The 56,963-nt window shown below is 70.4% G+C and carries 48 protein-coding genes, 1 tRNA gene and 1 pseudogene (2 of these 50 only partly in view); 36 read left to right on the top strand and 14 right to left on the bottom strand.

The features are described 5' to 3' along the window. The 3 genes from ABZ906_RS22230 to ABZ906_RS22220 all read left to right on the top strand — a co-directional run. Nucleotides 1-366 carry the 3' portion of a RidA family protein gene (locus ABZ906_RS22230; RefSeq protein WP_361190913.1) on the top strand. It extends 105 nt beyond the left edge of the window, so 366 of the gene's 471 nt are visible here — the last part of the coding sequence; its start codon lies beyond the left edge, outside the window; it ends in the stop codon at nt 364-366. Between the two features lie 115 nt (nt 367-481). Next, nucleotides 482-1,348: an NUDIX hydrolase gene (locus tag ABZ906_RS22225; RefSeq protein ID WP_361190915.1), complete on the top strand. Its 867-nt coding sequence runs from the start codon at nt 482-484 to the stop codon at nt 1,346-1,348. Between the two features lie 118 nt (nt 1,349-1,466). Continuing rightward, nucleotides 1,467-2,297 (top strand): MBL fold metallo-hydrolase, encoded by an 831-nt coding sequence (locus ABZ906_RS22220; protein WP_361385143.1) that lies wholly within the window; start codon nt 1,467-1,469, stop codon nt 2,295-2,297. Nucleotides 2,298-2,401: 104 nt separating this feature from the next. On the opposite strand, the gene ABZ906_RS22215 is transcribed toward ABZ906_RS22220, so the two are convergent. Further along, nucleotides 2,402-3,076 (bottom strand): Crp/Fnr family transcriptional regulator, encoded by a 675-nt coding sequence (locus tag ABZ906_RS22215; protein WP_016642758.1) that lies wholly within the window; start codon nt 3,074-3,076, stop codon nt 2,402-2,404. Between the two features lie 311 nt (nt 3,077-3,387). On the opposite strand from ABZ906_RS22215, the gene nth reads away from it, so the two are divergent. From nth to ABZ906_RS22200, 3 genes are all read left to right on the top strand, one after another. Continuing rightward, nucleotides 3,388-4,527, top strand: a complete 1,140-nt coding sequence (gene nth / locus ABZ906_RS22210; RefSeq protein ID WP_361385140.1) for an endonuclease III — start codon at nt 3,388-3,390, stop codon at nt 4,525-4,527. 106 nt (nt 4,528-4,633) lie between these two features. After that, nucleotides 4,634-5,395: a CoA pyrophosphatase gene (locus tag ABZ906_RS22205; protein ID WP_361190922.1), complete on the top strand. Its 762-nt coding sequence runs from the start codon at nt 4,634-4,636 to the stop codon at nt 5,393-5,395. Nucleotides 5,396-5,444: 49 nt separating this feature from the next. Next, complete coding sequence (locus tag ABZ906_RS22200) at nt 5,445-6,647, top strand: MarP family serine protease (RefSeq protein WP_361190924.1); 1,203 nt, start codon at nt 5,445-5,447, stop codon at nt 6,645-6,647. 39 nt (nt 6,648-6,686) lie between these two features. On the opposite strand, the gene ABZ906_RS22195 is transcribed toward ABZ906_RS22200, so the two are convergent. The 6 genes from ABZ906_RS22195 to ABZ906_RS22170 form a co-directional block, all read right to left on the bottom strand. Beyond that, nucleotides 6,687-6,875, bottom strand: a complete 189-nt coding sequence (locus ABZ906_RS22195; protein WP_361190926.1) for a hypothetical protein — start codon at nt 6,873-6,875, stop codon at nt 6,687-6,689. 166 nt (nt 6,876-7,041) lie between these two features. Beyond that, nucleotides 7,042-7,989, bottom strand: a complete 948-nt coding sequence (locus ABZ906_RS22190) for an alpha/beta hydrolase (RefSeq protein ID WP_361385137.1) — start codon at nt 7,987-7,989, stop codon at nt 7,042-7,044. After that, nucleotides 7,986-8,501: a phage holin family protein gene (locus ABZ906_RS22185; RefSeq protein ID WP_361190931.1), complete on the bottom strand. Its 516-nt coding sequence runs from the start codon at nt 8,499-8,501 to the stop codon at nt 7,986-7,988. Before ABZ906_RS22185 ends, ABZ906_RS22190 begins: the two co-directional genes overlap by 4 nt. A gap of 111 nt (nt 8,502-8,612) precedes the next feature. Beyond that, the gene (gene nhaA / locus ABZ906_RS22180; RefSeq protein ID WP_361190934.1) at nt 8,613-10,028 is read right to left on the bottom strand and encodes a Na+/H+ antiporter NhaA; all 1,416 of its coding nucleotides are present in this window, start codon (nt 10,026-10,028) and stop codon (nt 8,613-8,615) included. A gap of 223 nt (nt 10,029-10,251) precedes the next feature. Further along, on the bottom strand, nt 10,252-12,255 hold the full coding sequence (gene acs, locus ABZ906_RS22175; protein ID WP_361385133.1) for an acetate--CoA ligase: 2,004 nt from the start codon (nt 12,253-12,255) through the stop codon (nt 10,252-10,254). 49 nt (nt 12,256-12,304) lie between these two features. After that, nucleotides 12,305-14,668, bottom strand: a complete 2,364-nt coding sequence (locus ABZ906_RS22170; RefSeq protein ID WP_361385130.1) for a SulP family inorganic anion transporter — start codon at nt 14,666-14,668, stop codon at nt 12,305-12,307. Between the two features lie 352 nt (nt 14,669-15,020). On the opposite strand from ABZ906_RS22170, the gene ABZ906_RS22165 reads away from it, so the two are divergent. Next, entirely contained in the window at nt 15,021-16,307 is a 1,287-nt protein-coding gene (locus tag ABZ906_RS22165) for a hypothetical protein (RefSeq protein ID WP_361385127.1), read from the top strand. 55 nt (nt 16,308-16,362) lie between these two features. Here the strand turns inward: ABZ906_RS22165 and ABZ906_RS22160 are convergent, their stop codons facing one another. Then, nucleotides 16,363-17,343 carry an ATP-binding protein gene (locus ABZ906_RS22160; RefSeq protein ID WP_361385124.1) on the bottom strand — a complete coding sequence of 327 codons (981 nt, stop codon included), beginning with the start codon at nt 17,341-17,343 and terminating at the stop codon, nt 16,363-16,365. 101 nt (nt 17,344-17,444) lie between these two features. Here ABZ906_RS22160 and ABZ906_RS22155 point away from each other — a divergent pair, with 101 nt between their 5' ends. Further along, the gene (locus ABZ906_RS22155; RefSeq protein ID WP_361385121.1) at nt 17,445-18,260 is read left to right on the top strand and encodes an oxidoreductase; all 816 of its coding nucleotides are present in this window, start codon (nt 17,445-17,447) and stop codon (nt 18,258-18,260) included. A gap of 348 nt (nt 18,261-18,608) precedes the next feature. Here the strand turns inward: ABZ906_RS22155 and ABZ906_RS22150 are convergent, their stop codons facing one another. Beyond that, nucleotides 18,609-19,448 (bottom strand): HAD-IB family hydrolase, encoded by an 840-nt coding sequence (locus ABZ906_RS22150; RefSeq protein ID WP_361190948.1) that lies wholly within the window; start codon nt 19,446-19,448, stop codon nt 18,609-18,611. 521 nt (nt 19,449-19,969) lie between these two features. On the opposite strand from ABZ906_RS22150, the gene ssd reads away from it, so the two are divergent. From ssd to ABZ906_RS22115, 7 genes and pseudogenes are all read left to right on the top strand, one after another. After that, on the top strand, nt 19,970-21,109 hold the full coding sequence (gene ssd, locus ABZ906_RS22145; protein WP_361385118.1) for a septum site-determining protein Ssd: 1,140 nt from the start codon (nt 19,970-19,972) through the stop codon (nt 21,107-21,109). Continuing rightward, complete coding sequence (locus ABZ906_RS22140; protein WP_361385115.1) at nt 21,106-22,290, top strand: TadA family conjugal transfer-associated ATPase; 1,185 nt, start codon at nt 21,106-21,108, stop codon at nt 22,288-22,290. Before ssd ends, ABZ906_RS22140 begins: the two co-directional genes overlap by 4 nt. After that, the gene (locus tag ABZ906_RS22135) at nt 22,287-23,168 is read left to right on the top strand and encodes a type II secretion system F family protein (RefSeq protein WP_361385112.1); all 882 of its coding nucleotides are present in this window, start codon (nt 22,287-22,289) and stop codon (nt 23,166-23,168) included. Before ABZ906_RS22140 ends, ABZ906_RS22135 begins: the two co-directional genes overlap by 4 nt. Then, on the top strand, nt 23,165-23,959 hold the full coding sequence (locus ABZ906_RS22130) for a type II secretion system F family protein (RefSeq protein ID WP_361385109.1): 795 nt from the start codon (nt 23,165-23,167) through the stop codon (nt 23,957-23,959). Before ABZ906_RS22135 ends, ABZ906_RS22130 begins: the two co-directional genes overlap by 4 nt. Before the next feature lie 126 nt (nt 23,960-24,085). Then, on the top strand, nt 24,086-24,298 hold the full coding sequence (locus ABZ906_RS22125; protein ID WP_361385107.1) for a DUF4244 domain-containing protein: 213 nt from the start codon (nt 24,086-24,088) through the stop codon (nt 24,296-24,298). Nucleotides 24,299-24,338: 40 nt separating this feature from the next. Continuing rightward, nucleotides 24,339-24,731, top strand: a complete 393-nt coding sequence (locus tag ABZ906_RS22120) for a TadE family type IV pilus minor pilin (RefSeq protein ID WP_361385104.1) — start codon at nt 24,339-24,341, stop codon at nt 24,729-24,731. Further along, nucleotides 24,728-25,060 (top strand): annotated as a pseudogene (locus tag ABZ906_RS22115) (Rv3654c family TadE-like protein); the annotation flags it as partial. The gene ABZ906_RS22120 and the pseudogene ABZ906_RS22115, both read left to right, overlap by 4 nt. A 36-nt stretch (nt 25,061-25,096) precedes the next feature. Here ABZ906_RS22115 and ABZ906_RS22110 read toward each other — a convergent pair. Next, nucleotides 25,097-27,550: a DEAD/DEAH box helicase gene (locus ABZ906_RS22110; RefSeq protein WP_361385101.1), complete on the bottom strand. Its 2,454-nt coding sequence runs from the start codon at nt 27,548-27,550 to the stop codon at nt 25,097-25,099. A gap of 80 nt (nt 27,551-27,630) precedes the next feature. Between ABZ906_RS22110 and bldG the strand changes: the two genes are divergently transcribed. From bldG to ABZ906_RS22055, 11 genes are all read left to right on the top strand, one after another. Beyond that, a complete protein-coding gene (gene bldG, locus ABZ906_RS22105) occupies nt 27,631-27,972 on the top strand; it encodes an anti-sigma factor antagonist BldG (RefSeq protein WP_005475923.1) in 342 nt (113 codons plus the stop codon). Between the two features lie 113 nt (nt 27,973-28,085). Continuing rightward, a complete protein-coding gene (locus tag ABZ906_RS22100; RefSeq protein ID WP_361190962.1) occupies nt 28,086-28,523 on the top strand; it encodes an ATP-binding protein in 438 nt (145 codons plus the stop codon). Between the two features lie 349 nt (nt 28,524-28,872). Next, entirely contained in the window at nt 28,873-31,281 is a 2,409-nt protein-coding gene (locus ABZ906_RS22095) for a sodium-translocating pyrophosphatase (protein WP_361385098.1), read from the top strand. Nucleotides 31,282-31,467: 186 nt separating this feature from the next. Beyond that, nucleotides 31,468-32,049, top strand: coding sequence for a small secreted protein (locus ABZ906_RS22090; protein ID WP_361190967.1), 582 nt, complete (start codon nt 31,468-31,470; stop codon nt 32,047-32,049). 216 nt (nt 32,050-32,265) lie between these two features. Beyond that, entirely contained in the window at nt 32,266-33,822 is a 1,557-nt protein-coding gene (locus ABZ906_RS22085) for a class I SAM-dependent methyltransferase (RefSeq protein WP_361385095.1), read from the top strand. A 386-nt stretch (nt 33,823-34,208) separates the two neighbouring features. Further along, nucleotides 34,209-34,406, top strand: a complete 198-nt coding sequence (locus ABZ906_RS22080) for a hypothetical protein (RefSeq protein ID WP_361190972.1) — start codon at nt 34,209-34,211, stop codon at nt 34,404-34,406. A gap of 297 nt (nt 34,407-34,703) precedes the next feature. Continuing rightward, complete coding sequence (topA, locus tag ABZ906_RS22075; RefSeq protein WP_361385092.1) at nt 34,704-37,535, top strand: type I DNA topoisomerase; 2,832 nt, start codon at nt 34,704-34,706, stop codon at nt 37,533-37,535. 154 nt (nt 37,536-37,689) lie between these two features. Further along, nucleotides 37,690-40,887 carry a dTMP kinase gene (gene tmk / locus ABZ906_RS22070; RefSeq protein ID WP_361385089.1) on the top strand — a complete coding sequence of 1,066 codons (3,198 nt, stop codon included), beginning with the start codon at nt 37,690-37,692 and terminating at the stop codon, nt 40,885-40,887. A 102-nt stretch (nt 40,888-40,989) separates the two neighbouring features. Next, nucleotides 40,990-42,195 carry a DNA polymerase III subunit delta' gene (locus tag ABZ906_RS22065; RefSeq protein ID WP_361385086.1) on the top strand — a complete coding sequence of 402 codons (1,206 nt, stop codon included), beginning with the start codon at nt 40,990-40,992 and terminating at the stop codon, nt 42,193-42,195. A gap of 146 nt (nt 42,196-42,341) precedes the next feature. After that, nucleotides 42,342-43,901: an alpha/beta hydrolase gene (locus ABZ906_RS22060; protein ID WP_361385083.1), complete on the top strand. Its 1,560-nt coding sequence runs from the start codon at nt 42,342-42,344 to the stop codon at nt 43,899-43,901. 101 nt (nt 43,902-44,002) lie between these two features. After that, nucleotides 44,003-44,076, top strand: a tRNA-Thr gene (locus ABZ906_RS22055). Between the two features lie 362 nt (nt 44,077-44,438). Here ABZ906_RS22055 and ABZ906_RS22050 read toward each other — a convergent pair. Both ABZ906_RS22050 and ABZ906_RS22045 read right to left on the bottom strand, forming a co-directional pair. Continuing rightward, a complete protein-coding gene (locus ABZ906_RS22050; RefSeq protein WP_361385080.1) occupies nt 44,439-45,107 on the bottom strand; it encodes a YdcF family protein in 669 nt (222 codons plus the stop codon). Between the two features lie 20 nt (nt 45,108-45,127). After that, entirely contained in the window at nt 45,128-46,222 is a 1,095-nt protein-coding gene (locus tag ABZ906_RS22045) for a helix-turn-helix domain-containing protein (protein WP_361385077.1), read from the bottom strand. Between the two features lie 153 nt (nt 46,223-46,375). Between ABZ906_RS22045 and ABZ906_RS22040 the strand changes: the two genes are divergently transcribed. The 6 genes from ABZ906_RS22040 to ABZ906_RS22015 all read left to right on the top strand — a co-directional run bounded on the left by ABZ906_RS22040 (nt 46,376) and on the right by ABZ906_RS22015 (nt 50,041). Then, the gene (locus ABZ906_RS22040) at nt 46,376-46,801 is read left to right on the top strand and encodes a hypothetical protein (RefSeq protein ID WP_361385074.1); all 426 of its coding nucleotides are present in this window, start codon (nt 46,376-46,378) and stop codon (nt 46,799-46,801) included. Between the two features lie 11 nt (nt 46,802-46,812). Next, a complete protein-coding gene (locus ABZ906_RS22035) occupies nt 46,813-47,214 on the top strand; it encodes an ATP-binding protein (RefSeq protein WP_361385071.1) in 402 nt (133 codons plus the stop codon). After that, nucleotides 47,211-47,789, top strand: coding sequence for a hypothetical protein (locus ABZ906_RS22030; RefSeq protein ID WP_361385068.1), 579 nt, complete (start codon nt 47,211-47,213; stop codon nt 47,787-47,789). The genes ABZ906_RS22035 and ABZ906_RS22030 overlap by 4 nt, the downstream gene beginning before the upstream one ends. 10 nt (nt 47,790-47,799) lie before the next feature. Then, nucleotides 47,800-48,930, top strand: coding sequence for a radical SAM protein (locus tag ABZ906_RS22025; RefSeq protein ID WP_361385065.1), 1,131 nt, complete (start codon nt 47,800-47,802; stop codon nt 48,928-48,930). Continuing rightward, entirely contained in the window at nt 48,927-49,094 is a 168-nt protein-coding gene (locus tag ABZ906_RS22020; RefSeq protein ID WP_361190996.1) for a hypothetical protein, read from the top strand. The genes ABZ906_RS22025 and ABZ906_RS22020 overlap by 4 nt, the downstream gene beginning before the upstream one ends. A gap of 77 nt (nt 49,095-49,171) precedes the next feature. Then, nucleotides 49,172-50,041, top strand: a complete 870-nt coding sequence (locus ABZ906_RS22015; RefSeq protein WP_361385062.1) for a GNAT family N-acetyltransferase — start codon at nt 49,172-49,174, stop codon at nt 50,039-50,041. Between the two features lie 44 nt (nt 50,042-50,085). Here ABZ906_RS22015 and ABZ906_RS22010 read toward each other — a convergent pair whose 3' ends face one another. Continuing rightward, nucleotides 50,086-50,742: a response regulator transcription factor gene (locus ABZ906_RS22010; protein WP_361385059.1), complete on the bottom strand. Its 657-nt coding sequence runs from the start codon at nt 50,740-50,742 to the stop codon at nt 50,086-50,088. Continuing rightward, a complete protein-coding gene (locus ABZ906_RS22005; protein ID WP_361385056.1) occupies nt 50,706-52,070 on the bottom strand; it encodes a histidine kinase in 1,365 nt (454 codons plus the stop codon). The genes ABZ906_RS22010 and ABZ906_RS22005 overlap by 37 nt, the downstream gene beginning before the upstream one ends. A 158-nt stretch (nt 52,071-52,228) precedes the next feature. On the opposite strand from ABZ906_RS22005, the gene ABZ906_RS22000 reads away from it, so the two are divergent. From ABZ906_RS22000 to ABZ906_RS21985, 4 genes are all read left to right on the top strand, one after another. After that, nucleotides 52,229-52,642, top strand: a complete 414-nt coding sequence (locus ABZ906_RS22000) for a hypothetical protein (protein WP_361385053.1) — start codon at nt 52,229-52,231, stop codon at nt 52,640-52,642. Nucleotides 52,643-52,727: 85 nt separating this feature from the next. Beyond that, the gene (locus ABZ906_RS21995) at nt 52,728-53,489 is read left to right on the top strand and encodes a response regulator transcription factor (protein WP_361385050.1); all 762 of its coding nucleotides are present in this window, start codon (nt 52,728-52,730) and stop codon (nt 53,487-53,489) included. Continuing rightward, nucleotides 53,479-55,647, top strand: coding sequence for a HAMP domain-containing sensor histidine kinase (locus ABZ906_RS21990; protein ID WP_361385047.1), 2,169 nt, complete (start codon nt 53,479-53,481; stop codon nt 55,645-55,647). Before ABZ906_RS21995 ends, ABZ906_RS21990 begins: the two co-directional genes overlap by 11 nt. Nucleotides 55,648-56,182: 535 nt before the next feature. Beyond that, on the top strand, nt 56,183-56,963 hold the beginning of the coding sequence (locus ABZ906_RS21985) for a BTAD domain-containing putative transcriptional regulator (RefSeq protein ID WP_361385044.1). 2,321 nt of this gene lie beyond the right edge of the window; the window shows 781 of its 3,102 coding nt (coding positions 1-781); its start codon is at nt 56,183-56,185; its stop codon lies beyond the right edge, outside the window.

Here is a 56,963-nt window from a genome sequence, read left to right as displayed (position 1 = left end):
GTGTACACCTCGGGCCAGCTCCCGATGGTGGAGGGCAAGCTTCCGGTGACCGGCAAGGTCGGCGCCGAGGTGACCCCCGAGGAGGCCAAGGAACTGGCCCGTACGTGCGGGCTCAACGCCCTCGCCGCGGTGAAGTCCATCGCCGGTGACCTGGACCGCGTCGCGCGCGTCGTGAAGGTCGTCGGCTTCGTGGCGTCCGCCCCGGACTTCACGGGCCAGCCCGCGGTGATCAACGGCACGAGCGAGCTGCTCGGCGAGGTCCTTGGGGACAAAGGCGTGCACGCCCGCAGCGCGGTGGGCGTTGCGGTCCTGCCGCTGGACGCGCCGGTCGAGGTCGAGATCCAGGTGGAACTCACCGAGGCCTGATCCCGGACCGGCCGGGGCGGGTCCTGATCCCGGACCGGCCGAGGCCTGATCGCTGCCTTCTGGCACCCGATAGTTGCCTCTCGAACATCAGCCCACTAGGGGATAGCCTCCGCCCATGGCTAATGGGCAGTGGTATCCCCCGGAGTGGCCCGACCGCATCCGTGCGCTGAGCAGCGGCGAACTGACGCCCGCGACTCCGCGCCGGGCGGCCACGGTCATGCTCCTTCGGGACTCCGTGGCGGGCCCCGCCGTACACATGCTGCGCAGACGCGCCTCCATGGCCTTCGCCGGAGGCGCGTACGCGTATCCGGGCGGCGGTGTGGACCCGCGCGACGACGACCATCTCGTGCGCTGGGCGGGCCCGTCCCTCGCGACCTGGGCCGCGCGCCTGGGCGTGGACGAGCCCGGCGCCCAGGCGATCGTGTGCGCCGCCGTCCGCGAGACGTACGAGGAAGCGGGCGTCCTGCTGGCGGGGCCGACCGCGTCGAGCGTTGTCGGCGACACCACGGGGGACGACTGGGAGGCGGACCGCGAGGCGCTGGTGGCCCGCGAATTCTCCTTCGCCCAGTTCCTGGACCGGCGGGGCCTGGTGCTCCGTAGCGACCTGCTCGCCGCGTGGGCCCGCTGGATCACTCCGGAGTTCGAGCCGCGGCGCTACGACACGTTCTTCTTCGTGGCGGCCCTCCCGGAGGGGCAGCGCACCCGTAACGCCTCCACGGAGGCCGACCGCACGGTGTGGATCGCTCCGGGGGAGGCCACCGCGGGATACGACAAGGGCGACCTCCTGATGATGCCGCCGACCATCGCGACCCTGCGCCAGTTGAGCCCCTACGGGTCGGCCGCCGACGCCCTGGCCGCGGCGCCGGAGCGCGATCTGACCCCGGTTCTCGCGCAAGCGCGCTTCGAGGGCGGCGAGTTGGTGCTGTCCTGGCCGGGCCACGACGAATTCACCAAGCACATCCCTACGGGCGGCCACGCGTGACCACGACAACAGCGCAGGCCGGGCCCGCCACGCCCGCCGCCCTTGCCACTCCCGCTACCCCTGCCACCTTCGCCACGCCCGCCACCCTTGCCACGACCCGGACGGGAGCCACCCCCGCATGACCGAAGCCGCCGCCCTCCCCGGCCAGCCCAGGGGCGGAGTCCTCAGCGGTCCCGCCACCGCCCGCGCGGTCAACGTACTGGCGCCCAACGCGTCCGCGATGACGCTGGACGGGACCAACACGTGGATCGTGTCCGAGCCGGATTCCGGGCTCGCGGTCGTCATCGACCCCGGGCCGCTGGACGACGCGCACCTCCAGAACGTCATCGCCACCGCGGAGAAGGCCGGGCAGCGCGTTGCGCTCACCCTCCTGACGCACGGCCACCCCGACCACGCGGAGGGCGCCGCGCGCTTCGCCGAGCTGACCCGGACCAAGGTGCGGGCCCTGGACCCCGCGCTGCGCCTGGGCGACGAGGGCCTGGACGCGGGTGACGTGATCACGACGGGCGGCCTGGAGCTGCGCGTGGTCCCGACGCCGGGGCACACCGCGGATTCCCTCTGCTTCCATCTCCCGGCCGATCAGGCCGTCCTGACGGGGGATACGGTCCTGGGCCGCGGTACGACGGTCGTGGCGCACCCTGACGGCCGTCTGGGGGACTATCTCGACTCCCTGCGGCGGCTGCGGTCCCTGACGGTGGACGACGGCGTGCACACGGTCCTGCCGGGCCACGGTCCGGTCCTGGAGGACGCGCAGGGGGTCGTCGAGTTCTACCTCGCCCACCGCGCGAACCGCCTGGCCCAGGTCGAGACAGCCGTCGAGGACGGATACGCGGCACCCGCGGAGGTGGTCGCCCACGTATACGCGGACGTCGACCGCTCCTTGTGGCCGGCAGCGGAACTCTCGGTCAGGGCCCAATTGGACTACTTGACGGAACACGGCTTGATCTAGCCGTATCCCGCCGCCCCGCGTCGGCACCGAAGCACGGATGGGGCCCCGCCTCCTGAGAGGCGGGACCCCATCCACGTACAAGAAACAGCGTCAGCGACCCCGCGTCAGCGCGAGCGCTTCGCCAGCCGCTCCACGTCCAGCAGAATCACCGCGCGAGCCTCAAGACGGAGCCACCCGCGCCCGGCGAAGTCCGCCAGGGCCTTGTTGACCGTCTCGCGAGAGGCGCCGACCAGCTGGGCCAGCTCTTCCTGCGTGAGGTCGTGCACGACGTGAATGCCCTCTTCGGACTGCACGCCGAAGCGGCGCGACAGGTCGAGGAGAGCGCGGGCCACACGCCCGGGCACGTCGGAGAAGACCAGATCGGACATCTGGTCGTTGGTCTTGCGCAGGCGCCGCGCGACGGCACGCAGCAGCGCCGCGGCCACCTCGGGCCGCGCGTTCAGCCACGGCTGGAGGTCGCCGTGCCCGAGACCGAGCAGCTTGACCTCGGTGAGCGCGGAGGCGGTTGCCGTACGCGGGCCCGGGTCGAACAGCGAAAGCTCACCGATGAGCTCGCCGGGACCGAGCACCGCGAGCATGTTCTCGCGGCCGTCGGGTGAGGTGCGGTGCAGCTTCACCTTGCCCTCGGTGACCACGTACAGGCGGTCTCCGGGGTCACCTTCATGGAAAAGCGCATCCCCGCGCGCGAGCGTCACCTCACTCATGGAGGCGCGGAGCTCCGCGGCCTGCTCGTCATCGAGCGCCGCGAAGAGCGGGGCGCGCCGCAGAACGTCGTCCACGAGTTCTCTCCTTGTCGACCTGCATCAGGGGACCGTGCTCCCCATTTTGCCGGACGGTCCAAACAGTGTGATCAGTCACAAGTCTGCCGCACTGGCGTCGCATGCTGTGCGGGAGGGGGCCAATTGGGGGCCGATCCATAGGGTCCAGGGCGGATGTCAGTGTCGGGCTCTAGGCTGGCCGGGTGTCCAAAAAGCCGGTGAGAACACAGGCCAGAGGGGCTGGGATGGCGAAAGCCCGCCCGGATTCTGCTGTGGGCGAACATGCGTCCGTCAAGTCAGACAATGCGACAAAAGGGACAAGGGTGCCACCGGTGAGCAAGCCTTCGGAGAAGAATCAGGCCACCGCCGGCGCGGCGAAACCGGCCGCGTCCAAGAAGGCCGCCCCGACGAAGAAATCTACCCCGGCGAAGAAGACGACCCCGGCCAAGAAGAGCACCCCGGCCGCGAAGACCACGGCAGCCAAGAAGGCGACCCCGGCCGCGAAGACGACGGCGGCGAAGAAGACCACCGCGACCAAGAAGTCGACGGCGGCGAAGAAGACAGCCCCGGCCGCGAAGACGACGGCGGCCAAGAAGACCACCCCGGCCAAGAAGTCGACGGCGGCGAAGAAGGCAGCCCCGGCCAAAAAGACCACTCCGGCCCAGAACACCCCCCAGGCCAAGAAGACCGCCCCCGCCAAAGCCAAGCCCGAGTCCCGCGCCGCTCTCGTCCGCCGGGCCCGCCGCATCAACCGCGAGCTCGCGGAGGTGTACTCGTACGCCCACCCCGAGCTGGACTTCGAGAACCCCTTCGAGCTCCTGGTCGCCACGGTCCTCTCCGCGCAGACCACCGACCTGCGGGTGAACCAGACGACCCCGCGCCTCTTCGCCGCGTACCCGACCCCGGAGGACCTCGCCGCCGCCAACCCCGAAGAGGTCGAGGAGCTGATCCGGCCGACCGGGTTCTTCCGGGCGAAGACGAAGTCGATCATGGGGCTCGCCACCGCCCTGCGCGACAACCACGGCGGAGAGGTCCCCGGCCGCGTAGAGGACCTGGTCAAGCTGCCGGGCGTAGGCCGCAAGACCGCGTTCGTCGTGCTCGGGAACGCCTTCGGAGTCCCCGGAATCACCGTGGACACCCACTTCGGGCGCCTCGTCCGCCGCTGGAAGTGGACCGAGGAGACCGACCCGGAGAAGGTCGAGGCAGCCGTCGCCGACCTCTTCCCGAAGAGCGAGTGGACGATGCTCTCGCACCGCGTGATCTTCCACGGCCGCCGGATCTGCCACTCCCGCAAACCCGCCTGCGGCGCCTGCCCGATCGCCGATCTCTGCCCGTCGTACGGAGAGGGCGAGACCGACCCGGAGAAGGCCAAGAAGCTCCTGAAGTACGAGATGGGCGGCCTGCCGGGCCAGCGCCTCAAGCCCCCGCCGGACTACCCCGGAAAGGCCGCGCCCCCGCTGGGCGCCGAATGACCGAGGAACCAACCGAGGGTCCACAGGCGTTGTCCAGAGTTGGACGGGGGTGCCGATGACGCACGCGAGCGACACGAGCGAGACAACCGACACGAGCGATACGCACATGAGCAATGGGAACGGCTTCCAGGGAACCGACGGCATCGGACCCCACGGGCAGAGCGGGCTCGCCGGCCCTGACGGCACCGGCAGATCCAACGGCCACGTGCGCCTCAGCACCGAAGGCCTGCCCTCCTGGCTGACCCCCGTCGCCCGCGCCGCCGAGACGGTCAGACCGACCCAGCTCAGCCGCTTCCTGCCCCCGGAGAGCGGCGCCGGACGCCAGTCCGCCGTGCTGATCCTCTTCGGAGAGGGCGCGCGCGGCCCCGAGCTGCTCCTCATGGAGCGATCCGGGAGCCTGCGCGCGCACGCGGGCCAGCCCTCCTTCCCCGGCGGCTCCCTCGACCCCGAGGACGGCGACCCGCTGACGGACGGCCCTCTGCACGCCGCTCTGCGCGAGGCCGAGGAGGAGACCGGGCTCGACCCCCGGGGCGTCCAGCTCTTCGGTGTGCTCCCCAAGCTCTTCATTCCGGTGAGCGACTTCGTGGTGACGCCGGTGCTCGGCTGGTGGCGCACACCCACCCCGGTCGGCGTCGTCGATCCGGCCGAGACGGCCCGCGTCTTCACCGTCCCCGTGTCCGATCTCACGGATCCCGACAACCGCGCGACGACGGTTCATCCGAGAGGCCACAAAGGCCCGGCGTTCCTCGTCGAATCCGCTCTGGTCTGGGGTTTTACGGCCGGAGTGATCGACAGGATCCTGCACTTCGCAGGCTGGGAGCGCCCCTGGGACCGCACCAAGCAGGTGCCGCTCGACTGGCGCGCATGACAAGGTTGCGGGGACGTGGCGACCGCGATGCGAGGCGAGGATTTAATCGGTGAACGTGCTGGACATCCTTCTGGTGGTCGCCGCCGTGTGGTTCGCGGTCGTCGGCTACCGCCAGGGATTCGTCGTCGGCATCCTGTCGGTGATCGGCTTCCTGGGCGGCGGACTCGTCGCGGTGTACCTGCTGCCCGTCATCTGGGGCGCCCTCACGGATGACGAGGGATCGGTGAGCACGACGGCCGCCGTCGTCGCCGTGGTCATCGTGATCGTCTGTGCCTCCATCGGCCAGGCCTTCACCACGCACTTGGGCAACAAGCTCCGCAGATACATCACTTGGCAGCCCGCCCGCGCCCTGGACGCCACGGGCGGCGCGCTGGTCAACGTGGTGGCGATGCTCCTGGTCGCCTGGCTGATCGGCTCCGCCCTCGCGGGCACGACGCTGCCGACGGTCGGCAAGGAAGTACGCAACTCCAAGATCCTTCTCGGTGTCTCGCGCACGCTGCCGGGCCAGGCGGACACCTGGTTCGCCGACTTCTCCTCGGTCCTCGCGCGCAACGGCTTCCCGCAGGTCTTCAGCCCGTTCTCGAACGAACCCATCACCGACGTCAAGGCTCCGGACCCCAAGCTCGCCAAGAGCGCGGTCGCCACGAAGGCCAAGCGCTCCATCGTGAAGGTGCAGGGCGAGGCCCGCGGCTGTGGCAAGGTCCTCGAAGGCACCGGCTTCGTCTTCTCCGACCGCCGCGTCATGACGAACGCACACGTGGTCGGCGGCGTGGACGAGCCGACCGTCCAGATAGGCGGAGACGGCCGTACGTACGACGCGAAGGTCGTGCTCTACGACTGGGAGCGCGACATCGCCGTCCTGGACGTGCCGACCCTCCAGGCGCCCGCGCTGCAGTTCACGTCGAAGGACGCGGGCAGCGGTGACAACGCGATCGTCGCCGGCTTCCCGGAGAACGGCCCCTACGACGTCCGCCCCGCGCGCGTGCGCGGCCGCATAACGGCCAAGGGCCCGGACATCTACCACCGGGGCACCGTGCGCCGTGACGTCTACTCGCTCTACGCGACCGTCCGCCAGGGCAACTCCGGCGGCCCGCTGCTGACGTCCGACGGCAAGGTCTACGGCGTGGTCTTCGCGAAGTCACTGGACGACCCGGACACCGGCTACGCACTCACCGCCGACGAGGTCCGTGAGGACATCGAGGCGGGCCGTACCGCCAACCAGGAGGTCGACAGCGAGGGCTGCGCGCTGTAGCCGGGGCCGCAGTCGGGGAGCGTCGCAAGAGCAGGCGGATCAGTCGCGCGTGTGCCTCAGCCGCGCCGAGACCCAGCGGGCCCTGCGGCGCAGGATGTGCGGAATGCCAATGCCCTGAGCAGGGCCTTCATGGCCCGGATCATGCGGGCCGCCCCTCTCACGGCTGTTCAGCGCGATGGCCGAGCGGCGGTTGCGTGCTACTTCACTGTAGTCCTGCGTCCAGCCCATACCCCGACGTGTGCCCGTGCCTCAAGGTCGGTAATCGCGCCCACGCGCCCCAATTGGCCTATGCGGGTGGCAAGTAGCCGTTCGTAGGACAGGCGTTCCACTACTCCCCGGTAGGGGCGCCTTTCTGACCCCGATTCAGGGGGTTCTGTACGCCTACCGGTTGCCCCTACCGGTCCGGCTCGGGGTCCTCCAGCCAGTTCACCAACTCGGTCGAGAAGGCCACCGGGTCCTCCTCCTGAGGGAAGTGCCCGAGACCGTCGAACAGCCGCCAGCGGTAGGGCGCTTCGACGTATTCGCCGGAGCCCGCCGCGCTGCGCGTACGCATCACCGGGTCCAGGGAGCCGTGCAGATGCAGCGTGGGAACCCGGACGGGGCGCTTCATGCGCCGGTTGAACTGGATGCCGTCGGGACGGGCCATCGACCGCACCATCCAGCGGTACGGCTCGATCGAGCAGTGTGCCGTCGACGGAATCGTCATGGCACGGCGGTACGTCTCCACCGCTTCGTCGTCCGGCAGCCGGGGCCCCGACCAGTCCCGCACCAGACGCCCCACCAGAGCCGCGTCGTCCGCGACGAGTTGACGTTCCGGCACCCATGGCCGCTGGAAGCCCCACACGTACGAACCGGCGGCGGTCTGCTTGCGGTCCGAGAGCATCGCCGAGCGCCAGCGCCGCGGATGCGGCATCGAGGAGACGGCGAGCCGGCGCACCAGCTTGGGCCGCATCACGGCCGCCGTCCACGCGAGGTACCCGCCCAGGTCGTGCCCGACGAGCGCGGCGTCCGGCTCACCGAGCGACCGCACGACGCCCGTGATGTCGAGCGCGAGGTTCGCCGGGTCGTAACCGCGCGGCGTACGGTCGCTGCCGCCCACACCCCGCAGGTCCATCGCGACCGCGCGGAAACCCGCGTCGGCGAGCGCCGCCATCTGGTGCCGCCAGGTCCACCAGAACTGCGGGAAGCCGTGCAGGAGCAGCACGAGCGGCCCGTCACCCATCTCGGCGATGTGGAAGCGCGCGCCGTTGGCGGCGACGTCGCGATGGGTCCACGGCCCTTCAATGCGTACGGGTGACGTGGCTTGGGCCGAATGGGGGGCGGGTGTGGCGGGGTCCGTCATGAAGACGAGCGTGCCACAGCTGTCGCCTTCCCACTGACACGGTCGGCGGTGGCACCCGCGGGGGTGATGGCCTCCACGGGGCTCACCGGACGCGGATGCGGCTTGACGTTCTGCAGTACGGCGGCCGTCTCCTTGGCCGACGCGGCGGCCTTCTGCGGACCCTTGCCCTTCTTGGCCTTCTTCGCGAAGACCACGCCGATCAGCGCGAGCACCCCGGCGACCAGGACGTTCGCCGCGAAGGAGAGCACGAAGCAGATCGCCATGTTCCAGCCGCTCCAGGTACGGATGCCGTACGCGAGGGCGAAGCTCAGCATGGGCAGCGAGAAGAGCAGCACCGCCCCGGCCGCGGCGAAGGCGCCGCCGCCGACCGCACCCCGCTTGACGTCCTGCCGCAGCTGGGCCTTGGCCAGCGCGATCTCGTCGTGCACCAGCGCGGACATCTCGCTGGTCGCCGATGAGACCAGCTGGCCGAGGCTGCGTTCGGTGCCGACGGGCCCGTCGGGTGTGCTCATCGCTTCTCCCCTTCTCCGTAAGCCTGCGTAAGCGTGCTCACAACGACTGTTCGTTTACGACCGTTCGATTACGACCGCTCGGCTCAGCCTGCGCAGTCAGGTCTGCTCAGATCATGCCGGACCGTCGTCCTCGGCGCGTGCCCCGGCCGACACTTCGGCAAGCCTGCGATGCTCGGCCGCCTTCTTTTCGTAGATCGCGGCCATCCGCAGGTGGTACTCCGGCTTGTCCTGTTCGTACACGTCCGGGATGCCGTCGAGGTCGTCGTCGCGCTCCTCGTCGTCGTACAGCGCGCGGTACCGGGCGTTGCGCACCTTGAGCAGGATTCCGGAGAGCACGGCCGCGATGAGAGAGCCCATCAGGACGGCTGCCTTGATCTCGTCGGTGAGCAGCGGGTCCTCGGTGAAGGCGAGTTCGCCGATCAGGAGCGAGACGGTGAAGCCGATACCGGCGAGCGAGGCGACGGCGAACACGTCCGGCCAGGAGAGGTCTTCGTTGAGCTCGGCCCTGGTGAACCGGGCCGCGAGCCAGGTGCCGCCGAAGATGCCGACCGCCTTGCCGACCACGAGACCGAGCACCACGCCGAGCGTCTCCGGCTGGCCGAACACGTCCCCGAGCGCGCCGCCCGACACCATGACACCGGCGCTGAACAGCGCGAACAGCGGTACCGCGAGGCCCGCTGAGAGGGGCCGCACGAGGTGCTCGATGTGCTCGCCGGGGGAGTGCTCCTCGCCCTCGCGGCGGGTGCAGCGCAGCATCAGGCCCATCGCGACACCGGCGATCGTGGCGTGGACGCCGCTGTTGTACATCAGCCCCCAGATGACCAGGGCCAGCGGAACGTAGACGTACCAGCCGCGTACGCCCTTGCGCAGCAGCAGCCAGAAGACCGCGAGGCCGATGACCGCTCCGCCCAGTGCCGCGAAGTTGAGGTCGCCGGTGAAGAAGACCGCGATGATCAGGATCGCGCAGAGGTCGTCGACGACGGCGAGCGTGAGCAGGAAGGCGCGCAGGGCGGACGGCAGCGAGGTGCCGATGACCGCGAGGACGGCGAGCGCGAAGGCGATGTCGGTGGCGGTCGGCACCGCCCAGCCGTCGAGCGAACCGCCGCCGACCGTGTTGACCAGGACGTATACGAGGGCCGGTACGGCCATGCCGCAGAGCGCGGCGACGACGGGCAGCGCGGCGGCCTTCGGGTCGCTCAGATCGCCCGCGACGAGTTCCCGCTTGAGTTCGATTCCCGCGACGAAGAAGAAGACGGCGAGCAGTCCGTCGGCCGCCCAGTGCTGGACGGAGAGGTCGAGCCCGAGGGAGCCCGGCCCGAGGTGGAAGCCGCGCACGGACTCGTACGAACCGCCGGCGGTGTTCGCCCAGATCAGCGCGGTGACGGCGGCGACGAGGAGGAGGACACCGCCGACGGTCTCGGCACGCAGGGCGTTCGCGACGAAGTTCCGCTCGGGCAGCGAGAGCCGTCCGAGGACCTTGCGGTTGCTGCTGCGGTTCTTGCCGTTGCTGGGTGCGGGCGCGGCCACGGGGGTCGACCTCCGGTCGGTAGGCAGGACGAAATCACTTGCCGACCAGACTTCCCGGCGCACCTGGGTACTTCTTGGTTCTTTTTTGTCGCTGTTCTGACGCGATGTTGACGCGACCCTCAGCGTACCCAACGTGCGCCCGGACGTATCCGGCGATCTTCACTTTATGCGCAAGAGGGGCACCCGGCGTGCTGCCGGATGCCCCTCATTGGCTCGGGTCTGACTAGTCCTCGCTGGGCGCGGCCGGCAGCTTGGTCTGGATCAGGTCCATCACGGAGGAGTCCGTGAGCGTGGTGACGTCTCCCAGCTCGCGGTTCTCGGCGACGTCGCGCAGGAGGCGCCGCATGATCTTCCCGGACCGCGTCTTCGGCAGCTCGGCCACCGGCAGGACGCGCTTGGGCTTGGCGATCGGGCCGAGCGTCGCGCCCACGTGGTTGCGCAGGTCCGCGACGAGCCCCTCGTCGTCGGCGTTCGCCGTGCCCCGCAGGATCACGAAGGCGACGATGGCCTGTCCGGTGGTCTCGTCCGCGGCGCCGACGACGGCGGCCTCGGCGACCGCCGGGTGCGAGACGAGCGCCGACTCGACCTCGGTGGTGGAGATGTTGTGGCCGGACACGAGCATCACGTCGTCCACGCGGCCCAGGAGCCAGACGTCGCCGTCGTCGTCCTTCTTGGCGCCGTCACCGGCGAAGTACTTGCCCTCGAAGCGCGACCAGTAGGTGTCGATGAAGCGCTGGTCGTCGCCCCAGATGGTGCGCAGCATGGAGGGCCACGGCTCGGTCAGGACGAGGTAGCCGCCACCGCCGTCCGGCACTTCGCGCGCCTCGTCGTCCACGACGGTCGCCGAGATGCCCGGCAGCGCGCGCTGGGCGCTTCCCGGCTTGGTCTCGGTCACGCCGGGCAGCGGCGAGATCATCATGGCGCCGGTCTCGGTCTGCCACCAGGTGTCCACGATGGGGCACTTGTCGGCGCCGATGTTCTTGCGGTACCACATCCAGGCCTCGGGGTTGATCGGCTCACCGACCGACCCGAGGACCCGCAGGCTGCTGAGGTCGAACTTCGCGGGGATGTCGTCGCCCCACTTCATGAACGTACGGATCGCCGTGGGCGCGGTGTAGAGGATGGTCACGCCGTACTTCTGGACGATCTCCCAGAAGCGCCCCTGGTGCGGGGTGTCGGGCGTGCCCTCGTACATGACCTGGGTCGCGCCGTTCGCCAGCGGGCCGTACGTGATGTACGAGTGCCCGGTGACCCAGCCGATGTCGGCCGTACACCAGTAGACGTCGGTCTCCGGCTTGAGGTCGAAGACGGCGTGGTGGGTGTACGCGGCCTGCGTCAGATAGCCGCCGGAGGTGTGCAGGATGCCCTTCGGCTTACCCGTCGTGCCCGACGTGTAGAGGATGAAGAGCGGGTTCTCCGCGTCGAACGCCTCGGGGGTGTGCTCGGCGGACTGGCGCTCGGTGAGCTCGTGCCACCAGACGTCGCGGCCCTCGGTCCACGCGACGTCCTGGCCGGTGCGGCGCACGACGAGGACGTGCTCGACGGAGCTGTCCTCGCGCGCGACGGCGTCGTCGACCGCGGGCTTCAGGGCGGCGGGCTTCCCGCGGCGGTACCCGCCGTCGGAGGTGATGACGACCTTGGCGTCGGCGTCCTTCACGCGCTTGGCGATGGCGTCGGCCGAGAAACCGCCGAAGACCACTGAGTGCGCGGCGCCGATGCGGGCACAGGCCAGCATCGACACGACGGCCTCGGGGATCATCGGCAGATAGACGGCGACGCGGTCGCCCTGCCCGACACCGAGCTCGGTCAGCGCGTTGGCGGCGCGGCTGACCTCGTCCTTGAGCTCGGCGTAGGTGATGGCCCGGCTGTCGCCGGGCTCACCCTCGAAGTGGATCGCCACACGGTCGCCGTTGCCGGCCTCCACATGACGGTCCACGCAGTTGTACGCGACGTTGAGCTTGCCGTCGGCGAACCACTTCGCGAAGGGAGGGTTCGACCAGTCGAGCGTCTCGGTCGGTTCGGTGGACCAGGTCAGCCGGCGGGCCTGCTCGGCCCAGAAGCCGAGCCGGTCAGCCTTGGCCTGTTCGTACGCCTCCGCGGTGACGTTGGCGTTGGCCGCCAGGTCGGCCGGCGGCGCGAACCTTCGCTCTTCTTTAAGAAGGTTGGCCAGGCTTTCGTTGCTCACGACATCTCCCATTCCCAGGGTGTCCGTTGTGTCCAAAGCCACAGCTCATCAGACGTATACCCCTGGTGACAAGAGCCTGCCGAAAATTGGTTTAGACCTTTACTCGGCCGGTTGGCTCCTCACGCGGTGATCCTTCGTGCGGTGACGGTGTGACCTGGTCGAACACGTCGTCCGGGCTCTCCGTGAGGAGATACGCCTGGGCCTCGCCGACATGGAAGTACATGCCGTGCAGTTCCAGGGTGCCCTCGGCCATGCGCCGCGCCACGGACTCGTGACCGCGCAGATGCTCCAACTGCTGGACGACGTTGGTCAGGCAGAGCTGCTCGACCTCGTCGGCGGGCGCCCGCCCCGCGAGCCGCGCCCAGCCCTCCTCCTTGTGCGCCGCGAGGCGTTCGAGGCTCGGCGCGCCGTGCCGCAGCCACCGCTTCAGGGGCGTCTGGGCGCCGCCGGGCGGGGTGGCGAGCAGCGCCTGCATCGCCCCGCACCCGGAGTGCCCGCACACGGTGATCGACCGCACCTGAAGGACGTCCACCGCGTACTCGATCGCCGCGGCCACCGAGTCGTCACCGCTCTCGGCGCCCGGCAGCGGCACGAGGTTGCCGACATTGCGTACGACGAAGAGGTCACCGGGGCCGCTCGACGTGATCATCGAAGTGACGAGCCGGGAGTCGGCGCAGGTCAGGAAGAGCTGCGAGGGCTGCTGGCCCTCGCGCGCCAGGCGTGCGAGCTCGCCGCGCACATGCGGCGCGGTGTTCCGCTGGAACGCGCTGATGCCGCTCGCCAGTTGATACCCCTTGGGCTGCTCCTCGCCCGGGGAAGTCTCCTGGGGGCGGTCGCAGTGGTGGTTGCGCCAGGCCGTCCAGGGCCGGCAGCAGGAGTGCGACGCGCTCGCGGGCTCGGCGATCCGCGTCCCCGCGCGCCCGGTCACCTCGACGGTGCCGCCCTGCGCGGTGTGCGCGTCCTGCCAGCACTGCAGCGCTTCGTATGCCGCGTGGTCCATGAATGATCCGTCCAACTCCACGATGGTCGTGGCCTCTTGGGGTACGAGATGGAGCGCCCTGCTCAGGCGCGGCACGGCGAGGAACGTCAGCTGGCCGCGCACGCGCACGTGGTGGACGCCGTCGTCCTCGGTGTGCGTGATGCGGGTGCGGGCGAGGCGGTGCAGCGCGACGGCCACGGCGACGGCGATGCCGACGGCCACGCCTTCGAGCACGCCGAAGAAGACGACGCCGAGTGTCGTGGCGGTGTACGCGAGGATCTCGCGGTGGCGGGTGATGGTGCGGATGTGGTTCAGGTTCACCATCTGGATGCCGACCGCCATCACCAGCGCGGCGAGCGCGGCGAGCGGGATCAGCTCAAGGACGGGAACCATCAGCAAGGCGGCTACTACTACCCAAACGCCGTGCAGCATCGTGGAGTTCCGGCTGACGGCGCCGGCCCGCACATTGGCCACACTGCGCACCGCGACCCCGGCGACGGGGAGCCCGCCGAGCGCCCCGGACAGGGCGTTCGCCGCGCCCTGGCCGAGCAGTTCGCGATCCAGGTCGGAGCGGTTGCCGCCGGCGAGCGGTTCGCGCCGTCCCGAGACGAGCTTGTCCACGGCGACGGCGCCGAGCAGCGACTGCACGCTGCAGACCAGCGTGATCGTGAGGACCGCGGCGACGAGCCCGAGCACCGGTCCTTCGGGCAGGCCCGCCAACGCGTGACTGCGCCACGACGGCAGTTCGACCTTGGTCACGCTCAGCCCTGCGAGGGCGGCGACGGCCGTTGCCGCGGCCACGGAGACGAGGGGTGCGGGCACGACACGGACGGCTTTCCCCGCACGTCCGGGAATCCGCGGCCAGAGCAGCAGGATCGCCAGGGTCAGCACGCTGATCGACAGTGTGGCGGGATGGAGATCCGCCAACTGGCCCGGAATCGCGCGGAGGTTGTCGAGGACGACGCTCTGCGGGGTGCCGCCGAGCACGATGCGCAGTTGGGCGACGGCGATGGCGACGCCGATGCCCGCCAGCATGCCGTGCACGACGGCGGGGCTGACGGCGAGCGCCGAGCGGGCCACGTGCAGGCAGCCGAGGGCGAGTTGGGTGAGTCCGGCGAGGACGGTGATGGCGCAGGTGGTCCGCCAGCCGTACTGGTGGATGAGGTCGGCGGTGACGACGGTGAGCCCTGCGGCGGGGCCGCTGACCTGCAGCGGAGATCCACCGAAGCGTCCGGCGACCAGGCCGCCGACGGCGGCGGCGACGAGGCCCGCCTGGAGCGGTGCTCCGGTGGCGAGTGCGATGCCCAGGGACAGCGGCAGGGCGATCAGGAAGACGGCGATCGACGCGGAGACGTCGGCGCCGGCGATGCGGAACTTACGGAACTTGCGGAACTTGCCGGGCGGCGGCCCGTGGGGCTCGTGGTCGCGTGATGCGTGGGCCGAGTCGGTGGCGTGAGTGGGGACGCAGGCAGACATGGTTTCCCGTCTCCTCCGGGGCAGCGCGGTCGCGGAACAGGGGGTCCTCCGGCGATGTCCGGAGGGCGGGTCGCGGCCGTGGGTCACGGCGTTGCAGCGGCGGGATCTATCAACTCTCGGTAAACGAATCGTAATGCAGAGTAAAGGTCTCGGATAGACAAATGTGTCAAATGGGGCACTAGATCACCCTGAAGGGTGAATAAAGCATTTTGTCGGCTTGTCGGACCGTGAGGTCAAAGCTCGCGTGCGACCTTGGCGGCGCTATCGGGTTTTCGTGGCGATTTATGCCGTGATGCCCGCCGGTGACGACCCCTGAAGTGAAGCCGACTTGAAGGAAGAAGGTGGGCGGAAGATGGCCGCCACCCAGAGGATCCAGCGGATCGCAGCGGGCTCCACCGCCCTCGTGGCATCTGTCGCGGTACTGGCCGGTTGCGCGAGCGGCACCGGCGAATCCGGCGCCGAGAAGGGCGCGCACGGCGCCAAGAAGGCGTCCCCCGCCCCCGCCCCCAAGAGCGCGGTCCGCATGATCGGTGACGGCTCCACCGCCTTCACCGGCAAGCAGCCGCACCTGCCGAGGCCCGAGCGCCTGAGACCCGGCCAGAAGCCGCCGCAGTTCGTGGTCTTCTCCTGGGACGGCGCGGGCGAGGACAGCCAGAAGCTCTTCTCGCACTTCCGCAAGGTGGCCAAGCGGAACGACGCCACGATGACGTACTTCCTCAGCGGCGTGTACATGCTGCCCGAGTCCAAGCGGAAGCTCTACGAGCCGCCGCAGCACCAGTCCGGCAGCTCGGACATCGGCTTCAACGACCGCAAGGGGATCAAGGAGACCGTGGAGCAGCTCCGCGGCGCCTGGCTCGAAGGCAATGAGGTCGGCACCCACTTCAACGGCCACTTCTGCGGCACCAGCGGCGGAGTGGGCCAGTGGTCGGTCGACGAGTGGAAGAGCGAGATCAACCAGGCCAAGTCCTTCGTGAAGGCCTGGAAGACGAACACGGGCATGAAGAAGGCGCTGCCCCTGCCCTTCGACTACGACAAGGAACTCGTCGGCGCCCGCACGCCCTGCCTCGAAGGCCAGAAGAACTTCATGCGGGCGGCCCGCGAGCTGGGCTTCCGCTACGACACCAGTGGCGTCAACGACCAGGTCTGGCCCAAGAAGAAGGAAGGTCTCTGGGACCTTTCGATGCAGCTGGTCCCCGTCCCCGGCCGCAAGTTCGAGACGCTCACCATGGACTACAACTTCATGGTGAACCAGTCCGGCACCACGTCACAGGGTGACCCGAGCAAGCACGAGTACTGGGGCGACCAGATGCGCGACGGCCTGCTCCAGGGCTTCGACCGCGCCTACAAGGGCAACCGCGCCCCGCTGATCATCGGCAACCACTTCGAATCCTGGAACGGCGGCACGTACATGCGCGCCATCGAGGAGACGATCGAGAAGGTCTGCACGAAGCGCGAGGTGCGGTGCGTGTCCTTCCGGCAGCTCGCCGACTGGCTCGACGCCCAGGACCTGCAGACCGTGGAGCGCCTCACCAAGCTGCGTGTCGGCAAGGCGCCGAAGGAGGGCTGGGCGTCCTTCCTCTCCGCCCAGCCCGCACCGGCCCCGAAGGGCGTCCCCGGCGCCCCTGCGGACAAGTCCTGACGTCCTTGGGTTAGTTCGGCTCGGCTGGCCTCGGCTCAGCTGACGTCGGCGCGGCTCAGGCCGTGGCGACGATCCGCTCGCCGAGAACGAAACCGGGGTCGACCTGGGCAGCCAGGTCGGCTCCCGTTCGTTCGTTGCCCCAGCTCTGCGCGTTCTTCAGGTGGAAGTGGACCATCTGACGGGTGTAGCGGTCCCAGTCCCTGCGCTCGTACGAGGTGTCGACGGCGCCCTGAAGGGCCTGCAGCGAACGGCGGTTGTCGTCCTCCAGGAGCTCGAACCGGGGCGGACGGCCCTTCTCCATGGAGCGCACCCAGTCCGAGTGACCGACCGTCACCAGGAGGTCGTCGCCCACCTGCTCGCGCAGGAAGTCGATGTCGTCCTGGCCCTGCACCTTGTTGCCGACGACCTTGAGGTCGATGCCGAAGTCCCGTGCGTATTCCTTGTACTGGCGATAGACGGAGACCCCCTTCCGGGTCGGCTCGGCCACCAGGAACGTCATGTCGAAGCGGGTGAACATGCCGGACGCGAAGGAGTCCGAACCCGCGGTCATGTCGATGACCGCGTACTCGTCGCGTCCGTCGACCAGGTGGTTCAGGAACAGCTCCACCGCCCCCGTCTTGGAGTGGTAGCAGGCGACACCGAGGTCGGCTTCGGTGAACGGCCCTGTGACCATCAAACGCACGGCTGCGCCGTCGAGTTCCACCGGCCGCGCGCAGGCGTCGTACACCGGGTTGTCCTCGCGCACCCGCAGGATCCGCGAGCCCTCGCCGGGCGGCGTCGTCTTGATCATCGTGTCGGCCGAGGCGATCCGCGGATTGGATCCCCGCAGGTAGTCCTTGATGAGCGGGAGGCGCGCGCCCATGGCGGGCAGCCGGGCGGCGTCCGCCTCGTCGAGACCGAGTGCGGGCCCCAGGTGCTGGTTGATGTCGGCGTCCACCGCGAGGACCGGAGCTCCGGTGGCGGCGAGGTGTCGGATGAACAGCGAGGACAGCGTGGTCTTGCCGCTGCCGCCCTTCCCTACGAAAGCGATCTTCATGTTCACCAAGGGTAGCCGGACGACTACCTGACGTATCGATCCGGCGTGAAGAAGACCACTCCTTCGTGGGGGGAGCGCCGGGGGTGCGTAGGGTCGTACTCATGAGTACGACAGCCGATCCGCTCGCGGCCCTGGGCGCACTGCCCGGCGTGGCCGACTCCGTGGACTCCGTGCGCAAGGCCGTGGACCGGGTCTACGGCCACCGGATCATGCGGCGCCGCAGCAGCGAGATCACCTCCGAGGCGGCGCTGCGCGGCGCACGCGGTTCGGCGGCGCTCTCCGGTGCCGACTGGGCACTCGAAGAGGTGCGCCGCCGCAGTGACTTCAGCGGCGACGCCGATGCCCGTACGGTCGGCGCGGCCCTGCGGCTGACCGCGGAGGCCGGGCAACTCCTGTCCATCTGGCGGCAGTCACCGCTCCGGGTGCTCGCCCGCCTCCACCTGGTCGCCGCCGCTGAGAACGACGAGGCCGCGGGGCGGCCGCGTCTCGCGGGCGAACCGGTGGACGAGCCGCTGGTCGAGCTCGACGTGCCGGACTCCGACGAGGTGGCGGGCCGCCTCGAGGGGCTTTCGCAGCTGATCATCGCGGGCGGCTCCGCGCCGGCCCTGGTGACGGCGGCCGTGGTGCACGGAGAACTGCTCAGCCTGCGCCCCTTCGGCTCGCACAACGGCCTGGTCGCGCGGGCCGCCGAGCGCATCGTCCTGGTGGGCAGCGGACTCGACCCGAAGTCGGTCTGCCCGGCCGAGGCAGGCCACGGGGAACAGGGTCGGGCGGCCTACGTAGGGGCACTCGACGGCTACGCGTCCGGGACGCCGGAGGGGATGGCCGCCTGGATCGCCCACTGCGGGCGCGCGGTCGAACTGGGTGCCAGGGAGTCGACGGCGGTCTGCGAGGCCATGCAGCGCGGCGCGGCGTAAAGGCTGCATACGCAGGAACGCGGGGCTCCGTACGCAGAATGCGGGCCCCTGCACAGGGATGCGGCGGTACGAGTTCTCGTACCGCCGCTGGCATGTTCACCGGGTTACCAAGCGTCCTCGAGAGTTGCCCATCAGGTCGGGAACGTTGCCCGTCACCTGGTGCGGCTGGCCCGTAATCGACGGGTCGACGTCGCGTGGGTGCTCGGTGTTCATGCTTCGGTCCGTGGGGCCTTGGTTGCGTTTAAAGGTGATCCTCTCGGATGTCCTTGGTCTCGCGGGCCGTTGAATCCTTTGTACTCCTGTCCTGGACTAAGCGGAAGTCCTGGCACTACTTCTTTACTTTTAGGTTCAAACAAGGGTGAATCGGGCGCGCGTGGTCCGGCGTCGGCTCACGAACCACACGAGCCCCGCGGTGGCCGCCGCGGCACCCACCGCGGCCGCCGCGACGAGTGCGGGCCGGGACGGTGTCTGGCGCCGTTCCTTGAGCCGCACGGGACGGTGGAAGTCAAGAATCGGCCACCCGCGCGCGAGGGCCTCGCGGCGCAGGGCGCGATCGGGGTTGACCGCGTGCGGATTCCCCACGGATTCGAGCATCGGGAGGTCGGTCGCCGAGTCGCTGTACGCGTGACAGCGGTCGAGGTCGTACCCCTCGGACTCCGCGAGCTCCTTGATCGCCGTCGCCTTGGTGGGCCCGTACGCGTAGTACTCCACCTCGCCGGTGAAACAGCCGTCCTCGCCGACGACCATCCGGGTCGCCACCACCCGGTCCGCGCCGAGGAGCTCGCCGATCGGCTCGACGACTTCGGCGCCGGAGGTGGAGACGATGACGACGTCCCGCCCCGCGGTGTGGTGCTCCTCGATGAGGGAGGCGGCTTCGTCGTAGATGATCGGGTCGATCAGGTCGTGCAGCGTCTCGGCGACGATCTCCTTGACCTGTTGCACGTTCCATCCGCGGCACAGCGCGGACAGATACTCGCGCATCCGCTCCATCTGGTCGTGATCGGCGCCGCCGGCGAGGAAGACGAACTGCGCATATGCAGTTCGCAGTACCGCCCTGCGGTTGATCAGGCCGCCTTGGTAGAACGACTTGCTGAAGGTGAGAGTGCTCGACTTCGCAATGACCGTCTTGTCCAGGTCAAAGAAGGCGGCTGTGCGGGGCAAGGAGTGGTTTTCCACGAGGTCGAGCATAGGCGCCCACCATTCGGCGTAAGGTGAGGCGCGTGGGTTTGCCTGAGAAGGCTCTCGGGTACACCATGGAAGTCACGGATCGTTCGCGACCGTGCTAACCCGGTCTGGCTCCTCCCCCCCCGAGTCGGACCGTGGGGACGACCCCCGCTCTCCCCCCCGGCGGGGGTCGTCGCATGTCCGGATGGGTTTTCCCGCCATCCTCCGACCCTCATTCGATCGCCAGACGCCTCTCGACGGCCGTCGCGGCGATCTTTTTTCTTGCCCATGATTCGTCACTGTGTGTAGTCGTAAGGCTGCTGTGCGGAAGCCTTTTGAGTTGTCACTGGTATGGGTGAACGGGATATTCACAGGCCCCGTCTTGTCCACAGTTATTGAGCAAGATCCACACGTTATCCGCGATCGCTGCACGCTGATTCCGCCCGTTCTGCACGCGAAGTTCATGGCCGGATTGCCTTGTCCGGTTCATCGCCGATGTGGAACACGGCATTCAACGGGCTTGTAGTGAGAGGGGGCCGGGGATCGTGACTGGAGTGATTACACGTGACGGGCCGCCGCCGTCCGACGGACGGCACGGCGGACCGCTGATCGTCACGGAAGATGTGGAGCTGCTCGACGACCTGCTGCGGCTGTGCGCCGCCGCCGGGGCGCGACCCGAGGTGCAGCACGGCGTGCCCGAGCGCAGGGGAGGCTGGGACGCGGCGCCCCTGATCCTCGTCGGGGACGACGCGGTGGACCGGGTGCGGGGAGCCGCACGCAGGCGCGGCGTCGTCCTGGTCGGGCGGGATCAGGACGACCCCGGGGTCTGGCAGCGCGCGGTGGAGATCGGCGCCGATCATGTGCTCGTGCTGCCGGACGGCGAGCGGTGGCTGGTGGACCGCATCGCCGACGTCGCCGAGGGCGTGGGGCGGCCCGCGCTCACGGTGGGGGTGATCGGCGGGAGCGGAGGAGCCGGTGCCTCGACACTGGCGTGCGCCCTCGCCGTCACGGCGGCCCGCGCGGGGCGGCGCACGATGCTCGTCGACGGCGACCCGCTCGGCGGCGGCCTCGACGTGCTGCTCGGCGGAGAGGCGGCCGACGGACTGCGCTGGCCCGCCTTCGCGCAGTCCAGGGGCCGGGTCGGCGGCGGCGCGCTCGAGGAGTCGCTGCCCGAGCTGCATTCCCTGCGGGTCCTGAGCTGGGACCGGGGTGATGCGGTGGTCATTCCGCCCGAGGCCATGCGGGCGGTGATCGCTGCCGCGCGGCGGCGGGGCGGGGCGGTGATCGTGGACCTGCCGCGGCGCGTGGACGAGGGAGTGGCCGAGGCGCTGGCCCAGGTCGATCTGGGGCTCATGGTGGTCCCGGCTGAGCTGCGTGCGGTGGCCGGGGCGCGGCGGGTCGCGTCCGCGGTGGGCATGGTGCTGCGGGATCTGCGGGTGGTGGTCGGCAGGGGCGGCGCCGGGGGCGGCGGACGCGGCGGGCTCGACGGGGTTGGTGGCTTCGACGCGGACGAGGTCGCGCGGCTGCTCGGACTGCCGCTCGTCGGCGAACTGCCACGCGAGGCTGGCCTGCTGACCGCGCAGGCCGCGGGAATGCCGCCCGGAGGCGCCGTGCGGGGGCCGCTGGCCCGGTTCTGCACGGCCTTCTGGGAGCGCGTCCCGGTCGACGCCGGAGGCGGCTCATGAGCGCCGTCGTCGGGGCCAGGATGCTGGACGGGGTGCGCCAGTGGCTCGCGGAGAACGGGACCGAGCCGACCCCGGCCCGCGTCGCCGAGGCGCTGCGGGCCCGGGGCGGGGTGCTCGGCGACGCGGAGATCCTGGGCGCGGCGGCACAGCTGCGCTCGGAGCTGGTGGGCGCGGGGCCCCTCGAGGCGCTGCTCGCCGACGACTCGGTGACCGATGTGCTGGTGTCCGCGCCCGACCGGGTGTGGGTCGACCGCGGCAAGGGCCTGGAGCTGACCGGGGTTTCCTTCCGGGACGCGGCGTCGGTGCGGCGGCTCGCACAGCGCCTGGCGGCCGTGGCCGGACGCCGGCTCGACGACGCCAGGCCCTGGGTGGACGCACGGCTCCCGGACGGAACTCGCCTCCACGCGGTGCTGCCTCCGGTCGCCGTCGGGTCGACCTGCCTCTCCTTGCGTGTCGTACGCCCCCGGGCCTTCACCCTCGCGGAACTGACCGCGGCGGGGACGGTGCCGCCGGGCGGGGACCGGGTACTGCGGGCCATGCTCGACGCCCGCCTCTCGTACCTGATCAGCGGCGGCACGGGTTCGGGCAAGACGACCCTGCTGAGCGCGCTCCTCGGTCTCGTCGGGCCGGGTGAGCGGATCGTGCTCGCCGAGGACTCGGCGGAGCTGCGCCCCGACCACCCGCACGTGGTGCGTCTCGAAGCCAGACCGGCGAACCAGGAGGGCGCCGGGCAGGTCGGCCTGGACGATCTGGTGCGGCAGGCGCTGCGGATGCGCCCCGACCGGCTGGTCGTGGGCGAGGTGCGGGGCGCGGAGGTCGTGCATCTGCTTGCCGCCCTGAACACGGGCCATGAGGGCGGCTGCGGCACGGTCCACGCCAACGCCGCTCGGGACGTGCCCGCCCGTCTGGAGGCGCTGGGGACAGCGGCCGGGCTCGACAGGGCGGCGCTGCACAGCCAGTTGGCCGCCGCGCTGTCCGTGGTGCTCCATCTCGTACGGGACAGGGCGGGGCGACGGCGGATCGCGGAGGTGCATGTCCTGGAGCGAGACCCGTCCGGCCTCGTGGTGACGGTGCCCGCGCTGCGGTGGGGCGAGAAGGAATTCGTCCGGGAGCGGGGCTGGGAGCGGCTGGAATCCCTTCTGGCAGACGGTGGTGGGAGTGGCGGGAGTGGTGGGGGATGAGTGCGACGGGGATGGCGGCGGCCGTGTGTGCGGGAGGCGCGGCCTGGCTGCTGGTCGGGCGGGACCGGGGGCTGCGGCGGGCGCGGGCGGTCCTGGCGGCCGGGGGCGAGATCACGTCGGGGGATGTGGCGTGGCGACGGGCGGTGACCCGCGTCCGTGGCCGGGTGCGGCACGAATGGTGGGCTCTGGCGGGCGGCGCGGCGATCGGCTTGCTCGGGGAGTCTCTGGTGCCGCTGGCCTTGGGGGCGGCGGGGGTGCCGCTGATACGGCGCGTACGGCGGGCCAGGGACGCGCGACTCCTGGAGGAGCGGCGGGCCGCCGGGGTGATCGCGTTGTGCGGGGCGCTCGCGGGAGAGGTGCGGGCGGGGCGGCAGCCGGGGGAGGCGTTGAGAGCCGCGGCTGACGGGGGCCTCGGGCTCGGTGAGGACGGAACTGGCGCCGTCGCGGGGCTCGGGGAGGCGCGGGCCGGGGTTCTGGCGGCGGCGCGGTTCGGCGGGGATGTGCCGGGGGCGCTGGAGGTGGCGGCGCGGGAGCCGGGGGCGCGGGGGCTGCTCGGGCTCGCGGCGTGCTGGCGGGTGGCGGTGGACCGCGGTGCCGGACTGGCGGCGGGGCTCGAACGGCTGGAGGGCGCGCTGCGGGCGGAGCGGGATCAGCGCGCGGATCTGCGGGCCCAGTTGGCGGGGGCGAGGTCAACGGCGGTGATGCTCGCGGGGCTTCCGGTCCTCGGGCTGCTCATGGGGAGCGCGCTCGGGGCGTCGCCGCTGCGGGTGCTGCTGCACACCGGGGCGGGGCTCGGATGTCTGGCGGTGGGCGGGGCGTTGGAGGGCGCCGGCGTGTGGTGGGCGCTGCGGATCGTACGAGGGGTGGAGGAGCGATGAGTTCTGTGGCGCACGAGGCGGGGGTGGTCGTGTGGAGTGCGGCGGCCTTGCTGTGGCTCGTGTCGGCGGTCCTGGCGGCGCGGCGTGAAAGGGCGGCGCGGGGGCGTTCGGGGGTCGTGCTGGGGGTGGCCGATCGGGCGCCGGCGGGGCTGACGCGGCGGTGGTCCGTGCGGTGCTTCCGGCGGCGGGACGTGGTGCGGGGGTGGTCGGCGGTTTCCGGGGCGGTGTGTGCCGGTTGGGTGTTGGTGGGCGGTGTTCCGGGGTGCCTCGTGGGGCTGGGTGCCGGGTACGGGATGTGGCGCTGGCAGCGGGGGCGGGGCGGGCGTGCCGCGGAGTCCGACGACGCGGAGGCGGCTCGGCAACTGCCCTTGGCCGCTGACCTCCTGGCGGCCTGTGTCGCCGCGGGCGCGGGGCCTGTCGTGGCCGCACAGGCGGTGGGCGATGCGCTGAAGGGGCCGGTGGGCGAGCGGCTCGCGCAGGGGGCCGCCGAGTTGCGGCTCGGCGGTGAACCGGGTGACGCGTGGCGGGGGTTGGGTGCGATACCGGGCGCGGGGGCGCTGGCCCGGCTCCTTGAGCGAGCTGGGGATTCGGGGGCTCCGGCGGCGGAACCGGTGGCGCGCCTCGCCGCGGACTGCCGTGCGCAGCGGAGTCGTGCGGCCACGGCGGCAGCGCGCAGAGCCGGAGTCCTGATGACGGCGCCGGTGGGGCTGTGCTTCTTGCCCGCGTTCATCGCGGTGGGGGTGCTGCCTGTGGTGATCGGCCTGGCGGGTGGGTTGTTGAGCGGCATCTGAACGGCATCTGAGCGGCATCCGAGCGGCTCGGCGGCTGATGGACCCTGCGGGGCCGAGTGGCTGGACGGTGGCTTCGCGAGGCGGGCTGCCGTGACTTGAACGGACTGCGATTTCACGGGGGTTGAGATGTGGGGACAGCTGTGTGCACGGGCGTCGCGACGCGGGGCGCGCGGAATGCGGGGGTTGCGGGGGGACGCGGGGATGGTCACCTCGGAGTACGCGATGGGGCTGATCGCGGCGGTGGGATTCGCCGGGCTGCTCTACAAGGTGGTGACGAGCGGGCAGGTCAGGGCGGCTTTGCAGGCGGTCGTGGAGAAGGCGCTCGATGTCCGGTTCTGACGCGGTGTCCGGTTCTGAGGCGGTGTCCGGTTCTGGTTCGATGTCCGGTTCTGAGAGAGGGCTGGGCGGTCGGTGGCGCCCCGGGGACCATGGGTTCGTGACGGCCGAGGCGGCCGTGGTGCTGCCCACGCTGGTGCTGTTCACGATGGCGCTGGTCTGGGCGTTGCTGACCGCGTCCGCGCAGATCCAGTGCGTGGACGCGGCACGGGCCGGGGCGCGTGCGATGGCCAGGCAGGACCCCGACAGCGCGGCCGTGGCGGCGGCTCGGCAGGCGGCGCCGCGTGGTGCGTCGGTGGCCGTGCGGCGGGACGGCGACCTGGTGCGGGTGCGGGTCGAGGCGGACTCGCCGGGGCCGGGAGCGCTCGGGCTCGGTCTGCGGGCGCGGTCGGAGGCCGTGGCGTTGGCCGAGGAGACGGTGGGGGTGGGCGTGTGAGGGGCTTGTGGGCTCCGCGATCCGCGTCGGACCGGGGAGCCGCCACGGTGTGGGTCGTCGTCGTGCTGGCCGTGCTGTGCGTGATCTGCGGCGCGGTCCTCGCGATGGGGCAGGTGATCCTCGCCCGCCACCGCGCGGGCGGCGCGGCCGACTTGGCGGCGCTGGCGGCCGCGGACCACTGGACGCAGGGGCGTGCCGGGGCGTGCGCGGCGGCCGGGCGGGTGGCCGAGGCGCAGGGGGCTCGCGTCGTGCGGTGCGCGATGACCGGCGAGATCTCGGACGTCACGGCGGCCACGGACTTCGGGCCGTTCGTGACCGAGGTCAGATCCCGGGCGGGTCCGGCGGGGCCGGTCGCACCGATGCCCTCAGGGGGCGGGGGCGTCCTTGAGGAGGGTGGTGAGAAGGCGGACAGCGCCGCGTTTGTGCAGGGGGTCGTTGCCGTTGCCGCACTTCGGGGACTGGATGCAGGACGGGCAGCCGGCCTCGCACTCGCAGGAGGCGATGGCCTGGCGGGTGGCGGTCAGCCACTCCCTGGCCGTGTGGAAGGCCCGCTCGGCGAAGCCCGCGCCGCCCGGATGGCCGTCGTACACGAAGACGGTCGGCAGGAGCGTGTCCGGATGGAGCGGCACGGAGACACCGCCGATGTCCCAGCGGTCGCAGGTCGCGAAGAGCGGCAGCATGCCGATGGAGGCGTGCTCGGCGGCGTGCAGGGCACCGCCGAGGATCTCCGGATTGACCCGGGCCGCGTCCAGCTGGTCCTCGGTGACCGTCCACCAGACGGCGCGGGTGCGCAGGGTGCGGGGCGGCAGGTCCAGCTTGGTCTCGCCGAGCACCTCGCCGGTGATCAGCCTGCGGCGCAGAAAGGAGACGACCTGGTTGGTGACTTCCACGGAGCCGTAGCAGAGGCGGCCCGAGCCCCAGGGGATCTCGGTGTCCGTCTCCAGGATGGAGATGGCCGTGGTGTCGCGGGCGGTCGTGGAGTACGGCGGACCGGCCTCCTCGACCAGGGCGACGGAATCCTCCAGGTCGAGGCGGCGCACGAGATACGTACGGCCTTGGTGGAGGTGGACCGCGCCCTCGTGGACGGCGGTGTGCGCGGCTGCCGCGTCGACGGTGCCGAGCAGCCGCCCCGTGCCCTCCTCGACGATCTGGACCGGCTTGCCGCCCTCGCCGCGGATGTCGGTGAGGTCGGCGGCCCGCTCCCTGCGGGTCCAGTGCCAGGCCTTCGTGCGCCGCCGCAGCAGCTTGGCGCCCTCCAGCTGCGGGAGCAGTTCCTCGGTGGCCGGGCCGAAGAGGGCCAGGTCATCGTCCGTGAGGGGAAGCTCCGCGGCTGCCGCGCAGAGGTGAGGCGCGAGGACGTAGGGGTTGTCGGGGTCGAGGACCGTCGACTCCACCGGCTGCCGGAACAGCGCTTCGGGGTGGTGGACGAGATACGTGTCCAGCGGGTCGTCACGGGCGACGAGCACGGCGAGCGCGCCCTGCCCGGAGCGCCCGGCACGGCCCGCCTGCTGCCACAGGGAGGCGCGGGTTCCCGGATAGCCGGAGATGATCACGGCGTCGAGGCCGGAGACGTCCACGCCCAGTTCGAGAGCGGTGGTCGCCGCGAGGCCGAGGAGTTCGCCGGAGTGCAGGGCCCGCTCCAGGGCGCGGCGCTCCTCGGGGAGATATCCGCCCCGGTAGGCGGCCACGCGGCGGGCCAGGGAGCGGTCGACCTCCCCGAGGCGTTCCTGGGCGATCACCGAGATCAGCTCGGCGCCGCGCCGGGACCGTACGAAAGCGACCGAGCGGACGCCCTGGACGGTCAGATCGGTGAGCAGGTCCGCCGTCTCGGCGGTGGCGGTGCGGCGGACGGGGGCGCCCTTCTCGCCGTGGAGCTCGGTGAGCGGGGGTTCCCAGAGGGCGAAGACGAGGTCGCCGCGGGGTGAGGCGTCGTCGGCGACCTCCTTCACCGGAAGGCCGGTCAGCCGTTCGGCGGCGATGGCCGGCTCGGCGGAGGTGGCGGAGGCGAGGAGGAAGACGGGGTCGGAGCCGTAGCGGGCGCAGAGGCGGCGCAGGCGGCGCAGCACCTGGGCGACGTGGGAGCCGAAGACGCCGCGGTAGGTGTGGCACTCGTCGATGACGACATAGCGCAGGGCGCGCAGGAAGGAGGACCAGCGGGGGTGGGACGGGAGTATCCCGCGGTGCAGCATGTCGGGGTTGGTCAGGACGTAGTTGGCGTACTGGCGTACCCATTCGCGTTCTTCGACGGGGGTGTCGCCGTCGTACACGGCGGGGCGGACCGCGTTTCCCAGAGGCGCCGCCAGTTCGCGCACGGCGCGGCGCTGGTCGGCGGCCAGGGCCTTTGTCGGGGCCAGGTACAGCGCGGTCGTGCCGCGGCCGTTGGGGGCCTCGGAGCCGTCGAGGAGGGCCGAGAGGACGGGGGCGAGGTAGGCCAGCGACTTGCCCGAGGCGGTGCCGGTGGCGACGATCACCGACTCGCCGTCCAGGGCGTGCTCGGCGGCGAGTGCCTGGTGGGCCCAGGGATGTTCGATACCGGCCGATTGCACGGCGGCGACGACCTCGGAACGAATGCGATCAGGCCAGACTGCATATCGTGCCGCGCGCGGGGGCAAGTGCTCCGTATGAGTGACGCGCGCAGCACGGCTCGGCCCAGCGGTGAGCCGGTCCAGGACCGTCCGTGGAGACGTGCGTACCGGGGCGCCCGTGGAGGGTCCGCCGGGCGGAGAAAAGTTGGCCATCGGCACCGAGTGTGTCACTGGCGGGATGGACAATGGTCCCAAGGCGTCGTGCACGCCTGCCGGTAAGTGATTGAATGCCATCGCGGCTGGCGATCCGTCCTGGGGGCTCTGCCGAGGTGTCCCGAGGGATGACCGCTCGATAGCAAGGTGCTGGAGGATCCGTGGACCTGTCCCTGTCGACCCGTACCGTCGGCGATCGTACGGTCGTCGAGGTCGGTGGCGAAATCGATGTTTATACCGCGCCCAAGTTGCGCGAACAGTTGGTCGAGTTGGTGAACGACGGCAGTTTCCATCTGGTCGTCGACATGGAGGGCGTCGACTTCCTCGACTCCACCGGGCTCGGCGTTCTGGTCGGCGGCCTGAAGCGGGTGCGTGCCCATGAGGGCTCGCTGCGCCTGGTGTGCAACCAGGAGCGTATTTTGAAGATCTTCCGCATCACCGGCCTGACCAAGGTGTTCCCCATTCACACCTCGGTCGATGAAGCGGTCGCGGCCACCGACTGACGGCCGGATGTCCCGGGTCGCCTGCTTGAGCGGCCCGGGGGTGGCAGTACAGCAGGGGACCGGGCCCTCGGCCCGGCCCCCTGACAGCACGCGCGTATGTCCGAGGGGGATGCATGGCCACCGTTGAACTCCGCTTCAGCGCGCTGCCCGAGCACGTCAGGACCGCCCGTCTCGTGGCGGCGGCGGTCGCGCGCAGGGCCGGAGTGGACGAGGCCGTTCTCGACGAGGTCAGGCTCGCTGTCGGCGAGGCCTGCACGCGTGCCGTCGGGCTGCACCAGAGCAACGGCGTGGACGCGCCGGTGCGGGTCGCCCTGATCGAGGACGAGAAGCAGTTCTCCATCGAGGTCGGCGACGAGGCTCCGCACGCGACGGCCGGCGACCGGCCGTCCGGTTCCGGGCCCGATGCGTCCGTCGACACGGAGACCGAGGGCGAGGACGAGATGGGTCTCGCCGTCATCAGCGGTCTCGTGGACGACGTGGAGGTCACCGCGGGCGAGGGCGGCGGTCTGATCCGGATGACGTGGCCGACGACCCCGGCGACGCTCCTCTGACCCTGCGGGCCCACCAGCCTCTGACCCTGCGGCCCCACCAGCCTCTGGCTCTCCGGTCCCACCGGCCCCCTCTCCATCGCCTTACCCAGGTCTTGCTCCCGGCGCGGGAGCAGGGCCTTTTCTTATTTTGATCATTATTTTGATCATTGCCTCGGTCAATTGCCCGGGGACTGCCGACCGTCGTCAACGGTTTTGAGGCATTACCACTTTTGGGGTCAGTCTGCGGTCGCGATCATTTGCTGGGAAGCAATCTCCGGCCAATTCCGTTTGCGGCGCTCTGTTTTGATCAGGTTCCGCTCCCTACAATCCGTCCACATCTTGAGCTCAGCCCAAGCGTCAAGGAGGACGAATGGCGGGGCTTTCTACCCCTCATCAGTTTGACCAGCCCACAACCTTCGCAGCCGCAGTACTGACCGACGGAAACCGCCTCATCGTGATGGTCATCGCGGCCATCGCGATCGCGGCGCTCGCGGTCGCCTGGGTGCTCGTACGCCAGGTGCTCGCGGCCACCGAGGGCACCGACAGCATGAAGAAGATCGCGAAGGCGATCCAGGAGGGCGCCAATGCCTATCTCGGCAGGCAACTGCGTACTCTCGGTGTATTCGCCGTCGTGGTGTTCTTCCTGCTCATGCTGCTGCCCGCAGACGACTGGAATCAGCGTGCCGGCCGATCGATCTTCTTCTTGATCGGTGCGGTGTTCTCGGCGACCACTGGCTATATCGGCATGTGGCTCGCCGTACGCAGCAATGTTCGCGTGGCGGCAGCCGCCCGAGAGGCCACTCCGGCGGAAGGAGAACCCGAAAAGGATCTCACCGCCGTTTCGCACAAGGCCATGAAGATCGCTTTCCGCACGGGCGGCGTTGTCGGCATGTTCACGGTGGGGCTCGGTCTTCTGGGCGCCTCCTGTGTAGTGCTCGTCTACGCGGCCGACGCGCCGAAGGTCCTCGAAGGCTTCGGCCTCGGGGCGGCGCTGATCGCGATGTTCATGCGTGTCGGCGGCGGCATCTTCACCAAGGCCGCCGACGTCGGCGCCGACCTGGTCGGCAAGGTCGAGCAGGGCATTCCGGAGGACGACCCGAGGAATGCCGCGACCATCGCCGACAACGTGGGCGACAACGTCGGCGACTGCGCCGGTATGGCCGCCGACCTCTTCGAGTCGTACGCCGTGACCCTGGTCGCCGCGCTGATCCTCGGCAAGGTGGCGTTCGGCGACTCCGGACTCGCCTTCCCGCTGATCGTTCCGGCGATCGGCGTCGTGACGGCGATGATCGGGATCTTCGCGGTGGCGCCGCGGCGCTCCGACCGCAGCGGCATGACCGCCATCAACCGCGGATTCTTCATCTCCGCGTTCATCTCGCTGGCGCTCGTGGCCGCGGCGGTCTTCGTCTACCTGCCGTCGACCTACGCCGACCTCGACGGCGTGACGGACACGGCGATCGCGGGTCACGACGGCGATCCGCGGGTCCTCGCGGTCGTCGCCGTCGCGATCGGCATCGTCATGGCCGCGCTGATCCAGCAGCTCACCGGCTACTTCACGGAGACCAGCCGGCGTCCGGTCAAGGACATCGGCAAGACCTCGCTCACCGGTCCGGCCACCGTCGTCCTCGCCGGCATCTCGATCGGGCTCGAATCCGCCGTCTACACCGCGCTCCTGATCGGGCTCGGCGTGTACGGGGCGTTCCTGCTCGGCGGTACGTCGATCATGCTCGCCCTGTTCGCGGTGGCGCTGGCCGGAACCGGTCTGCTCACCACGGTCGGCGTGATCGTGGCCATGGACACCTTCGGTCCGGTCTCCGACAACGCGCAGGGCATCGCCGAGATGTCCGGTGACGTCGAGGGCGCGGGCGCGCAGGTGCTCACCGACCTGGACGCCGTCGGCAACACCACCAAAGCCATCACCAAGGGCATCGCCATCGCCACGGCCGTCCTGGCGGCCGCGGCGCTCTTCGGCTCGTATCGCGACGCCATCGCGGGCGCGGCCAAGGACGTCGGCGAGAAGATGGGCGACGGCGCCCCGATGAACCTGGTCATGGACATCTCGCAGCCCAACAACCTGGTGGGCCTCGTCCTGGGCGCCGCGGTCGTCTTCCTCTTCTCGGGTCTGGCGATCAACGCGGTGTCGAGGTCGGCCGGTTCCGTGGTCTACGAGGTGCGGCGGCAGTTCCGCGAGCGCCCCGGAATCATGGATTACACGGAGGAGCCGGAGTACGGGCGCGTCGTCGACATCTGCACGAAGGACGCGCTGCGCGAGTTGGCCACGCCAGGTCTGCTCGCCGTGCTCACGCCGATCGCGGTCGGCTTCTCGCTCGGCGTCGGCGCGCTCGGCTCGTTCCTGGCCGGCGCCATCGGCACCGGCACGCTGATGGCGGTCTTCCTCGCCAACTCGGGCGGTGCCTGGGACAACGCGAAGAAGCTCGTCGAGGACGGCCACCACGGCGGCAAGGGCAGTGAGGCCCACGCAGCGGTGGTGATCGGCGACACCGTCGGTGACCCGTTCAAGGACACCGCGGGTCCCGCGATCAACCCCCTCCTGAAGGTGATGAACCTGGTGGCGCTGCTGATTGCGCCCGCGGTCGTCCAGTTCAGTTACGGGGATGACGCGAGCGCCGGTCTGCGGGCACTGATCGCGGTGCTCGCGATCCTCGTCATCATCGGCGCGGTGTACATGTCCAAGAGGCGTGGCATTGCCGTGGGCGACGAGGAGGAGGGTGATGCCGAGCGCGTAAAAAGCTCGGCTGACCCGGCCGTGGTTTCGTAACACCGGGTCAGACTCTGCCCAACACAGGGCGGGCGGCGCGTTCTGACGCGACGTCCGCCCTTCGTGTGTCCCGTGAGCCTTCTCTCGCACTCTCCGCTTGGTGCAAATGGCTGCAATAGGGGTGGTACCGGACCCTCGGCATGCGGTTGTAACCCGGTTGGCGTGTAAGTTCCGGGGCCGAGAGCCATGGAAGGGACCAATCCGGTGAACAAGAAGCTTGCAGCCGCACTGTCCGGCGGTGCGGTACTGGTACTGGCGCTGTCGGGCTGCAGCGACGACGGCAACGAGAAACTGGACTCATGGGCCAAGGACGTCTGTGACTCCGTTCAGCCGCAGTCGAAGAAGATCGCCGATGCCAACGCGGCGATCCAGAAGGAGACCTCGGACAACAGCTCGCCGGAGGACGTCCAGAAGACCGACTCCAAGGCGTTCCAGGACATGTCCGACGCCTACAAGGCGATGGGCGCCGCGGTGAAGAAGGCGGGGGCTCCGCCGGTCGACGGCGGACAGAAGAAGACCGACGACGCGGTCAAGGAACTGAACGCCATCTCCAAGTCGTACGGCGACCTGAAGAAGAAGGTCGACGGCCTGGACACCAAGAACCAGGCCGACTTCGCCGACGGGCTCAAGAGCGTGGCCGGTGAGCTGGACAAGCTGAGCAAGAGTGGTAACGAGGCGCTGGAGAAGTTGCAGGAGGGTGAGGTGGGGAAGGCGATGAGCAAGCAGGACAGCTGCAAGTCGGCTAGCGCTACGCCCTCCGCCGCCTAGGGGTTGCCCCCCTTCTTTGGTGCGTTGCCCCGGCGCTGGGGACTACCCCCCCCGGCGCCGGGGCAGCGTTGCTTTGACCGTTGCCCGGCGTTGGAGGGCTGTGCCCACCCGTCCCGCCTTGCGGAACGCCTGCCCACAGCGGGACCGGTGGAACGCCTGTCCACAGCCGGGTGACCGCAGCGGTGGATCTGGGCGTGAACGGGTCACAATGACTGGGTGAGTATTGCTAGCGCCCCCCTGCCCTCGTCCGATCGTGCCGACGTCTCCGCTCAGTTGCGGGAAGCCCTGCTGGCGGCCGACTTCACCGCTGACGGGCTGCTCGAGCTCCTCGGGGCGCCTGCCTACACGGCGCTCGCCCGCAGCGAGACCGTGCCCGCGCTGCGGGCCACCCGTGGAGAGGGCCCGCTGGAGACCCTCGTACGCCTCTTCCTGCTGCAACGTTCCGTGCCGCACGCGCGCGTGGCGGCCGTTCTGCCGGTCGGCCCTCTCCAGGAGAGCGGTTGGCTGTCCGCTGCGGACGGCGAGGGTGCCCTGAAGGCGACCGTGGACGTGCGGCCCTACGGCGGCCCGAACGGCGAGGACTGGTTCATCGTCTCGGACCTCGGGTGCGCCGTCGGCGGCGCCGGTGGCATCGGCAGCCATGACGAAGGGGTCGTACTCGGCGTGGGCGGGGCGTCCACGACGCTCGCGGGCCTCACGGTGCGTACGCCCGTGGCCAGCGCTCTCGATCTCGGCACCGGCTCCGGGATCCAGGCGCTGCACGCCGCGCAGCACGCGACCCGGGTGACCGCGACCGACCTCAACCCCCGTGCCCTGCACATCACGCGGCTCACCCTCGCGCTGTCCGGCGCGCCCGAGGCCGACCTGCGCGAGGGCTCTCTCTTCGAACCCGTGGGCGAGGAGACGTACGACCTGATCGTGTCCAATCCGCCCTTCGTGATCTCTCCCGGCGCGCGGCTCACCTACCGCGACGGCGGGATGGGTGGGGACGATCTGTGCCGGTCGCTCGTTCAGCAGGCGGGGGAGCGGTTGAACGAAGGGGGATATGCGCACTTCCTCGCCAACTGGCAGCACGTGGAGGGGGAGGAGTGGACCGAGCGGCTCCGGTCCTGGGTGCCGCGCGGGTGCGACGCGTGGATCGTGCAGCGCGAGGTGCAGGACGTCACGCAGTACGCCGAGCTGTGGCTGCGGGACGCCGGTGACCACCGGACGGACCCGGAGGAGTACGCGGCGCGGTACGACGCGTGGCTCGACGAGTTCGAGGCCCGCAAGACGCGCGCGGTCGGCTTCGGATGGATCACGCTGCGCAAGACCGGCGCCGGGTCGGGCGCCGGAGCAGCTGCCGGATCAGGTGCCGCCGAACCGTCCGTGACCGTCGAGGAGTGGCCGCACCCCGTCGAGCAGCCGCTCGGCGAGACGGTCCGGGAGCACTTCGCGCGGCAGGACTACCTGCGGACGCACGACGACGCCGCGCTGCTCGCCGGGCACTTCAAGCTCGCGGCCGAGGTCGTGCAGGAGCAGGTCGGACTGCCCGGCGCCGAGGACCCGGAGCACGTCGTGCTGCGCCAGCACCGCGGGATGCGCCGGGCCACCAAGGTGGACACGGTGGGCGCGGGCTTCGCCGGTGTGTGCGACGGCACGCTGAGCGCCGGGCGCATCCTCGACGCGATCGCGCAACTGGTCGGCGAGGACCCCGTACTGCTGCGGGACCGTACGCCCGCGCAGATCAGGCTCCTGGTCGAGCAGGGCTTCCTGGAGCCGGTCGGCTCGTAGCGTGCTGGAACCGGTCGGCTCCTGGCGGGTGCGAGCTCCTGGCGGGCGCGAGCTCAGCGGGCGCGAGGACGCCGTCAGGAGCGGGTTGCCGGGCCGTTGGCGGTACGCGTACGGCGTGTCTCGTACGTTTCGGGGACATCTGTCTCCCGTTCTGGGTGGGATGGACGGGCGTCGGCGAGCGCCGGACGTACTCCGGAAACCGCCGGACGCACAGCGAGACGGTGGACGGTGCGAACCAGCTCCGGGGTGACCGGTTCCGGTCGAGTTGGGCCCGGCACCCGGCGGTGATTCAAGCCGGGCGCCGTCCGTTCACCCGCGGTTCGCGCCCCGGCTTCCCGGACGTGTCAGTTTCCCAACCCGGGAACTCAGTACGGGGAGGCAATGACATGGAGAGCGGACCAGCGATCTTCGCGGGCACCGTATTCGCGCTGTTCGGAGCGGGACTGCTGCTGTGGACCGGGGCACGCGTGGCACACCGCGCGCCCGTCGCCGAGGGTGTGAGCCCTGTCGCATCCGCGACGCTCGCCGCGCTCGCGGGATCGGCCGCACTGGTGCTCGGAGTGTGGTGTTTCACTCGCATGTGACCGGAAAGCGGTCGGTGGCCGCGGGGCGGTACGGGCCGTAGGCCCGGCGCGCGAGGTGAAGCCGGTGGTGAACCCCGTGGTGAAAGGGCAGGTCGCTACTCCGGGCGGCAGGAATGGCGGTAGTCGGGTTACCGTTCGAGTGGCCGTTGCGGGCTTTTCCCGTTTGACACGGGGGCGGGATGTACCGTCACACTCCGCAGCGTCAGCGCAACTGAAGCGCACCGAGCGAGGCCACGCACCACGGCCACGAGGCCACGCACCACGGCCACCGAGTACCGACCGGAGAGAAGAGCGAAGTTGTCCCCGACCAGCGAGACCGCAAAGGGCGGCCGCCGACTCGTCATCGTCGAGTCGCCTGCCAAGGCGAAGACGATCAAGGGTTACCTCGGCCCCGGCTACGTAGTCGAGGCAAGCGTCGGGCACATCCGCGACCTCCCGAACGGCGCCGCGGAGGTCCCCGACAAGTACACCGGCGAGGTGCGCCGCCTCGGCGTGGACGTCGAGAACGACTTCGAGCCCATCTATGTCGTCAACTCCGACAAGAAGGCGCAGGTCAAGAAGCTCAAAGACCTGCTGAAGGACTCCGACGAACTCTTCCTCGCCACCGATGAGGACCGCGAGGGCGAAGCCATCGCATGGCACCTCCTCGAGGTCCTGAAGCCCAAGGTCCCGGTCAAGCGCATGGTGTTCCACGAGATCACCAAGGCCGCCATCCAGGGCGCCGTCGCCAACCCGCGCGAGCTCAACAAGCGCATGGTCGACGCCCAGGAGACCCGCCGCATCCTCGACCGTCTCTACGGCTACGAGGTCTCGCCGGTCCTGTGGAAGAAGGTCATGCCGCGCCTGTCGGCGGGCCGTGTCCAGTCCGTGGCGACCCGCCTCGTCGTCGAGCGCGAGCGCGAGCGCATCGCCTTCCGCTCCGCCGAGTACTGGGACCTGACGGGCACCTTCGGCACCGGCCGCACCGGCGACGCGTCCGACCCCTCGCAGCTGGTCGCCCGCCTCACCACGGTCGACGGCAAGCGCATCGCGCAGGGCCGTGACTTCAACTCGGTCGGACAGCTCAAGTCCGACACCCTGCACCTGGACGAGGCCAACGCCCGGGCGCTCGCCGCGGCCCTGGAGAACACCCGCTTCGCGGTCCGCTCCGTCGAGTCCAAGCCCTACCGCCGCTCTCCGTACGCGCCGTTCCGCACGACGACGATGCAGCAGGAGGCCAGCCGCAAGCTCGGCTTCGGCGCGAAGGCCACCATGCAGGTGGCCCAGAAGCTGTACGAGAACGGCTTCATCACCTACATGCGTACGGACTCCACGACGCTGTCCGACACGGCGGTCACCGCCGCCCGCGCGCAGGTCACGCAGCTGTACGGCAGCGACTACCTGCCGGACAAGCCCCGCACGTACGCCGGCAAGGTCAAGAACGCGCAGGAGGCGCACGAGGCGATCCGCCCCTCGGGTGATCGTTTCCGTACGCCCGCCGAGACCGGCCTGACCGGCGACCAGTTCCGGCTCTACGAGCTGATCTGGAAGCGGACCGTCGCCTCCCAGATGAAGGACGCGATCGGCAACTCCGTCACGGTCAAGATCGGCGGCACCGCTGCCGACGGCCGCGACGCCGAGTTCAGCGCGTCCGGCAAGACCATCACCTTCCACGGCTTCATGAAGGCCTACGTAGAGGGCGCGGACGACCCGAACGCCGAGCTCGACGACCGTGAGCGCAGGCTCCCGCAGGTCAGCGAGGGCGACGCGCTCACCGCCGACGAGATCACGGTCGACGGCCACGCGACGAAGCCCCCGGCCCGCTACACCGAAGCCTCGCTGGTCAAGGAGCTCGAAGAGCGCGAGATCGGCCGCCCGTCGACGTACGCCTCGATCCTCGGCACGATCCTCGACCGCGGGTACGTCTTCAAGAAGGGCACGGCCCTCGTGCCCTCCTTCTTGTCGTTCGCCGTGGTCAACCTCCTGGAGACGCACTTCGGGCGCCTCGTCGACTACGACTTCACCGCACGCATGGAGGACGACCTCGACCGCATCGCGCGGGGCGAGGCGCAGGCCGTGCCGTGGCTGAAGCGGTTCTACTTCGGCGAGGGCGAGGACGCGGGGTCCGCCGCGAGCGCGGGCAACGGCGACGGCGACCACCTCGGCGGGCTCAAGGAGCTGGTGACCGACCTCGGCGCGATCGACGCCAGGGAGATCTCCTCCTTCCCCGTCGGCGACGGCATCCTGCTGCGCGTCGGCCGCTACGGCCCGTACATCGAGCGCGGCGAGAAGGACGCGGAGGGCCACCAGCGCGCCGACGTGCCCGACGACCTGCCGCCGGACGAGCTGACCGTCGAGTACGCCGAGGAGCTGCTCGCCAAGCCGAGCGGTGACTTCGCGCTCGGCACCGACCCCGCATCGGGTCACGAGATCATCGCCAAGGACGGCCGCTACGGCCCGTACGTCACCGAGGTGCTCCCCGAGGGCACCCCGAAGACCGGCAAGAACGCGGTCAAGCCGCGTACGGCCTCGCTCTTCAAGTCCATGTCGCTCGACACGGTGACCCTCGAGGACGCCCTGAAGCTGATGTCCCTGCCGCGCGTCGTCGGGACGGACGCCGAAGGCGTGGAGATCACCGCGCAGAACGGCCGCTACGGCCCGTATCTGAAGAAGGGCACGGACTCGCGCTCCATCGACACCGAGGAGCAGCTCTTCAGCATCACGCAGGACGAGGCCCTGGAGATCTACTCCAAGCCGAAGCAGCGCGGGCGGGCCGCCGCCAAGCCGCCGCTGAAGGAGCTCGGCGAGGACCCGGTCAGCGGGAAGCCCGTCGTCGTCAAGGACGGCCGCTTCGGGGCGTACGTCACGGACGGCGAGACGAACGCGACGCTGCGGGCCGCCGACAGCGTCGAGGACATCACCGCCGAGCGGGGCTACGAACTGCTCGCCGAGAAGCGGGCGAAGGGTCCGGCCAAGAAGACCGCCAAGAAGGCGGCGAAGAAGGCCCCCGCCAAGAAGACCGCCGCAAAGAAGACGGCGGCCAAGAAAACGGCCGCCAAGAAGACGACGGCCGCGAAGAAGACCACTACGAAGACGGCCGCCGCCAAGAAGACGGCTGCTTCGGCCGCCAAGGCGTCCGACTCCGAGTAGTCACTCCGAGCAGGCCTCCGAGTCGCCGGCTGTCCGCGTCTGTACGTGTCTGTACGCGTCCTTCCGTATGGCGCTGTGAACGTGTGAACCGAAGGGGCGTCCATTTGTTCGGGCGCCCCTTCGGAGTGTCCGGGCGTCCAGATAGGCTGGACGGATGACGCGTGCCGAGCAGCCAACGGTCGGAAACCCGGCCCCCGACGACGCCCTGGTCGCAGATTCCCGAGAGCGTGCTGTCCGCGCCTTGCTGCGCGTGCCCCAGCTGAAGCGGCTCTGGAGCGCCCAGCTCGTCGGCGGTGTCGGCGATGCCCTCGCCCTCCTTGTCCTGGTGGTGCTCGCGCTGCAAGCGGCCATCGCCGAGGGGGCGTTCGGGGGCGGCTATCGAGGGGTGGCGTTCGCCGTCACCGCTGTCTTCGGGGCACGCGTTCTCGCGACGCTGCTCTTCGGGGCGGTCCTGCTCGGGCCGCTGAGTTCGATCACGTCACCGGACGGGCCGCTCGACCGGCGCTGGACGATGGTCGTCGCGGACGGCCTGCGGGCCGCGCTGCTGATCGTCGCGCCGCTGTGGATCGACTGGACGCCGGACAACGCGCTCGCGATGCTGCTCGTCACCGCCTTCGTGATCGGCGTCGCCGAGCGCTTCTGGACCGTCTGCCGGGAGAGCGCGGCGCCCGCGCTGCTGCCCGCGCCGCCCCTGGAGGGCGCGACGGTACGACCGCTGCCGGACCACATGGAAGCCCTGCGGCGCCTGTCGCTGCGTACGGGATTCCTGGCACTGCCCCTCGCGGCCGCCGTGCTCGTCGCCGTCACGCTGATCGGGAACCTCCTCGGCGCCGGGCTCGAATGGTTCGACCTGCACCAGGCGGGGCTCGCCTCGTTCGTCGCAGCGGGCCTCTTCGCGGCAGCCCTGTCGATCGTCTACTTCCTCGAACTTCCCGCCACGCAGACGCCACGCGCGCGTAGCCCCCTCGAAGGGCTGCGCAGGCCGCGCACCGGCAGCGGCGCCGACAAGGGCCGCACCGGCGCGATCCCGCTGCTCGTCGCCGCCTGCGCCGCGGTCGCCGGAGCCGTCGCCGCCGCCGTGGCCGTCGCCGTGCTGCACGCCAAGGACCTGGACGGCGGGCCCGTCACGTACGGCCTGATCGTTCTCGCGCTGACCGGCGGCACCGCCGTCGGCATCCGCACCGCGCCGTCCCTGCTGCCCACGCTGCCGCGCCGCCGGCTGCTCGCCCTCGCGATCGCCCTCACCGGCGTCGCGCTGCTCGCCGCGGGCCTCGTGCCCGACGTGACGACCGTGCTGCTGCTCCTGGTGCTCACCGGAGTGGCCGCGGGCATCGCCGCGCACACCGGGCACGCGCTGCTCGACCAGGAGGTCGAGGACTACCGCAGGGCGCGCACGACGGAACACCTCCAGGCGGTCGTACGCCTCTTCGTCGCGGTCGGCGCGCTGGTGGCCCCCGTGGTCGCGGCGGCGATCGGCCCGCACCGCTTCGTCAACGGCAAGTTCGTGTTCGACCACGGAGGCGCCGCCTTCACGCTGATGCTGGTGGGCGCGCTGCTCCTGCCGGTGGCCGCACTGGTCCTCGCCAAGATCGACGACCGGCAGGGCGTGCCGCTGCGGCACGACCTGCGCGACGCGCTGCGCGGCGGCGACGACCCGAAGCAGGGGATCGCCTCCGCGGGCTTCTTCATCGCCCTGGAGGGCGGCGACGGCGCGGGCAAGTCGACGCAGGCCGAGGCGCTCGCCGAGTGGATCCGGGCCAAGGGCCACGAGGTCGTCGTGACGCGCGAGCCGGGGGCCACGCCGGTCGGCAAGCGGCTGCGGTCGATACTGCTCGACGTGTCGTCCGCCGGTCTCTCGCACCGCGCCGAGGCACTTCTGTACGCGGCCGACCGCGCCGAGCACGTCGACACCGTCGTACGTCCTGCCCTTGAGCGGGGCGCGGTCGTCATCTCCGACCGGTACATCGACTCGTCGGTGGCGTACCAGGGCGCGGGGCGTGATCTGTCCGCGACCGAGATCGCCCGGATCTCCCGGTGGGCCACGGACGGTCTCGTGCCGCATCTGACGGTGCTGCTCGACGTGTCCCCGGAGGCCGCCCGCGAGCGGTTCACCGAGGCGCCCGACCGTCTTGAGTCGGAGCCCGCCGAGTTCCACGCGCGCGTGCGGTCCGGTTTCCTCACGCTCGCCGCGGCCGATCCCGGCCGGTATCTGGTGGTCGACGCCGCTCAGGAGCCGGAGGCGGTCACGACCGTGGTCCGACACCGGCTCGACCTGATGCTGCCGCTCTCCGAGGCCGAGGTGAAGGCGCAGGAGGAGGCCCGCAAGGCCGCCGAGGAAGAGGCCCGCCGCAAGGCCGAGGAAGAAGCGCGCCGCAAGGCCGAGGAGGAGCGGGTCGAGCGCGAGCGCCAGGAGCAGCTCGCCAAGCTCCGCGCCGAGGAGGAGGAGCGCAAGCGCCGCGAGCTGGAAGAGGCGCAGCGCCGCGAGGCCGAGCGCCAGGCCGAGGAGGCCAGGCAGCGCGCCGAGGAGGCCAAGCGCCGGGCCGAGGAGGAGCAGGCACGCCTGCTCGCCGAGGAGAAGGTGCGGGCGGCCGAGGAGGAGCGGCGCCGCCGCGAGGCGGAGGAAGAGGCGCGGCTGCGGGCCGAGGCCGAGGCGCGCCGGGTCGAGAAGCAGCGCAAGGCCGAGGAGGCGCTGCTGCGGGCCGAGGAGGCGCGTCGTCTTGCCGCGGCTTCGGCGGCGGCAGCGGCGGCGGCTTCGACCGCCGCGTCTGCTTCGGCTCCGGCGCCGAAGCCGGTTTCGAAGGCGACTCCGAAGGCGGCCCCGGAAGCGACCCCGGAGCAGGCGTCGAAGCAGGCGTCGAAGTCGGCATCGAAGCCCGCGTCGGCTCCGTCCGATGCGCCTTCGGATGCGCCTTCGGACGCCGTGCCGGACAACGAGACGACGGTGCCCACGCCTGTCGTGAAGCCCGGCGCGCCCGCGCCGGGTGCCGCGGACGAGACCGCGGTGCTCCCGCAGGTACGGGACAACTCGGGCTCGGAGGAGACCGAGGTCCTTCAGCAGCCGCCCGTGCCGGGGGCTGCCGACGAGACGGCCGTGCTGCCCGCGGTGCAGGAGGACAAGGTGCCGCCGGGGTACTTCCGCGACGAGCGGCCCGCCCGCCCCTCCGGCGGCGGCAACGACCGCACCCGTGAGCTGCCCCAGGTCGACGAGCAGGGGCAGCCGCGACAGCGGCCCCGCTCGGACTGGGCGGAGGAGACCCCGCTGGACGATCTGCCCACGCTGGCGGACGAGTTGCTGGGCTCGCGGGACGAAGACGGCGGCGACGAGGACGGCCGGGGGCGGAACCGACGCTGACCTCGGCGGCGTGAGCGTGGCCCGCGTTGTCAGTGGCGTGCTCCACAATGAATTCGACAGCGTGAGATGCGACGCGGGTGCGCAGGGCGGAGGCGGTGACCGATGACCGTATGGGACGACCTGGTGGGCCAGGAGCGGGTGAGCGAACAGCTCGGTGCCGCCGCCCGGGACGCCGACGCACTGGTCACCGCCGTGGCCACGGGCGCCCCGCAGCCCGAGGCGTCGAAGATGACGCACGCCTGGCTGTTCACCGGACCGCCCGGCTCCGGCCGGTCCACCGCCGCCCGTGCCTTCGCCGCCGCGCTCCAGTGCACGAGCCCGGACCGCGCGCTCGGCGGCGCCCCCGGCTGCGGCTTCTGCGACGGCTGCCACACGAGCCTGGTCGGCACGCACGCCGACGTCGAAGTGGTGCGTACGGACCTGCTGTCCATCGGCGTCAAGGAGACCCGCGAGCTGGTCAGACGGGCCCAGTTGTCGCCCGCGGGCGGACGCTGGCAGGTCATCGTCCTTGAGGACGCCGACCGCCTCACCGAGGGCGCGGGCAACGTCCTCCTGAAGGCCGTGGAAGAGCCCGCTCCACGCACCGTATGGCTGCTCTGTGCGCCCTCCCTCGAAGACGTGCTGCCCACGATCCGCTCCCGCTGCCGCCATCTGACGCTGCGTACGCCTCCGGTGGACGCCGTCGCGGATGTGCTCATCCGCCGTGACGGCATCGAACCGGACGTCGCCGCTGCCGCCGCGCGCGCCACCCAGGGCCACATCGGCCGTGCCCGCCGCCTCGCGACCGACCCCAAGGCCCGCGAGCGCCGGGCCGCCGTGCTCAAGCTGCCCATGCGCGTGGAGGACGTCGGCGGCTGCCTCAGGGCCGCGCAGGAGCTGATCGACACGGCAGGCGACGACGCGAAGCAGCTCGCCGAGGAGGTCGACGTCAAGGAGACGGACGACCTGAAGGCGGCGCTCGGCGCGGAGAAGGGCGGCCGGATGCCGCGCGGCACGGCGGGCGTCATGAAGGAGCTGGAGGACCGGCAGAAGCGCCGCAGGACCCGCACCCAGCGCGACAGCCTCGAACTCGCGCTCATCGAGCTGACCGGTGTCTACCGCGACGTGCTCACCCTCCAGCTGGGATCGCGCGTGGCGCTCGCCAACACGGAGGTGCTCGACATGCTGGAGCGCCTTGCGCGCGGCACATCGCCCGAGTCGACGTTGCGCCGCATCGAGGCGATCGGCGCCTGCCGCACCGCACTGGACCGCAATGTGGCACCGCTGCTCGCGGTGGAGGCGATGACGATGGCGCTGCGGGCGGGCTAAGGGGGGCTAGGGGGGCCGGGGCTTCGGGCCGCCCCATCGGCATCGACCGGCATCGACCTGCACCGACCGGCACTGACCGGCTTGACACAGTCATCCATACGGGCACTTTGCGTCACTGATCCGATGCGTACCGTTAGTCTCGTTTGATGCGCATCAGAGGACTCCGCACCCCCGCGACCGCGTTTCTGGCCGCGTCCATGGCCGCCGGACTGCTCGTATCCGGCTGCTCGGCCGGGGGTTCGACGGCGGACGCGTCCATGGCGGCGCTGCCCCGCGCCACCCCCAAGGAGCTGTCCCCGTACTACGGACAGAAGCTGAACTGGCGCGAGTGCGGCGTCCCCGGCTTCGAGTGCTCCACGATGAAGGCGCCGCTGGACTACGACAAGCCGGACGGCCCGGCCATCAAGCTCGCGGTCTCCCGCAAGAAGGCCACCGGGCCCGGCAAGCGCCTGGGCTCGCTCCTGGTCAACCCGGGCGGACCCGGCGGCTCGGCGATCGGCTACCTCCAGTCGTACGCGGCCCTCGGCTACCCCGAAGCGGTCCGCGCCCAGTACGACATGGTCGCGGTCGACCCGCGCGGCGTGGCCCGCAGCGAGCCCGTCACCTGCCTCGACGGCAAGCAGATGGACGCGTACACGCAGACGGACATCACGCCGGACGACAAGCGCGAGGTCACCGCCCTTTCGGACTCCTTCAAGAAGTTCGCGGCGGGCTGCGAGAAGCACTCCGGTGAGGTGCTGCCGCACGTCTCCACGGTCGAGGCGGCCCGCGACATGGACGTCCTGCGCTCGGCGCTCGGCGACAAGAAGCTGACGTACGTGGGCGCTTCGTACGGCACGTTCCTCGGGGCGACGTACGCCGGGCTCTACCCCGACCGCGTGGGCCGCCTCGTCCTGGACGGCGCGATGGACCCGTCGCTGCCGGCCCGCCGCATGAACCGCGACCAGACGGCGGGCTTCGAGACGGCGTTCCAGTCGTTCGCGAAGGACTGCGTGAGCAAGGCGGACTGCCCCCTGGGCACGGAGAGCGAGGAGGATGCGGGCAAGCGCCTCAAGTCGTTCTTCGGCGACCTGGACCGTACGCCGATCCCCGCCGGCGACTCCGACGGCCGCAAGCTCGGCGAGGCGCTCGCCACGACGGGCGTGATCGCCGCGATGTACGACGAGGCGGCCTGGCCCCAGCTGCGCACGGCGCTGACCGCGGCGATGAAGGACAAGGACGGCGCGGGCCTCCTCGCTCTCTCGGACAGCTACTACGAGCGTGAGGGGGACGGTTCGTACGCGAACCTCATGTTCGCCAACGCCGCCGTGAACTGCCTGGACCTGCCCCCGGCCTTCGACTCGGCGGCCGACGTGAAGAAGTCGGTCCCGGACTTCGAGAAGGCCTCGCCGCTCTTCGGCGAGGGCCTGGCCTGGGCCTCGCTGAACTGCACGTACTGGCCGGTGAAGGCGACGGGGAAGCCGCACCGCATCACCGCGGACGGCGCGGCCCCGATCGTCGTGGTCGGCACGACGCGCGACCCGGCCACCCCCTACCACTGGGCCGAGGCCCTGGCCGACCAGCTCTCCTCCGGCAAACTGCTCACCTACGAGGGCGACGGCCACACGGCGTACGGGCGGGGCAGCGACTGCATCGACTCGGCGATCAACGCGTACCTGCTGGAGGGCAAGGCCCCGGACGACGGAAAGCGCTGCTCACAGGGGTGAGGCGGGCGCCGGACGGCCGCAGACCGGGGGTGTACGGAGCACCCCCGGAAACTGTGTAGACTTGGCGTCGCTGCTGATCGCACCATAGGTGCGGGACGCGTGCCGCCTTAGCTCAGATGGCCAGAGCAACGCACTCGTAATGCGTAGGTCTCGGGTTCGAATCCCGAAGGCGGCTCAGAGGAACCCCAGGTCACGTAACTCGTGACCTGGGGTTTTGTGTTGCTCGGGGCGTGACGGGTCACACGGCCGGGGTGGCTTGGGGGAGCGATGCGTGAGTGGACGAGCCGCCTATTTTCTAGTGGAGCGGCTTCTCGATCGGCTCCAATACGGGTGACGGATTCTCGCCCGGCTGCTCCCACTTGGCGGTTCGCTAGTCGGTCGACACGAGCGCCTTCGGTTTGCGCGCAGATGCCGGTGGTCGGCGGCCGGAAAGCGGCCACGGTGATGGTCCTTGCAGCGAACGGGACGGGATCGAGATGCGTCATGCCGCCAGTCCCCTCGTGGGTACGCGTGAGCAGCCCGCCGGAAGCAGGCTGCTCACGAAGCGATGAGGCGGCTGGTGAAGCCGGAGCGAATGAGAGATTCGTACGCTGCATGTACGTCCTCGGGGACTTCCTGCTCGATGGCGAATCCGAGCTTCGGATACTCGATGACCCGCTGGAGGTCGCCGGCGAGCATGTCCAGAACGAGCTTCTCGTCCCCGATGCTCTTGAGATAGTCGTCGAACTCCAGCGCCTCCGACGCGCAGAGGATCTGGACGTCGGGCCACAGTTTGCGGGCGGTCGCGAACGATCGCCGTTCCATGTACGGCTTGGAGACCAGCAGCACCGTCGCCGGATGGATGCCGGAGGCGGCGAGGACCTCGCGGGAGAGCGTGATGTTCTCTCCGGTGTTGGCCGCGTGGGGCTCCAGCAGGATGGCGTCGGTGGGGACACCGAGGTCGATGGCGTGCTCACGGAAGTGGATCGCCTCCCCGCGAGGGAAGACCTTGGCGGTGGTAGGGCTGTTGCCGCCGGTGAACACCAGCGTCTGGAACAGCCCGGCGCGGTACAGGTCGGCGGAGCGGGTTGCGACGCCGAGATCGTGGCTTCCCAGTCCGATTGCCACGTCGACGGGACGCAACTCGTGCTGCATCTGGTGGTAGTCCCAGATCAGCTTCGCCTGGTGCCACTGGTCCTCGGTGATGCCCTGATGGTCGTTGCGCACGCGTTTCTCCCTGGTCACCGTTACCGAGGGCCGGGCGGCCCCTCGCTCATGGCCTTGACGCCCTCGATGCTGCGCAGTTGGTGCACGAGTCCGTACTGCGCGGCTACCTTGGCGGCCTGGTCGAGGACGAGGATTCCATCATCCTGGGTAGCCGTATCGGAGAGCAGGACGTGGCCATGAGCGGTGTCCAGACGTACGCGTTGCATCGGTGAGTCGGTCGTCCCGCTGCTTCGAGCGATATCAATGAAGTGCAGGGCTTGAAAGAGGTCGCCGGCACCACGGCGGGCCAGAGCGAGCTTCTGGTGGGCCACCGACCAGTCTTCCGGTTCGGTGAGGTCCTCGAACTCGCGGGTCGCTGCCTGCATAACGCGGGTGGCGTAGTCGTGCTCGCCGTCCTTGCTCAGTGCCGTCCCCACCCACAGCCGTGCACGAGCCCGGTCGCGGCGGGAGAGCCGGTCGTCGACGGCGAGAGTCTCGTAGTTGCGGGCGGCGACTTCCAGCTTGCCGGACATCTCGGTGACGACTGCGAGCGACAGATCGAGTTGGGCGACGCGGCGGGGGATGTCGAGCTGGGTGAAGACGATCCGGGCACCGGCGTAGGAGTGTTGGGCCGATAGCGGGCCCAGGACAACGCCTTGGTCGCGTTTGAGGTCACCGAGTAAGGCGGTGGAGCGGGCGAAGAGGTACAGGCCCTTCTCGTCCAGCTCATGGGCCTTGAACCGGCCCAGCCACCGAGTGAGAAGGCTGTCTGCGAAGGCGAAGTTCTGCCGGGACAGGGCGACCACGACACGGTCGAGGTCATCGGCCCAGGACTCGTACTCCCACGCCCTGGGGCCGGACGAGGCGACACGTCTGCCGACAGTTGCGACGGTGCCGGCCATCTCCGACAGGAGCGTCTCGAAGCGAAGGTGGACTGCGGCGTCCGCTCGTCCGAGGGCGGTGTCGAGGATGGCCTGGGTATCGGGCCTGGGCTCGGTGGCGGCGAGCTTGCTCTCCCACTTGGACACGGTCGCGACCGCCAGGCCCAGGCGCTCTGCGAAGGCCCGCACGCTCAGCCGCAGGGCGAGCCGCAACGCCTTGGCCTCAAGCCCGGTCCAGTGGTGCACGGTCGCCACGCGTCGCTCCCTTCCACCAGCCATCGAAGCAGACCCGACGACACGGCGGGACGGAAGTGGAACGGAAGTAGAACAGGCGGTGATGTGCAGTGAGTTGATCCGCCGACATGCTCAAAGCGTCACCACGTGTCGAGCCATTGGACGGTCCTGAGCATGGAACCCCTCACGGAACATCGCTTGGTCAGCGGGCCGGTCGTCTACGGTTTCCTGCGGCTGGTACGGGTGCCCCGAGCGCGGCAAGACGCGCTGGTCGCCTCGCTGGCCGAGTACTGCCGTGGCCACGAGCTGCAGCTGTCCGGCCTCTTCACCGAACGTGACGCCTCCCGGTCCGCCTCGGCGGCGTTCACCGGTCTCCTCGACGTGCTGGCGCTGCCGGACGTCTACGGCGTCGTCGCCCCCGCCATGTCCCACCTGGGCCCGAAGGCCATCGCGGCCGGACGCGGGCGACAGATCGAATCGGCCGGTGCTCGGCTGCTGCTGGTCCGGTGCCCGCGCCCCAAACCCTCGACCGTCGCTCGAAGCGCCCCCGTCCACCGCACACGCTCCGGCACCACCCGTGTCGTGGACGCCGAGTCGTGAGGAACATCGCGATGACCAAGACGATCCAGAAGTTCTTCGAGTCCCGGCCCGAGTCGGTCGGCCATGCGCGGACTTTCACCACCGAGGCCCTGACCGGCTGGGGTCTGCTGGACCGAGGCGAAGACGTCCGACTCTGCGTCTCCGAACTCGCCACCAACGCCGTGCTTCACGGGACTGATCCCGGCCGCGGCTTTCTGGTCAAACTCGACGCCGACGACGGGGTTGTACGCCTGGAAGTACACGACAGCCGCCGTCGACGCCCCCACCCCCGTCGGCCTGGAGACACGGACACCGCTGGCCGCGGGTTGCTCCTGGTGACCGCGCTTGCCGACGGCTGGGGCGTGGAGGACCGCACCCCGTTCGGGAAGATCGTCTGGTCGTGCTTCAAAGCCCCAGGAGGGGTGACAGCATGAGCGTTGCCCTCACCCCGCCCGGCCCTGAACTGCGCCTACTGGTGTCGCTCGCCGCCTGGACCTGGCAGGGTGCTGGACCGGACGGCCGCAAGATCGCACACATCCTGATCACGTACACCCCGGCCCTGACGGACGGCGGCACCGCCGTGACAGCCGAGGACCGAATGCGGCGACTGTCCGCGTGCCTCGGTGGCCTGACCGGAGCCCGTGAGGTCATCCCGGAGCTGGAGCACTGCCTACAGCTCGTCGGCGACCGCGTGCTGCTGCACATTCCTGGGACCTCCCGTCGACTGCGGCTGCCCACCCGCCGTTCCTGGACCGAACTGGTCACCCGCACCGGCGAGGCGATCCTCCTGCTCGGTCTCGACCCGCTGCCACAGTCCACCGGCGCCGCTCGCCTCGACGCCTACCTGGACGCCGCGCTCGCAGCCGACCGACTGCTGTTTGGGCGCGTCCAACTCCCGCCGTCAGCCCCGCGAGCTGACGTCTGCTCGACCTGCGGCGGCAGCGGTACCGACCCGATCTCGGGGCGCGCATGCCCGGACTGCTCCCTGCACTGCCGACTCGAACCGTGAAAGGCACGCCATGCACCAGCTCATCGCTGCTCCCTTCCTCGACGGCCACCTGTTGCTGCGCCCCGGAGCGCGATCCGGAGCCCGCATCCCGGCTACCCATTACGAGCAACTCCGAGCCGCCGCCGACGGTGTGCAGAACCTTCCTGGTTGGACGGTCGACCTGGCAGCCGAAGCATGGGGCCTCGACGTCGCCGGCGCCCCGACGACGGACACGGTCCTGATCCGCGAGCCGTCTGCGTACGGATACTGCCGCGCCTCCTGGGAGATCAACCTCGGATGCAACTTTGGCTGCAAGCACTGCTACCTCGGCGAACGCCCCTTCTCCGGCCTCACCTGGGAGAACAAGGTCAAGCTCCTGGACATCATGCGTGAGGCCGGTGTCATCTGGCTCCAGATCACCGGCGGCGAACCGACCATGGACCCGCACTTCCAGAACGCCTACCGGTACGCCTGGCTGGCCGGCATGATGCTCACGATCTCCACCAACGGCTCCCTGCTGTTCCGCCCCGACCTGCTCCAGGTTTTCAGCGAATGCCCGCCGTACCGCCTCGTCGTCAGCATGTACGGCGCGAGCGAGGAGTCCTTCGACGCACTCACCCAGCGGCGCGGAGCCTGGAAGGCGTTTCGGCGTGGCATGGACGCCGCCCGAGCCGCTGGGCTGCCGCTGCGCATCAACATCGTGGTCACAGAGGACAACGCGAGCGAAGCCGACGAGATGGCCGCGCTCGCACGGGAGTGGGGCGTAGAGCACCACGCGTACACCAACATGACCCCGACGATCTACGGCGGCGGTGAACCCCTCATCGCCCAGTCCGCAGATCACCTCCGCCAGCGCAAGCCGTTCGCCGGATGCAACGCGGGCCACACCTTCTTCCACGCTGACCCGCACGCCAAGGTGTCGATCTGCAAGGTCGGCCGCGACGACCAGATCGACCTCATGGCCGAAGGCATCGAAGGACTGCGACGGCTCGGCACGATCGCCGACCGCCTGATGCTTCGCACCGGAGGGTGCGAGGGCTGCGCCCTGTCCGGTACCTGCCGGGTATGCCGTCCCCTGGCCAAGCACTACCAGGAGGCGAAGGCGCCGCTGCACAGCTACTGCCAGCACGGAGACACGGAGAAAGAGAAGGTGACCCCATGACGTCCCGACCCGTACCGGTACAGATCCTGCCCGGGCCGTCCAGCAGCGCCCGCCGCGCGGCGCCACCGGTGGCCTCGGCCGCCGTGACGCTCGTCGCGGACTTGGACGACGTCGTCGAGAGCGCTGAGTGCTCCTGCGACGCCGGCGACGACAACCCCCACTAACCCGACCCGACCGATGTGCTCCGACCCGTCCCACCGACGGGCCGGAGCACCCTCACGTACAGCGCTAAGGTGCCCGCATGCTCTTCCGCTGGGACTGGCTCCGCCCCGTGCTCACCGCACCGGTGGTGCCCACCCTCGGCCCCGTCCACCCGCATGCCCTGACTGTGGACCTCTTCGAAGCCACCGTCGTCGCGGCCGCAACTGAGCGCCACTTTCTGCCGTACGACAAGGATCGCCGCTGGAGCACCGAGAAGCAGGAGGCCGTACTCCTCGATGACGTGGTGCACCACCCCGACCACACGCTCATCCCCACTCTGTTGACCCGCGGCCGGGGAGCAGTGAAGGTCTTCTCCTATGGCCACCGGGGCGACATCCTGGCCCAGGCCGCTGAACTCGCAGCCAAACTCCGTACCGTCCACGGAGCAGCCTCTGCCCGTATCGTCCGGCCGCTGGGCCCGGAGACACCGCATCCTCGTGGCGTCCGGATGCAGCTCCAGGACTTCACGGCGCGGCTCTGTCCCGCCTCTGTTGGCCCCGTCCGTCGACTCGACGACTGGCCCGCCCACATCCGCTGCACCTTCACCACCTTCGCCCAGACCATGGCGTTCGACGGCTTCGTCTTCCTTGACCGTCAGATGAAGACCAAGGGATGCGGGCCGGTTCTTGTCGCCGTGCTGGAGGGGCGTGTTGTCGGTGCCATCGGCCCCATGGAGATCCGTCCTGATCCCACGGGTGTCGCCCAGCTCATGCCGCAGTACTTCGCCGTGCACCCTGACGCGCGCGGGCGCGGGCTCGGCCGGCACCTGTGGCGCGCTGCCATGCACTGGGGGCAGGTGCACGGCGCGACCTACCAGCTGCTCCAGACCGAAGTCGGCGGTGTCTCGGACCACCTGTGTCGCACTGAGGGGCTCACCACGCTGGGCTTCGTGCACACGAGCACGGTGTGAATCTTGGTTGGCTTTTGCTTTGGGGGTTGGTTGGGCTTTGGGGGTCAGTGGTTCAGGTAGGCCAGGACTGCCAGGACTCGGCGGTTGTCCGTGTCTGAGGGGGGTAGGCCCAGTTTTGGGAAGATGTTGCTGATGTGCTTGGCGACCGCCTTTTCCGAGATGAACAGGGTCTCCGCCGTTCCCGCGTTCGACCTGCCCTGGGCCAGGCATTCCAGTACCTCGCGTTCGCGCGGGGTCAGGCGGGACATGGGGTCCGCCTGGTCGTGCGTCTTGCGGGTGAGGAGCTTCGAGATCACCTCGGGGTCCATCGCCGTGCCGCCGGCGGCCACGCGCTCGATCGTGCGGATGAAGTCGGCGCCGTTCGAGACCCGCTCCTTGAGGATGTAGCCGACGCCCGTCGAGCCCGTGGCCAGCAACTCCTTCGCGTAGAGCGGCTCCACGTACTGCGAGAGCAGGAGGATGGGGAGGGCGGGGGTGCGGGCGCGGGCCGTCACTGCCGCGCGTAGGCCGTCGTCGGTGAAGTCCGGGGGGAGGCGTACGTCCACTATTGCTATGTCGGGTGTGGTGGCCGGGGTGGTGAGGGCTCGCAGGAGCGCCGGGCCGTTGTCCACCGCTGCTGTGACCTCGTGGCCGAAGGCCTGGAGCAGGCGGGTGATGCCGTCCCTCAGGAGGAAGTGGTCTTCTGCGAGGACAACACGCACGGCAGCTCCATCGTCACCATGGTCGGGCCGTTGAGCGGGCTGCTCACGGCCAGGACGCCGTCGAACGTGGCGAGGCGCCGTTCGATGCCACGCAGGCCCGTGCCCGCGGTGATGTCCGCGCCGCCTCGGCCGTCGTCGGTGACGGTGATGCGGAGGGCGCCGGGGGTGCCGGGAGCGGCGGAAGCAGTAGGAGCGGCGAAGGGCGTCGTCGAAGGCTCGTGGCGGATGTCTATCCAGGCTCGGTCCGCCCGGGCGTGCTTGGCCGCGTTGGTCAGGATTTCCGATACCGCGAAGTACGCCGCCGACTCCACCGCGGGTTCGGGGCGGCCCGGCAGGTCGACCTCGACCTCGGTGCGCAGGGGACAGGTCATCGCCAATGAGCGTACGGCGTCCGGCAGTCCGCGGTCCGCCAGTACCGGCGGGTGGATACCGCGGACCAGGTCGCGAAGTTCCTGGAGTGCCTTGGCCGACGACTGGCGGGCCTCTTGGAGCAGGGCGCGGACCGCCTCCGGGTTCGACTCCAGGAGGTGTTCCGCGGCGTCCAGTGTCATGCCCATCGCCACCAGGCGGGCCTGTGCGCCGTCGTGTAGGTCGCGTTCGATGCGGCGGAGTTCGGCCTGCTGGGTGTCCACCGCTTCGGAGCGAGTGGTGGTGAGGTGCTCGATGCGGGTGGCGAGGAGCTCGCTCTCGCTGGGGGCCAGCATCGCGCGGAGGTAGCGGGAGTGGTGGCGAACGGCTCGGGGCGCCGCCCAGAGGGCGAGGGGGAATTGGAGTACGGCGAGGATTCCGGCGAGGGTGGCCGTGAGGGTGTTCTGGACCGGGATGAAGAGGTACCAGAGGCTGTCCCAGCTTTCCGAGAGGCCGGGGCCGAGGACTGCCGTGGTCATGCCCCAGATGCCGCTGAGGATCAGGGCTGCGGGGATGAAGGCGATGGCGCCGCCCAGGTAGGGGTCCAGGCTTGCCCAGCGCCAGTCACGGTAGATCTGGTTGTCCTTGGAGAGGAGGTGGGTGCGGAGGGCTTTGGCCCGGGCGGTGGGGGGTGGTTCGGGGTATGCCGCTGGGATCTCTGTTCCCGACCAGCGTTTTGCAAGGGAGCGTTGGTGGTCCGCCAGAGTGCGTACTGCTCGGTTGGCGCTCGGCAGCAGGCGGAGGGTGAGGCCGCTGCCGAGCAGGATGTGTACTGCGTGCAGGTAGAAGGACAGGGCCAGAGCTCGTAGGGACAGGGTCCAGAGGATCAGGCTCCGCTTCAGGGCTGTGAGGTGGTGGCTGGGTGCCGAGGGTGTTGAGGGGGCGGAAAGGGTCTTTTGGGGCTGGCCTGTGCGGTTCATAGGGCGATTATGGGTTGGGGTTCGCTGCGAAGTCGGTGGTAAAAACTCCCCTCTTGGGGCGGGCTTCCGGGCGGTTGCGCTGCCGTCTCAGGGTGCGTCCGGGTGCGTTTTGGCAGAGGCCTCTCGGTGGTGGGCGAGGGGGATGCGAGGATGCCGTGATGAGTGGAGATGCTGAGTCGTATGTTCGCTTCCAGTCGGCCACGCGTCATCAACGCGGCCATTTCACCGGGGTGTTCGGGCTGGTGAACGGGCTTGCCCAGGAGGGGAAGCTGACCGCCGAGCAGGAGATGTTCCGGCGTACCAACAACGACTGGTACGACAGTGCCTACCCGGATCCCTCGACCGTCGACCCCGCTGTCTACGACCACGAGGTCAACCCGTGCGCCGTCGCCTGGTTCAAGGTGACCGCCGCTCATCTCATCGAGCGCGTGCCCGGGTATCTGGAGATTCTGGAGGCGCACGGTGTCGAGTGCCGGACCGTGCGGTCGTCGGATCCGGGGCGGGTTGTCTATGAGGATGAGTTTCAGGTTGTCGTTGTGCCGTACGAGGCGGAGGGCGTAGGGGTGGCTTAGGCGGGCTGCTGGGACTTATGAGGATCCTGTTAGGCCGCTGTCCGGATTCCGTCAGGAGCGGCCCGGTCCGCTTATGCTCAGCGCCATGTGCGCATTTGTCCTGGTCGCGGAGGACGACGAGAAACAGGCCGAGCTGGTCCGCCGCTATCTGGAGCACGAAGGCCACACGGTCGCCGTCGTCCACGACGGGCGCGCCGCACTCGACGAGGTGCGGCGCAGGCCGCCGGACCTGCTCGTGCTCGACGTGATGATGCCGCGGGTCGACGGACTCGGCGTCACGCGCGTCCTGAGGGGCGGCAGCGAGGGCGAAGCCGGGATTCCGATTCTGATGCTCACCGCCCGGACGACCGAAGATGATCTGCTGCTCGGCCTTGATCTCGGCGCCGACGACTATCTGACCAAGCCGTACAGTCCGCGCGAGCTCATGGCCCGTGTCCGTACGCTGCTGCGGCGCGCCGGCGGCACCCATCATCCGGTCGTCGAGAGCGCCGACGCCGTGCCGCTCGTGCTGCGGGCGGGTGGGCTCGCCGTTGATCCGGTGCGGCACGAGGTGACCGTCGACGGGCGGCTCGTCGAGTGCACGCCGGGGGAGTTCGAGCTGCTCGCGGCCCTCGCCGCGGAGCCCGAGCGGGTGTTCACGCGGCCCCAGCTGCTTGATCGTATTCATGGGTCGTCGGGATATATATCGGTGCGTACCGTCGACGTACACATACTCAATCTGCGCAAGAAGATCGAGGAAGATCCGCGCAGGCCGCGCCATCTCGTGACCGTCTTCGGCGTCGGGTACAAGCTCACGGGCGCGGCGTTCGGCGCGACGGTGGGGGCGGCGGCGCGGCGTGGCGCGTGACATACCGTTCCGCAAGAGCCTGCTGACCCGGCTGCTCGCCGTCTCCGTGCTCGTCTCGGTCGTCTCGATCGCCGCCACCGCCTGGCTCGCCGCGCAGACGACGTCCGGCGCGATCCGGCAGGAGCAGGGGCAGGTCCTCGCCGATGACGCACGGGTCTACGACGAACTCCTCGGCCTCGCGGCGGCAGCGCCCGGCTGGCGGGACGCCCGGAAGACCGTGCGGGAGCTGGCCAAGCAGACCGGGCGGCGTATCGCCCTGACCACGCAGGACCGCGTCGTCATCGCCGACTCCCGCACTGAGGCGGGCAAGGGCGGCAAGGGCGGCAAGGGGGCTGCCGGTGCCGAGCTGCCGTCCAAGGCCTCGGCCGTCGTCGATCCGCTCGCCGTCGACGGGGCGCTGACCGCCGGAGGCGGGCGTACGGACGCGGAGGCCGGAGGCCAGGACCGCATCGATCCGCGCGCGGTCGGGCCCTTCCGGCTGCCGGGCACGGAGCGGAAACAGCTGGCGAAGGTCGCCGCGAGCGTCGTGGCCTGCATGAACGACCTCGGGGTCTCCGCCCGCGCCGTCGAGGGACCCAGCGGCCGGCCACGCGTCGAGGCACCCAACGACCCGTCCGAGATCCTCGACTCCAGCTGCCGCAATTACGAACTCGACATGCCCACCCGTACCGAGAAGAAGGCGCTGGATCGGCTCAACGAGCTCACCAACGCCTGCCTGCGGCGCGGGGACGCACCGCCCGTCAAGGTCGGGCTCGACCTGACGTGGTGGCAGTCGGTGGGAGTGTTCGACCGCCGCTCCGGGCGCTACATCCCCACCGAGACGGGAACGCCGGAGGAGGCGATAGGAGGGCAGAGCGGCGCCGTTCCCGCGGTTCCCGGCGACGCTGCCGCCGAGAGGCTCAAGCCCGTGCCCACCAGTACCCCCTCGGCAAAGCCCTCGGAAACTCCCCCGGAGTCTCCCTCGGAGTCGTCCTCGGAGTCGTCCTCGGAATCCGAGGTCCCCGTCGATCCGTCCGGCGGCGTCACCCGCGTCGGCAACGAGTACGACACCAGGACCGCCGCCTGCGTGGGAAGCGCACGGCGCGAGCAACTCGGGTCGTACGTGTCCGCGCCCGCGCTCCTCTTCGTCACCAGCTCCGACGGTTCGCGCGCGGCGGCGGCCCGCGCGGACGCGAACCGGGGGTTCAGCCTCTCCGCGGCCAACACCACCCGGCTCGCGGGCTTCTCGGCGGGCATCCTCGCGGTGACGGTCGCCGTGACCGCCTTCGCCGCGACCCGCCTGACCCGTCCCCTGCGGGCGCTGACCGCCGCGACCCAGCGGATGAAGGCGGGCGGGGCGACCGAACCCGTCACGGCGCGCTCGGCGGGATCGGCGGGCGAGATCCGCCAGCTCGCCGACGCCTTCAACGACATGGCTGCGCACCGCAAGGCCCTTGAGGACCAGCGCCAGGCCATGGTGAGCGACGTCGCGCACGAGTTGCGTACGCCGCTTTCCAATATCCGCGGCTGGCTGGAGGCGGCCGAGGACGGCGTGGTCGCCACCGATCCGGAGCTCGTCACCTCGCTCCTCGAAGAGGCGGTGCTGCTCCAGCACATCGTCAACGACCTCCAGGATCTCGCCGCCGCCGACGCCGGTACGCTGCGGCTGCACCGCGAGCCCGTGCACGCGTCCGACGTCGTGGACCAGGTCGCCGCGGCGCACCAGGCCGGGGCCGAGGCGGCGGGCGTACAACTGAGCGCGACGACGCTCGGCGATCCCTGTTTCACCGCCGATCCGCTCCGGCTCCGGCAGGCCATCGGCAACCTCGTCTCCAACGCCATCCGGCACACCCCCGAGGGCGGCAGCGTCACGATCAGCTGCCGGGCCACGCTCGACGCGGTGGTGGTGGAGGTGGCCGACACCGGTAGCGGCATCGCGGCCGCCGATCTGCCGCACGTCTTCGACCGCTTCTGGCGCGCGGACAAGTCCCGTACGCGGGCGACCGGCGGCAGCGGGCTCGGCCTCGCGATCGTCCGGCAGCTGGTGGAGGGGCACGGCGGGACGGTGACGGCGCGGAGCACGCCGGGGGAGGGGGCGGTGTTCACGGTGCGGGTGCCGTCGGGTGAGGGCCAGGGTGAGGGTGAGGGTGAAGGCGGGGGCGAGGTGGGGGGCGGGTAGCGGGGTGACACCGGTCGCGGCGGATGCCGACGGGGTGATCGGGGGACGCCGGGGGTTGAAAGACGTCGGCGGAAGGTGTTACCGATGGGGCTACTGCGGGATACCGCCGCGGTACGTCGCTGCGGTGCGTCGCCGAGGGCCGTGCGGAGGGTCGTGCGCTAGACCGTGCGGAGGACCGGCTCCGTGGACGTGAGCGAATGGTGCGTGATCGGTGAGCACCTAGTGCCGGAATCCGGAAGCGGGTGCGTGTCGCCGAGGACCGTGAGGCGGTGCGTCCCGCACGGGTACGGTGGGCGGCGCGTCGGCGTGGTGACACGTGCACGCGGGCCCCGATTCCGCGAGCACCCCAACTTCCCCACCCCGTAAGGAAGTTGAGGATGCCTCGCAGAAACTGAGCGGGCCCGGCCGCAACGGTGACACTCCCCCGAGTTACGCGCTTGGCGCGAGTACCGGCGGGGCCGGGCCCGATGTAGAGATCCCATCAGGGGCCGCCAACCGATCGCTAACATGTGGCCAACAGTTGGCGGGAGATGGCGTGGACGTGCGGTGCGACGGGTTGCGGTTCGGACTCCTGGGTGCGCCTGCCGTGTACGACGCCGACGGCGAGCCGCAGCCCGTACAGAGCGCCAAGGGGCGCGCCCTGCTGGCCGCGCTGCTGCTCGAACCGGGCAGGGTGGTCTCCGTCGACGCCCTCAAGGACGCACTGTGGGGCGGCGCCCCGCCCGCCTCCGCGCACGCCTCGCTCCAGAACCACGTGACGCGCCTGCGCCGGCTCCTGGACGATCCGGAACGGCTGCGGGCGGTGCCCCCGGGGTACCGGCTGCGAGTGGCCGACGGCGAGCTGGACGTACGGGTGTTCGAGCAGCTGGTCGCTCAGGCCAGGGCCGCGCACGCGGAACGCGACTGGCGGCTCTGCGCTGACTCCGCGTCCGCCGCGCTCGGCCTGTGGCGCGGCACTCCGCTGGGCGGGCTGCCCGCCGACGCCGCGGGTCACGCGCTCGTACCCCGCCTGGAGGAGGCGCGGCTGCTCGCCCTTGAGCTGCGGTACGACGCGGAGCTGGCCATCGGGGGCGCCGGGGGCGGGCTCGTGCCGGAGCTGGCGGAGCTGGTCGCCGAGTATCCCTTGCGCGAGGCGTTCCACCGGCAGCTGATGCTGGTGCTGCACCGCACGGGCCGCCAGGCGGAGGCGCTCGCCGTCCATCGCGAGCTGCGGCGCAGGCTGGTGGAGGAGCTGGGCGTGGAGCCCGGCCCTTCGGTACGGGAAGCGCATCGCGAGGTGCTTCAGGAGCCTGCGGGGGCGGCGTTGGGGGGACTCG

It is taken from the genome of Streptomyces sp. NPDC046925, assembly GCF_040644915.1.
Lineage (GTDB): Bacteria > Actinomycetota > Actinomycetes > Streptomycetales > Streptomycetaceae > Streptomyces.
Note: the sequence above shows the minus strand (reverse complement) of the source record. Positions and strands in the feature narration are given on the sequence as shown.

Bases quoted from the DNA above. Each gene is read 5' to 3' on its own strand.
- ABZ906_RS22095 (WP_361385098.1), top strand. From the start codon at position 28,873: ATGGCGGGGCTTTCTACCCCTCATCAGTTTGACCAGCCCACAACCTTC.
- ABZ906_RS22130 (WP_361385109.1), top strand. From the start codon at position 23,165: ATGAGTTCTGTGGCGCACGAGGCGGGGGTGGTCGTGTGGAGTGCGGCG.
- ABZ906_RS22000 (WP_361385053.1), top strand. From the start codon at position 52,229: ATGAGTGGAGATGCTGAGTCGTATGTTCGCTTCCAGTCGGCCACGCGT.
- ABZ906_RS22035 (WP_361385071.1), top strand. From the start codon at position 46,813: ATGACCAAGACGATCCAGAAGTTCTTCGAGTCCCGGCCCGAGTCGGTC.
- ABZ906_RS22155 (WP_361385121.1), top strand. From the start codon at position 17,445: ATGAGTACGACAGCCGATCCGCTCGCGGCCCTGGGCGCACTGCCCGGC.
- ABZ906_RS22040 (WP_361385074.1), top strand. From the start codon at position 46,376: ATGGAACCCCTCACGGAACATCGCTTGGTCAGCGGGCCGGTCGTCTAC.
- ABZ906_RS22135 (WP_361385112.1), top strand. From the start codon at position 22,287: ATGAGTGCGACGGGGATGGCGGCGGCCGTGTGTGCGGGAGGCGCGGCC.
- tmk (WP_361385089.1), top strand. From the start codon at position 37,690: ATGACGCGTGCCGAGCAGCCAACGGTCGGAAACCCGGCCCCCGACGAC.
- ABZ906_RS22060 (WP_361385083.1), top strand. From the start codon at position 42,342: ATGCGCATCAGAGGACTCCGCACCCCCGCGACCGCGTTTCTGGCCGCG.
- ABZ906_RS22140 (WP_361385115.1), top strand. From the start codon at position 21,106: ATGAGCGCCGTCGTCGGGGCCAGGATGCTGGACGGGGTGCGCCAGTGG.
- ABZ906_RS22160 (WP_361385124.1), bottom strand. From the start codon at position 17,343: ATGAAGATCGCTTTCGTAGGGAAGGGCGGCAGCGGCAAGACCACGCTG.
- ABZ906_RS22185 (WP_361190931.1), bottom strand. From the start codon at position 8,501: ATGAGCACACCCGACGGGCCCGTCGGCACCGAACGCAGCCTCGGCCAG.
- ABZ906_RS22220 (WP_361385143.1), top strand. From the start codon at position 1,467: ATGACCGAAGCCGCCGCCCTCCCCGGCCAGCCCAGGGGCGGAGTCCTC.
- ABZ906_RS22195 (WP_361190926.1), bottom strand. From the start codon at position 6,875: ATGGGCTGGACGCAGGACTACAGTGAAGTAGCACGCAACCGCCGCTCG.
- ABZ906_RS22120 (WP_361385104.1), top strand. From the start codon at position 24,339: ATGTCCGGTTCTGAGAGAGGGCTGGGCGGTCGGTGGCGCCCCGGGGAC.
- ABZ906_RS22190 (WP_361385137.1), bottom strand. From the start codon at position 7,989: ATGACGGACCCCGCCACACCCGCCCCCCATTCGGCCCAAGCCACGTCA.
- ABZ906_RS22170 (WP_361385130.1), bottom strand. From the start codon at position 14,668: ATGTCTGCCTGCGTCCCCACTCACGCCACCGACTCGGCCCACGCATCA.
- ABZ906_RS22065 (WP_361385086.1), top strand. From the start codon at position 40,990: ATGACCGTATGGGACGACCTGGTGGGCCAGGAGCGGGTGAGCGAACAG.
- ABZ906_RS22165 (WP_361385127.1), top strand. From the start codon at position 15,021: ATGGCCGCCACCCAGAGGATCCAGCGGATCGCAGCGGGCTCCACCGCC.
- ABZ906_RS22020 (WP_361190996.1), top strand. From the start codon at position 48,927: ATGACGTCCCGACCCGTACCGGTACAGATCCTGCCCGGGCCGTCCAGC.
- ABZ906_RS22030 (WP_361385068.1), top strand. From the start codon at position 47,211: ATGAGCGTTGCCCTCACCCCGCCCGGCCCTGAACTGCGCCTACTGGTG.
- ABZ906_RS21995 (WP_361385050.1), top strand. From the start codon at position 52,728: ATGTGCGCATTTGTCCTGGTCGCGGAGGACGACGAGAAACAGGCCGAG.
- ABZ906_RS22205 (WP_361190922.1), top strand. From the start codon at position 4,634: ATGAGCAATGGGAACGGCTTCCAGGGAACCGACGGCATCGGACCCCAC.
- ABZ906_RS22080 (WP_361190972.1), top strand. From the start codon at position 34,209: ATGGAGAGCGGACCAGCGATCTTCGCGGGCACCGTATTCGCGCTGTTC.
- ABZ906_RS22015 (WP_361385062.1), top strand. From the start codon at position 49,172: ATGCTCTTCCGCTGGGACTGGCTCCGCCCCGTGCTCACCGCACCGGTG.
- ABZ906_RS22005 (WP_361385056.1), bottom strand. From the start codon at position 52,070: ATGAACCGCACAGGCCAGCCCCAAAAGACCCTTTCCGCCCCCTCAACA.
- ABZ906_RS22100 (WP_361190962.1), top strand. From the start codon at position 28,086: ATGGCCACCGTTGAACTCCGCTTCAGCGCGCTGCCCGAGCACGTCAGG.
- ABZ906_RS22150 (WP_361190948.1), bottom strand. From the start codon at position 19,448: ATGCTCGACCTCGTGGAAAACCACTCCTTGCCCCGCACAGCCGCCTTC.
- ABZ906_RS22090 (WP_361190967.1), top strand. From the start codon at position 31,468: ATGGAAGGGACCAATCCGGTGAACAAGAAGCTTGCAGCCGCACTGTCC.
- ABZ906_RS22125 (WP_361385107.1), top strand. From the start codon at position 24,086: ATGTGGGGACAGCTGTGTGCACGGGCGTCGCGACGCGGGGCGCGCGGA.
- ABZ906_RS22025 (WP_361385065.1), top strand. From the start codon at position 47,800: ATGCACCAGCTCATCGCTGCTCCCTTCCTCGACGGCCACCTGTTGCTG.
- ABZ906_RS22110 (WP_361385101.1), bottom strand. From the start codon at position 27,550: ATGGCATTCAATCACTTACCGGCAGGCGTGCACGACGCCTTGGGACCA.
- ABZ906_RS22225 (WP_361190915.1), top strand. From the start codon at position 482: ATGGCTAATGGGCAGTGGTATCCCCCGGAGTGGCCCGACCGCATCCGT.